We start from the raw sequence: 56,665 nt of genomic DNA, 5'->3' as shown, positions 1-56,665 counted from the left end.
GACGCCGGACTCGGCACCAAGTAACCCGGCACCAAGCAACCGCCCTTCCCGCAACCGGAACGCCCTCAGGAGGTGAGGCTCATGGCCACCACACTCGACGTCAAGCAGGCCGCCGCGCCCGTAGACACGGTGCCGTACGCCGCACGGATCGACCACGTGTCGAAGTCGTTCGGCCGGCCCGGCGCGCAGCAGCTCGTACTGGACGACATCAGCATCGATGTGGCGCCGGGTGAGTTCGTGACCCTGCTGGGGGCTTCCGGCTGCGGCAAGTCGACGCTGCTCAACCTGGTCGCCGGGCTCGACCGGCCGTCCGCGGGCACCATCGACGTGCCCGGCGGACGGCCCGCCCTGATGTTCCAGGAGCACGCGCTCTTCCCCTGGCTGACCGCCGGGAAGAACATCGAACTCGCCCTGAAGATGCGGGGCATGCCCAAGGCCGACCGTCCCGGCGAGGCCGAGCGGCTGCTCCAGCTCGTACGGCTGAACGGGGCGTACGGGAAGCGGGTGCACGAGCTGTCGGGCGGTATGCGCCAGCGCGTCGCTCTGGCGCGTGCGCTCGCCCAGGACAGCAGGCTCCTGCTGATGGACGAGCCGTTCGCGGCGCTGGACGCCATCACCCGCGACGTACTGCACGAGGAACTGACCCGGATCTGGTCCGAGACCAGCGTGTCGGTCCTCTTCGTCACCCACAACGTCCGCGAGGCGGTCCGCCTCGCCGAGCGCGTGGTGCTGCTGTCGTCCCGTCCAGGGCGCATCGCGCGCGAATGGAAGGTCGGCATCCCGCAGCCGCGCCGGATCGAGGATTCCGCGGTCGCCGACCTGTCCGTGGAGATCACTGAACAGCTGCGGGGGGAGATCCGCCGACATGGCCAGCACTGACACCAGCCCGAAGAACGACCTCGCCGGTCTCGAAGCCGGCCTGGACGCACTGGAGACCACGCACTCCGCCGAACGGGTCGGCCTCGGCCGGATCCTGCTGTCCAAGGTGGTGCCGCCGCTGGTGGCCATCGCCCTGGTCCTCACGCTGTGGCAGCTCGCCGCGGCCTCGGACCTCAAGCCGGACTACGTCCTGCCCGGCCCGGTCGACGTGTGGAACTCCATCGAGCAGATGTGGCTCGAAGGCACACTGCTCGGCTACATCTGGACGAGCATCTCGCGCGGCGCCCTCGGCTTCGCCGTGTCGGTGGCCATCGGCACGCCGCTCGGTCTGCTCGTGGCCCGGGTGAAGGTGGTGCGGGCGGCGATCGGTCCGATCCTGTCCGGACTCCAGTCGCTGCCGTCCGTGGCCTGGGTGCCCGCCGCCATCATCTGGTTCGGGCTGACCGACGCGACGATCTACGCGGTGGTGCTGCTGGGCGCCGTACCGTCCATCGCGAACGGGCTCGTCGCCGGCGTCGACCAGATCCCGCCGCTGTACCTGCGGGCCGGCCGTACCATCGGGGCCACCGGGATCAACGGCATCCGGCACGTCCTGCTGCCGGCCGCGCTGCCGGGCTACCTGGCGGGGCTCAAGCAGGGGTGGGCGTTCTCGTGGCGCTCGCTGATGGCCGCCGAGCTGATCGCCAACTCGCCGGACCTCGGCACGGGTCTGGGACAGCTGATGGAGAACTTCCGCACCTACAGCGACATGTCGGGTGTGCTGGCCACCATCATCCTGATCCTGGTCGTCGGCATCGGTATCGACCTGCTGTTCTTCTCCCCGCTGGAGCGCCGCGTGCTGCGCAGCCGTGGCCTGCTGACCAAGGGCTGATCACCGTGTTCCGTGGTCCGGTCCTCCTCGTCACAGCCCACGGCAGCCGCGACCCGCGGCACGCCGCGACCGTGCACGCGCTGGTGGCGCGCGTGCGGGCGCGGCGGCCCGGGCTGCGCGTGGAGACGGGCTTCCTGGACTTCAACGCCCCGGCGGTGCCGCGGGTGCTGGAGCGCCTGGCCGGGGAGGGCGTACAGGACGTGGTGGCCCTCCCGCTGCTGCTGACCCGCGCGTTCCACGCGAAGGCCGACATCCCCGCCGTACTCCACGAGGCGTCGGCGCGGCTGCCGCGGCTGCGGATCCACCAGGCGGAGGTGCTCGGCCCGTCGCCGCTGCTGCTCACCGCGCTGGAGCGGCGGCTGTACGAAGCCGGGCTCGCCCCCGGCGACAGAAGCTCGACCGGGCTCGTCCTGGCCTCGGCGGGTTCCACAGACCCGGAGGCGATCGCAGTGATCGCTGAAATCGCGCGGGAGCTGCGGCACACCGGTTGGTGCGCCGTGCGGCCTGCGTTCGCCTCCGCATCTCTTCCTCGTACGGAGGACGCGGTCCGACTGCTGCGGACCGCGCCGGGGGTACGCCGTGTCGCCGTCGCCCCGTACGTCGTCGCCCCCGGCTTCCTGCCGGACCGGATCGCGCGGGGGGCGCGGGAAGCCGGCGCGGAGGTGCTGGGCGGGGTACTGGGCGCGGCCCCGGAACTGGCCCGGCTGCTGCTGACGCGCTACGACGAGGCGCGGGCGCCGGTGCGGCGGCCGGCGGCGGTCGGCGCGTAGGGGTCCCGTGCCCTTCGGGCGCGTGCCCCCAGTCGCCGGACGGGCTTGGTTCTGCCGGCGGAAAGCTGGATTCACGCGTGCGGCACCTTTCGGCCCGTTGGGGGTCCCCGGACGAAGTCCGGGGGGATCCGAGGACCGGGGCCCGGGGCCCGGGGCGGAGCCCCGGTCGCGGGAAGCGGCGGGGTGGGGAGAGAGGAAGTCCGCGCCGTCACCCGGCCCCGTCGATCAGCTCCGTCAGCTCCCCGGCCGGCAGGGAACCCGCCGCCCTGCGCTCGCGCGCGAACGTGTTGGCGGTGCGCTGCAACGCCTCGTTGACCGGGGTCGGCACCCCGTGCACCCTGCCGAGCAGGACGATCTCGCCGTTGAGGTAGTCCGCCTCGATCGTGCCCGTCCCCCGGCTGAGGCTCTGCCAGGACGAGCCGCCCCCGCGCTCCACCCCGTCGAGCGGTTCGAGGGTGATCCGGCCGTCGCGGGCCGCCGCCTGTTCCTCCGGGGACGCCGCTTCGATGCCTGCGGCGGCCAGCGCCGCCCGCCCCTCCGCCAGGGCGCGCTGGAAGAGCGCCTTCGCCTCGCCGCTCGCGACGACCCCCGAGACCGCCTCGATCGCGTTCGCGAGGTTGCTCAGCAGTTTGGCGTACTTCCACCGCATCACGTCCGCCACGACCGGCGCCAGGAACCGTGACTTCTCCAGGTCGGCGGCGATCCCCCGGGCCGTGTCGTCGGCGCCCGACGGACAGCGGCCGAGGTGCAGCATGCCGGAGAACGGCGTACCGGCGGCGGAGACGGAACCGGGCTCGGTGTGGGTGGCGGGCAGCCGGACGCACATGCCGTAGACGCGGCGGAAGCGGCGCAGCGCGAGGCGTTCGCCCTCGACGCCGTTCTGCGCGCAGACGAGCGGCAGCACCTCGCCCGCCGTGCCGCCGCCGGCCACCGGGTGAGCGCTCCACGCGTCGAGGGCGGCCGTGCTGTCCTGGGTCTTGACGGAGAGGATCAGTACGTCGTCGGCGCGCAGGAGCGGGCCGAGGCCGTCCGGCCCCTGGACCACGGGCAGCCGGTGGGCCCGGGTGCCCTCGGGCGTCGTCAGGCGCAGGCCCCCGGCGCGCAGGGCCTCGTAGTGCGCCCCGCGTGCGACGAGTACCACTTCGTGCCCGCCCTCGGCCAGCCGCCCGCCGATGGTGCCGCCGACCGCCCCTGCCCCGATGATGATGTAGCGCATGGGCGTGAGCCTGCCACACCCCGCATGGTGTGTGCAGGGGGCACGGTGTAGCGTCCGTACATGCTGCGCGGCGGCCGGTGTGCCGGCTCGGGGCGCGCCGACGACGTCCTGACGACGGACCGGGTCGGCACGTGCTTCGACCACCCCGTGCGGATCGCCCGTACGGACGGCCGCTGGACCGCACGGGCGGAGCGGGTCACGGGGACGGTGGTGTGACGCCGGGGTCGCCCTCCTCTTCGTAGGGCGTGCCCTGGTGGAAGTAGAGGAGCCAGCCGCGGTCCGTCAGACGCCACAGTGAACTCCGGTGGGCGCGGCGGCCGTTGCTCTCGGTGTCGAAGGTCAGCTGGACCACGTCGGGGGCGAGCCGTACGCCCCGCATCCGGGTGGTGGTGATCGGGCGGGCCGTCGTCGCGGCGGACTCGTCGGTGAGGGCCGTGACGATCGAGTCGCGGTCCCAGCGGCGGCCCGACACCCCGAACTCGTGGAAGTCGGGGTGGAACAGCTCGACGAGGAGTTCGGGGGTGTTGCGGACGGCCGGGTCGAGCAGGCGCAGCTCGCCCTCGATGGCGGCCTCGATCGCGTCGTCAGTCACGGGTCGTCTCCACGAGCTCGGCGACCGTGTTCCAGTTGCGGGTGGTCGCGGTGACGCCCTTGAGGAGGGCCAGGCTCGCCAGCGCCCCGGCGAGCCCGGAGCGGCCCAGCCCGTCCGGTGCGTAGAGGTAGAGGGCGCGGTCGCCGAGGCGGAACTCCTCGGGAAGGTACGCCGCCGGGTCGACGGGCGCGAGCCGCTCGGGCCCGACCTGGTGCGAGAAGTAGGTGACGTGGAGCTGCCTGCCCTCCAGCTCGGCGGCCGGGAAGGGGCAGGCGTCGGCGACGGCCTTCAGGTAGGCGCCGCTGCGGACCAGGCAGTCGACGGTGAACCCGAAGTGCTGCTCCATGGCCTTCTCCAGGTCCGCGGCGAGCGACGCCTCCGCTTCTTCGGCGTCGTCGGCGTCGTAGGCGTCGGTGGTGAAGACGGCGTTGCCGCTCTGGAGGTACGTACGGACGTCCCGGTGGCCCAGTTCGGCCAGCAGCGCCCGGAGCTGGACCATGGGCACCTTCTTGTGCCCGCTCACATTGATTCCGCACAGCAGGGCGGCGTACGTCGTCGTCATGCGCCAAACGATAGGCGGCCGCCGTGCCCCGTGGGGGAGGGCACGGCGACCGCCCGTTCAGTGCCGCGGACGCGTCTCTACTCGACGATCTTCAGCAGCTTGTTCGTCGTGCCGGCGCTCGGGTTGCTGATCTTGTCCAGGGTGGCGCCCCCGGTCAGCGCCGTCGCGACGGCCCCGGGCGTGGCGTCCTGGTGGCCCGCCAGGTAGAGCGCGGCGGCGCCCACGACGTGCGGGGTCGCCATGGACGTACCGGAGATGGTCTTCGTGCCCTCGTCGCTGTCGTTCCAGGAGGAGGTGATGTCCGAGCCCGGCGCGTAGATGTCCACGACCTGGCCGAAGTTGGAGAAGCCGGACTGCGCGTCGCCCTTGGTGCTGGAGGCGACGGTGAGGGCCTCCTTCACGCGGGCCGGGGAGCCCTGTCCGGCGTCGCTGGACTCGTTGCCCGCCGCGACACCGTAGGTGACGCCGGAGGCGATGGATTTGCGTACGGCCTCGTCGAGGGCCTCGTCGGCGCCGCCGCCGAGGCTCATGTTGGCGACGGAGGGGCCCCGGTGGTTCTTGGTGACCCAGTCGATGCCGGCGACGACGCCCTCGGTGGTGCCCGAGCCGTTGTCGTCGAGGACGCGGACCGCGACGATCTTCGCCTTCTTGGCGACGCCGTGCGCGGCGCCGGCGATGGTTCCGGCGACGTGCGTGCCGTGGCCGTTGCCGTCGTCGGCGGAGTCGTCGTTGTCCACGGCGTCGAAGCCGTGGGCGGCGCGTCCCTCGAAGTCCTTGTGCGTGATCCGGACACCGGTGTCGATGACGTACGCCGTGACGCCCTCGCCCGCGCTGTCCGGGTAGGTGTACTTGCTGTCACCGGCGGTGCCGGGCTGGTCGATGCGGTCGATGCCCCAGGACGGCGGGTTGTCCTGCGTCGCGTTGATCGTGAACTTCTTGTTCTGGACGACCTTGGCGACGGACGGGTCGGCGGCCAGGCGCTTGGCCTCGGTCTCCGAAAGGCCGCCGGCGGAGAAGCCGTTGATGGCGGAGCTGTAGGTGCGCCGGAGCTTGCCGCCGTACTCCTTGGCCAGGTCCTGCTTGTCGGTCTTCTCGTCCAGCAGCACGATGTAGCTGCCGGCGACGGCGCCCTCGGCGCCGGCTCCGTACACGTGCCCCTGGGCGGCGGGAGCCGCTCCCGCGAAGGGGGAGTTGAGTACGGTCACGCCGGCCGCGGCCGCCACGGCGGTTATCGCCGCGGTGAACTTCAGCCGGCCGGAACGCTTGTGAAGTGCCATGAAGAGGGGTCTCCTCGTCAAAATGTGGGGGGATGAACCTCCGGACCGGAAGATCTCCGGGGGTTGGCTCGAAACCCTGACCGATTGACGCGCGCAGATCAAGGGCTTCATGATCCCGTCACTTACTCAACAAGGTTTCATAACAAAAAAACGGGCAGCGGGTTCCAAGTCGGACAGAGACACGAACTCCCTTCACCAGCAAAGGGCTTATCGCCCCACCGCCGCCGCCCCCCTTCTCCGTACGACCACTGTCGGAGCCCGGCGCTCTTCACGGGCCCCATGGAAACCGATCACGCCGGCCCCGAGGTCACTGCCGCGCTGCGTGCCGTCTTCGACGTGCACGACGGTGGTGAACCGGCGTCGGGCCGGGACGCCGTGCGCGCCTTCGAGGCCGAGCACGGCACCGTCCGGCCCGAGCCGTACCGGACGTTCGTCGTGGAGACAACCGACGGATGCTTCTCCGGGCCGCCGGATTACGGCCTTGTGGCACTGGCCGAGCCGCCCGACCGCTGGGGAGGGGGACGACGGATCGGAGCGGGACTCGAGCCGGCCCTTCCCGCTGACCTCGATGCGGCTGGGGGGCGACCCCAGACCGTCCGAGGGGACCGATCCGGTCATCGGCCGGTTCTTCGGCCACGGGTCGGTCGTGCTGGGCACCGACGGGTGCGGCATGTACTGGCGCCTCGTCGTGACCGGCCCTCACCGAGGACACGTCTGGAACAACAGCGGTGAAGGGGCCGCTCCGTTCGGGGCGGAGTTCGGATTCACCACGACCGAACCGGGGTTCGCCGGATGGGGCGAACACGGGGCGGCCGGCAGGCCGTGGTTCGACGCCGAGTGAGGCGTCGGGGGGCGTCGGGCGGGGTGCCGGGGGTCACGCCGGGAATGGCGGCGGCCCGGGGGGCATCGGGGGTGCGGGCCCTGACGTCCCGCTTCCGCCGAGCCGTCCCGACCGGCTTCACCGCGCGGGCAGTTCGGCCTCGATGAGGTCCGCCGCCCGCTCGGTGCCGCCCTCGGACGCCATGCCGGCGCGGATGTCCTCGGCCCTGCGGGCCACCTCCGGGTCGGCCAGCAGGCCGAGGACCGCGGCGCGCAGGGCCTCGGCGGTGGCGTCCTCGGTGTCGATCCTGCGGGCGACGCCGAGCGAGACGAGCATGTCGGCGTTGCCGAACTGGTCGACGGCCTGCGGGACCGCGACCATCGGCGTACCGGTGGCGAGGCCCTCCTGGCTGCCCCCGGCGCCCGCGTGGGTGATGAAGGCGTCGGCCTGCCTGAGGACGGCCAGCTGCGGCACCCAGTGGTGCACCTCGATGTTGGCCGGCACTTCGCCGAGCTCCGGCTCCTCGACGAACTTGCCGATCTGGAGCACCACGTGCCAGCCGGGCAGGTCACCGAAGGCCTTGACGCACTCCCGGTAGAACGCGGGCAGCTTGGTGAACGCCGAACCGAGCGACACCAGCAGCACCTTGTCCGCGCCGGCCGGACGCTGCCAGTCGCCCTGGTCCGCGCGGTCGCCCTGGCAGGCGCCGACGAAGGAGTGGACGGATTCGTCGACCCGGTCCGCGTTCGGCTGGAGGACCCTGGGGATCAGGACGATGCTGCGGGACGGGCGGCCCACGAAATGGTCGGGGTCGGCGCCGGTCAGACCGTTCCCGTCGAGCCAGGCACGGAAGCGCGCGTAGTACGCCCGGCCGCGCCCGGTCTCCTTGAGCGGACCGAACAGCGGCTCGGCGACCTCCTCCTCGTACCCCTCCCAGGCGACGAGGTTCGGGGAGAGCGAGACGGCGGGCACGCCCCAGCGGTGGGCGAGGACACGCGCCGGGTAGGAGGTGATGTCGTGGAGGACGAGGTCCGGCTCGTCCCCCTCGAACGCCGCGGCCAGCTGGGGCAGCGCCTGGACGGCGTCGACCAGGAAGGGCTCGATGTTGTCGATCAGCTCCGCGCCCCAGTCCTCCGGGTTGTCGTCGGTGGGGAGCGTCGAGGTGTAGATCACCGGGTCGGCGCCGGTGACGGCGACCTTGTCGGCGAAGGAGGCGGGGATCGCGTACGAGACGCGGTGTCCCCGGGCGACGAGCTCCCGGATCACTTCGATGCTCGGGTTCACGTGCCCGGGGGCGGCGATGGAGAACATGGCGATGTGGGCAGGCCTGGGTGAGGTCATGCCTCGACCCTAGGCGAGACGATACGTCTCGTGCAACCTGAATTCCCTTTTTCCTCGGTCCGGTGCACGCGGCCCCGTTCCCTCCGGTCACACCCCTTCGTCCTCGTCCTCGTCCTCGCCCTCGCCCTCGGAGTCTGCGTCCGCCGCCACGCTTCAGCGCTGGTAGCGGGCGAGCACCAGGTTTCCGTCCTCGACCAGGCGTTTCTCCAGCTCCTCGGCGTCGATCGCGCCGCTGTAGAACTCCTGGTAGGCCGGTGTCGCCACCTTGTCCTTCCACTCGGGGTAGCCGCGCACGGACTGCGCCGGGGCCGGAACCAGGTGCTCGGCGAGTGCGGTGCCGGTGGCCCAGCCGTCCTTCTCGGCGCGCAGGTCCGGGTCCTTCAGCGCCGCGGCGCCGGTCGGCAGCATCCAGTCGCCCTTGGCGAGACGCGCCATGTTGTCCGGCTGGAGGAAGAAGTCGATGAACTCCACCGCCTCCTTCTTGTACGGGCTGTCCTCGGCCACCGACAGCGTCTGGGGGCTCACGCCCTGGGTCGGGCCCCCGGCTCCCGCCGGGGCCGGCAGCACCTTCCACTCGAAGCCCCCGGGTGCCTGCTGGACGATCTGCTGGCGGTAGGAGAAGCCGAGCGGGACCATGGCGTACTTGCCGCCGAAGAAGCCGGGCAGGGTGTCCGAGCCGCCCATGCCGAGGGTGGCCGCCGATGCGCTCCTGTCCGTGTTGACCTGGTCGTGGATGGTGCGGGGGACCACGGCGTCGCCCTCGGTGAAGCGCACCCGCACCTTCCCGTCGGCCTCGCGGTGGAAGAGCTGTCCGCCCGCCGAAAGCCCCAGGTTGAGGGTGGCGGAGACCGGGTCCTTGAGGGGCCAGGCGACACCGAACTTCTTGCCGTCACCGGCGCTCAGTTCTTTGGTGATCTGCCGGAACTCCGGCCAGCTCCACGGCTTCTCGGGGGTGGGGACGCGCACGCCCGACGCCTTGAGGATCTTCTCGTTGGCGATCAGGACCCTCGGCTCCTGGAGGAACGGCACGCCGTAGACGCCCTTGCCGAAGGTCGTCGCCTGCCAGCTGCGCCGCGGGATGTCGTTCTCGAGCCGGGCGGGCAGCAGCTCGCTCAGGTCGGCGAGGTAGCCGCCGTACGCGAAGTCGGCGAGGTCGTCGGAGGCGTCGTGGATGATGTCCGGGGCCTCGCCGCCCTCGAAGGAGGTCAGCAGCTGGTCGTGGACGCTGTCCCAGCTGCCCTGGACGTACTCGACCCGGACGTCGGGATGCGCGGCGTTCCACTCGTCGACGAGCTCCTTGTTGGCGTCGACGGACTCCTTCTGCCAGGCCAGCGACTGGAAGCGGAGTGCGACCTTCCCATCGGCGTCCCGGTCGTCACCGCCGTCCGAGCAGCCGGTGAGGAGCAGCGACGCGAGCGCGGTGGCGGCGGCTGCGAACTTCGTGAGCCGGGCGATGCGCATCAGGCCTTCACCGCCCCGGCCATCATGCCGCCCGTGATCCGCTTCTGGATGAGGGCGAAGACGACGAGGGAGGGGAGGGTCGCGAGGAACGCGGCGGCGGCGAGCGGGCCGAGGTCGGCCACGCCCTCCGCGCCCAGGAAGTGGGTGAGCACGACCGGCAACGTCTGCATCGAAGGAGTCTTGAGCAGGACGAGCGCGAAGAAGAACTCGTTCCATGCGGTGATGAACGCGAACAGCGCGGTGGCGACGATGCCGGGGGCCAGCAGCGGGGCGGTGACCGAGACGAGCGTACGGAGCCGGCTCGCTCCGTCGACCGCGGCGGCCTCCTCCAGTTCGTGCGGTACGGCCCTGACGTAACCGACCAGCATCCAGAGCGCGAAGGGCAGCGACCACACGACGTACACCATGATCAGGCCCGCCAGGGAGTTGACCAGGTGGAGGTTCTTGAGGATCAGGAAGAGCGGGATGATCACCAGGACGAAGGGGAACGCCTGGCTGACCACGACCCAGCCGGTGGCGGCGGCGGAGAGCTTGTTGCGGTGGCGGGCCATGACGTAGGCCGTCGGGGTCGCGATGACGACCGCGATCAGGGCGGCCGAGAGCGCGGCGATCAGGCTGTTGAGCGCGGCTTCCAGCAGGGGCTGCTCGTCGAATGCCTGGCGGAAGTTGTCGAGGGTCGGGTTCTCGGGGATCCAGGTGGGGTGCAGGGAACCGAGCTCGCGCGGCGGCTTGAACGCCGTCGAGATCAGCCAGAGGAAGGGGAAGGCGAGAAAGACCAGGTAGGCGAGGAGCGCGAGGTACTGGCCGGTGCGCGCGGACCTGCTGGTGCGGAGCGTCACTGGTCGTCGCCTCCCTTCAGACGGCCCGCGAGGTAGAAGGCGAGCATCACCGAGATCACCGCGACCATGACGCAGCCCATGGCGGCGGCGTAACCGAACTGGCCGTAGCGGAAAGCCTGTTCGTAGGCGAAGAGCATGGGGAGGCGGGTGCGGCCCCCGGGGCCGCCGTTCGTCAGGACGTACACCAGGGCGAAGGAGTTGAAGTTCCAGATGAAGTTGAGCGCGGTGATGGCGAGGGCGACCGGCTTGATGGCCGGCCAGGTGACGGTACGGAAGCGGCGCCAGGCGCCGGCGCCGTCGAGGGCGGCGGCCTCGTGCAGCTCGTGCGGGGTGTTCTGGAGGCCGGCGAGCAGGGCGACCGTGGTCTGGGGCATGCCCGCCCAGATGCCGACGAGGATCACGGCGGGGAGGGCGGTGGCGAGGCCCGTCAGCCAGTCGCGGCCGTCGCCCAGACCCAGATCGCGGACGGTCTCGTTCAGGATTCCGGCGTCCGGGTTGTAGACGAGGCGCCACATGATGCCGACGACCACTTCGGGCATCGCCCAGGGGATGATCGCGAGCGCCCTGGCCAGCCAGCGGAAGCGGAGGTTCTGGTTGAGCAGCAGGGCGAGACCGAGCGCCAGCAGGAACTGCGGCACGGTCACCCCGACCGCCCAGAGCAGGCCGATCCGGAACGACTCCCAGAACAGGGTGTCGCGCAGCAGGTCCTGGAAGTTCAGCAGTCCGATCCACTGGGTGGGCGTGGTGCGGCCCGACTGGGAATCGGTGAAGGCGAGCGCGATGCCGTAGAGCAGCGGGCCGACGCTGAGGATCAGGACCGGGATGAGCGCGGGCAGTACCAGGAACCAGGCGCCACCGCTGGACCTCCTGCCGCCGCTGGAATCCCTGCCGCCGCCGGGCCCTCTGCCGGACCGCGCCCTTGCGGTCTCCAGTGTCACGGATTCGGCTCCTTCGGGCGGCTCGTACGGGACCGGCCGCCCCGGCGGCCCCCGTCATCGTGCTGACGGGCAGTTGGTTCGTCAACCCGGCCTGCACGGATGCGAGAATCGGGCCCATGGACGAGACACGGGCACGCGAGGTGCTGGCCGCCGCCGGGCTCCCCGCCGGAGCGGAGCTGCTGGCGCTGGGCGAGAACGCGGTGTTCGCGGCCGGGGATCTCGTGGTCAAGGTCGGCCGCCGCGACGCGGAACTGGTGGCGCGGGCCGAGCGCGAACTGGCCGTCGCGGCCTGGCTCGCCTCGTCGGGCGTCCCCGCCGTGCGGGCCGCCGAGCCGAAGCCCCGTGTGGTGGACGGCCACCCGGTGACGGTGTGGCACCGGCTGCCCGAGGCCGTACGCCCGCCGGGTCCGCAGGACCTCGCGGAGCTGCTGCGCCTGGTCCACGCCCTGCCCGCCCCCTCGTTCCCGCTGGCCCGGCGGGAACTGCTCGGCGGGGTCGAGCGGTGGCTGCGGCTCGCGGGCGACGCGATCGATCCGGCCGACGCGGCGTATCTGCGCGAGCGGCGCGACGGTTTCGCGGCGGCGTCGGCCGCGCTCGTCCCGCACCTGCCGCAGGGGCCGATCCACGGCGACGCGCTCCCCCGCAACGTCCATGCCGGCCCCGACGGTCCGGTCCTGGTCGACCTGGAGACCTTCGCCACCGACTTCCGCGAGCACGACCTGGTGGTCATGGCCCTCTCGCGCGACCGCTACGGCCTGGCCCCCGAGGCGTACGACGCCTTCACCGCGGCATACGGCTGGGACGTACGCGAATGGGCCGGCTGCGCGGTGCTGCGCGGGGCCCGCGAGACGGCCAGCTGCGCCTGGGTGGCACAGCACGCTCCGTCCAGCCCGGCGGCACTGGCCGAGTTCCGCCGACGGGTGGCGTCCCTGCGTGACGGCGACCCCGAGGTCCGCTGGTACCCGTTCTGACCGTCCCCGCACTCGTCCGCGTGCCCGGGCTCAGCGCCCCGTCGGCACCACCTCGCGCAGGGGCCACCGCGGATCGATGACGGCGTCCGGAGTGCCCTTCCTGCGGAGGAACTCCTGGAAGGAGGTCGCCCAGTCGGCGTACCACTGGATCTGCCTGTCGTGCAGGTCGGCGGGGGTGAGCGCCGCGATCGAGGGGTGCCGCTCGGCTATCGCGCGGGCGACTCCGACCGCAGCGAGGGCGTCCACCGAGGCTTCGTGGGCGCCGTCCAGGACCACGCCGTACTCGGCGCAGACCGCTTCCAGCGTCCGCTTGCCCCTGCGGTAGCGGTCGACGGCGCGGTCGATCGTGTACGGATCGATGACGGGGCCGATACCGGCGCCGCCGAGCCGCTCGCCCAGCGACGGCAGCCCGTGCCGGTGCAGCTCCGCCGCGAGCAGCGTCAGGTCGAACGCCGCGTTGTAGGCGACGACGGGCACGCCCTGCGCCCAGTAGCCGGTGAGCGTCGCGGCGATCTCGTCGGCCACCTCGCGGGCCGGCCTGCCCTCCGCCCCGGCCCGCTCGCTGCTGATGCCGTGGATCGCCGACGCCTGCTCCGGGATGGGGACACCCGGGTCGGCCAGCCAGTCACGCCGGCGGACCACGGCGCCGTCCTCCACGCCGACGACCGAAGCCGTGACGATCCGGGACTCCAGCGGCTCCGTGCCGGTCGTCTCCAGGTCGAACCCGACCAGTGGTTCCCCGTGCCATCCCATCCTGGGACCTCCTTCGTGATGCTCCCGGATGCTCCCCGGTGAGAACCACCCTCGCACGCACCACTGACAACGCCCTCAGGAGACCGCGGGAGGGCTCAGGAGACCGGCCGGGAGTCCGCCCACACCGCTTCGAATTCTTCCCGGTACGTCTCGAAAAGACCGTGCTCGGTGTCGTGGCTGTCCTGCCCGTGCCTGACCACCCCGCGCCCGCCACCCCGCAGCACCAGGACCGGCGCCTCCATGCCGCGCGCCCTGCGCAGGTACGTCTGGACGACGGCGAGCCCGTCCGGGCCGTCCCCGTCCACCAGGTACGCCGTGAAACGGGGCGTCTCGTCGAAGACCTGGATCTCGAACGCCCCCGGGTCGCGCAGCTTCGAGCGCACCCGCCGCATGTGGAGGATGTTCATCTCCACCGAACGGCTCAGCTCCCCCTTCTTCAGACCGAGTTCGCGCTCGCGCCGCTTGACCGCGCTGCTCGCCGGGTTGATGAAGAGCAGCCGTATGCGGCAGCCCGATTCGGCCAGCCGCACCAGCCGCCGGCCGGAGAAGTTCTGGACGAGGAGGTTCAGACCTATGCCGATGGCGTCGAGGCGCCGCGCGCCGCCGAAGAGGTCCTCGGCGGGCAGCTGGCGCTGGAGGCGCACCCGGTCCGGGTGGACGCTGACCACATCGGCGTACCGGTCCCCCACCAGGTCCTCGACCGCGTCGACCCTGAGCCGGTCCGACGACGACACGCCGGCCTTGCTGCCCAGGATCTCCAGAAGCCGCGCGGACGCCCGTTCCGCCTGGGCGAGAACCGCCTCGGACAGCGCCCGGTTGCGCGAGACGACGTTGCGGGTGACCTCCAGCTCGTCCAGGGCCAGCTCGACGTCGCGCCGGTCGTCGAAGTACGGCTCGAAGCACGGCCAGTGCTGGACCATGAGCTCGCGCAGCTGCGGCAGCGTGAGGAAGCTGATGACGTTGTCGTCGGCCGGGTCGAGCAGGTACCCCTTCCTGCGGGACACCTCCCGTACCGCGACGGCGCGCTGCACCCACTCCTGGCCCGCCGGCCCCGCGGCCGCGACCACCCAGTCGTCCTCGCCGTGCACCGGCTCGTAGATGGGCCGGAGCACGGCGGCGACGACGGCGCGCAGTCGCTGCTCCACCAGGTTGAGCCAGATGTAGGCCCGCCCCGCCCGCTGGGCGCGCGTGCGCACCTCGCTCCAGGCGTCCGCGCCCCAGTCCAGCTCCGCTCCGATCTCCATCGGCCGCGCGAGCGAGACCGCTCCGGGCGGGACGCCTGTGGAACCCCCCTCGTGACCTGCGTCACCGGGGGGCAGTTCCAGCCCTCCCGAGCTCACCCACGCACCGCCTTCAGCTCCTGCACGCCCCGTCTCCAACGATCAAGGAAGGGTACTCCGGAGCGGGAGGCGGTGCAGCCGGATCCCCAGGCTCCTTTCTCAACTGCCTTGTTCGTACCGTCCGTTCTGCCCGGCAAGATCGGCCGGAGTGAGCGGATTCATAGCGGTTACGTCCCTGGGGGCCAGCTGGAAACCCTGCCAGTGGACCGGCATGGGCTGCTGGTCCTCGTCCCGGGCGATGTGGTGGAACCCGATGTTGACCCAGGCGATCGGGTTCTCGAGGGTTTCGCCGTTCACCCACGCGTCGACGCTGTCCGGCGCGTTCGCGCTGCCGCAGTCGCGGATGTTGTTGCTCGCGAACTGTTCGCACTTGCGGTAGTTCGTGAAGTACAGGTCGTGCTGGGTGAAGCCGCGTCCCGGATGTTTGTTCGACGCGCCGGGCACGATCTCGTACGAGCGCGGGTGCCCGTCCTTGTTCTTGCCGGTCGCGCTGACCACCCGCCACCACCGCATGCTCCTGGCGTCGCCCGCGAGCTCCTTGGCTATGGGGGTACGGGTGGTCCTGGTCGTCGGCTTGCCGTTGCCCCGCGGCGGGGTGACCTTCGAGTCGTACTGCTCGATCCGGTTCTTGGAGCTGCCGTCGAGACCGAAGTTCAGCCGCCAGAAGACGTTGTGGCTGTGACTGGTGGCGTAGTCGCGCGCGCCCTTGCCGATCGGCCAGCCCCGGCCGTCGGTGGCGTCGTAGTCGCCCGGCGAAAGGCTGCCGGTGGCGCCGACGTTGGCGGAGACGGTGCCGTCGGAGGAGAAGCGCCACTCGGTGATGTACTCGTACCAGGACACCTTGTTGACGGTGTAGACGAGCAGGTCCTTGCCCTGGGCCTGCCAGACCTTGGTCCCCTCGTCGCTGGCGAGGCGGTACGCGTGCCCGCGCGCACGCGTGGTCGTGCACAGGCCCTTGACGTCGCCCGCGTCGCGGACCCGGACCGTCCTGATGGTGCCGCCGGGGCACTCGGTCGGCTTCAGGTCCTGGAGCCCCCAGCCGAAGCCGTAACCGGTGAGGTCGTCGTACTCCTCCCGGCCGTTGTCGTACGGCACGTGCACCTGTGCGAGCTTGCCGCTCGTCAGGACGCGGATCGGCCTGGGCTCCCCCTTGGGCTGGTACGAGACCTTCTCCAGGACCAGGCCGGCGTCGCTGTCGTAGTTCCAGCACATGCGCCAGGTGGTGCCGCCGTCGAGCTTCTGCTCGATGCGGTACGCCGCGCTGCAGTCGGCCGGGGCCGGGGCCGGCGCCCCGGGCGCGGCCGCGGGGGCCGCGGTGGCGGCGGACCCGCCCGCGGCCGCGAGGCTGCCCATCAGGGCGGTGGCGGCGATGATTGCCGCGGCCCGCTTGCGGGCACCAGAAGTTCTGTTGATGTGCATGAGGATGGACTCCCTCGTACGGAAGTGCGGGAAGGGGCTGAAGAGGATGAGACGGGCGAGAGCGTCAGCCGATGCGGCCGACGGTCCTCGCGCTGAGGTCGACGACGAGATCGCGGGTGTCTATCCACGGTCCGTTCCTGACCTTGGACGTGACGCGGACGCACCGGTGCGTTCCGCACTTCGCGAGCGCCCGGGGCACCCGCTCCTCGCGGTCGACCCGGTAGATCCCGCCGTTCACCCACAGCTGGTCCACCGAGGTGAGCGGCTTGCCCATGGCGTCCTGATAGTCCTTCTTCAGTCCCTCGCCGAGCGGGCTCGCCAGGATCAGCTCCGTGGCCTCACGGTTCTCCCGGGGGGTGGGCGACGGCTGTACGCCCTTGAGGACGCCGGTCCGCTCGACCTTGCCGGTGGCGAGGTCGACGGTCTTCGTCACCAGCTCGTCGCTCTTGTAGTCGTAGTACGAGACCTCCGCACGGCGCGGCGGCGCGGCGTCGTCGACCTCGGACGGCTGTATCTCGCTCAGGTTCGTGGCGAGGTGCTGGAGCCCCCGGTCCCCCTCGACGTCCCGGCCGGCGGCGAACCGCGACGGGGACAGCGCGAGCTTCTCCACCCGCTCCAGCTCGCCGTCCGTCAGCGGATCCCGGCCGATGCCCCGCTCGCCCTCGGGCGGGGCGCCCTCGACGACCCCGGGCTCCGGAGCCTGCCCCGCGGCGGTCACGCCGTCCTGGGCGCTCCCGTCGTCCTGGGCGCTTCCGCCGTCCTGGGCGCCGCGGTCTCCCCGGACGCCCCGCTCACCCGGGGCCGGCCCCGTGGCTGCCGCGGCCCCCGCCGGTCCGCGCCGCGTGTCGTCGGCGCCCGCCGGATCCGGCAGGGTCACCCCGATCATCACCGCGGTCCCGGTCACCGCGATCGCGGCCCCCGCCAGCGCCTTTCCCAGATGACGGCGCACTGTCCTGTTCACATTGCCCCCCTGCTTCTGCCCCGATCCCCTGTCGCCCGCGCGTCACACGCGACAGCAACTGGCATACCGGGTATGCGTGGTCACCCGGTAGGACGGTCCGAAGTCCTAGGAGGTTGCCCCGCTTTCGGGGAAGATCTTGTGCGAAGTACCCCGCAGCACCCGGATCAGAAGTGGAAGAGTCGATCGCATGCAGGTCTGGCCGGGAGAGGCTTACCCACTCGGCGCCACGTACGACGGCGCCGGGACCAATTTCGCTGTCTATTCGGAGGCCGCCGACCGGATCGAGTTGTGCTTGCTGCACGACGACGGTTCGGAGACGGCGGTGGAACTGCGCGAGTCCGACGCGTTCGTACGCCATGCCTTCCTGCCCGGCATCATGCCGGGCCAGCGCTACGGCTACCGGGTCCACGGTCCGTACGCCCCGCAGGAGGGCAAGCGGTGCAACTCCGCCAAGCTGCTGCTGGACCCGTACGCGCGGGCCATCAGCGGGGAGATCGACTGGGGCGAGGCGGTGTACGGCTACCACTTCGGGAAGCCGGACTCGCGCAACGACCTGGACTCGGCGCCGCACACGATGGCCTCGGTGGTGGTCAACCCGTACTTCGACTGGGGTGACGACCGCCCGCCGCGCACGGACTACCACCGCACGATCCTCTACGAGGCCCATGTGAAGGGCCTCACGATGATGCACCCGGACCTCCCCGAGGAGCTCCGGGGCACGTACGCGGCGCTGGCGCATCCCGCGATCATCTCGCACCTGACGGAACTGGGCGTGACGGCTCTCGAGTTGATGCCGGTGCACCAGTTCGTCAACGACCACCGGCTGGCCGACGCGAACCTGAGCAACTACTGGGGCTACAACACCATCGGTTTCTTCGCCCCGCACAACGCGTACGCCTCGTGGGGCGACCGGGGCCAGCAGGTCCTGGAGTTCAAGACCGCCGTACGGGCGCTGCACCGGGCGGGCATCGAGGTCATCCTCGACGTCGTCTACAACCACACGGCGGAGGGCAACCACCTGGGCCCCACGCTCTCCTTCCGCGGTCTGGACAACGCCTCGTACTACCGTCTCGCCGACGATCCCCGCTACTACATGGACACCACGGGGACCGGGAACTCGCTGCTGATGCGCTCGCCGCACGTCCTCCAGCTGATCATGGACTCGCTGCGGTACTGGGTGACGGAGATGCACGTCGACGGCTTCCGCTTCGATCTGGCGGCGACGCTGGCCAGGCAGTTCCACGAGGTGGACCGGTTGTCGTCCTTCTTCGACCTGGTGCAGCAGGACCCGGTGGTCAGCCAGGTGAAGCTGATCGCCGAGCCGTGGGACGTGGGCGAGGGCGGTTACCAGGTGGGGAACTTCCCGCCGCTGTGGACCGAGTGGAACGGCAAGTACCGGGACACCGTGCGGGACCTGTGGCGCGGTGAGCCCCGGACGATCGCGGAGTTCGCGGGGCGGCTGACGGGCTCGTCGGACCTGTACCAGGACGACGGCCGCCGGCCGCTCGCGTCGATCAACTTCACCACCTGCCACGACGGTTTCACGCTGGCCGACCTGGTCTCGTACAACGACAAGCACAACGAGGCCAACGGCGAGGGCAACCGGGACGGCGAGAGCCACAACCGGTCCTGGAACTGCGGGGCGGAGGGCGAGACGGACGATCCCTCGATCCTGGAGCTGCGCGCCCGCCAGATGCGCAACTTCATCGCGACGCTGATGCTGTCGCAGGGCGTGCCGATGCTGTCGCACGGCGACGAGTTCGCGCGGACGCAGGGCGGCAACAACAACGCCTACTGCCAGGACAACGAGCTGTCGTGGGTCCACTGGCCGGAGAAGGGCGACGAGGAGGGCTCGCTCCACGCCTTCACGCGCGCGATGGTGTGGCTGCGGCGGGACCATCCGGTCTTCCGGCGCAGGCGCTTCTTCCACGGACGGCCGGTGGAGGGCACGCACGACGACCTGTCGGACATCGCGTGGTTCACGCCGGACGGCAAGGAGATGGCCCAGCGGGACTGGCAGGCGGCGCACGCCAAGGCACTGACCGTCTTCCTGAACGGTCACGCCATCTCGGAGCCGGGGCCGCGCGGTGAGCGGATCTCGGACGACTCCTTCCTGCTGATGTTCAACGCGAGCGCCGAGGAGCTGGAGTTCACCGTTCCGGTCAACCACGGGAAGCAGTGGCAGGTGGTGGTCGACACGGCCCAGCCGGACGGCGTCCCTCCGGGAAGCGGTTCCAAGGTGGGGGCGGGCGAACGGGTCACGTTGATCGGGCGCAGTCTGGTGGTGTTGCAACGCCCGGCTTGACGGTCCCAGCCGTCTTCCCGGCCGCTGCGGAAGTGGTGCGGGCGGTCCACGCCAGTACGGCGCAGAGCGTGGCCGCCACCACCGCGACGGCGAAGGCCGCGGGCGCCCCGCCGCTCTCCGCGAGGCGCCCCGAGAGGGCCAGTGCCAGGGCCTGGCCTCCGACTATGCCGCTCGTCAGGAAGGCCATGGCCTCCGCCAGTGCGTTCTCGGGAACGATCCGTTCGGTCAGGCCGAAGACCGTGATCAGGTGCGGGGCGTACGCGACGCCGAGGACCACGACGACGGCGTACAGCGCCCCCAGGGACTCCACGAACAGCAGCGGCACGGAGAGCACGACCAGGGCGGCCGTCGCGGCGCGCCGGCGGGCCGTCAGGGTGATCCTGGCCGGTACCGCCGCCATGGCGAGCCCCGCGGCCGCGCTCATGACGCCCATGGCCGCGTAGACGAGCCCGGCCTGCTCCGGCCGGCCGAGCCGCTCGGTGAGCGCGGTGATGCCGGCCTGGGACGCGCCGAACATGGCGCCCTGGAGCACCATCGCGGTGCGCAGCGCGTACACCGCGCCGGACAGGCCCGTGCGTACCGTCGCCTTGCGGGACGCGGAGCGTACCCGGGACGCCGTCGGATGCAGGGCGAACCAGGTACCGCAGACGGCGAGGAGCGCCGCGGCCACGAGCAGCGCGGCGGCGGGGTGCGCGAGGGCCGCCGCGAGACCGACCAGGGCGGGACCGAGGACGAACGACACCTCGTCGAGCGTTCCCTCGAACGACAGGACGGCGCCGATGAGCCGTTCGTCGGCACCGCTCCTGCGGGCGAGCGCGACCGATCGCGTACGCGCCATCGGGCCGACCTGGGGAACACTCGCTCCGGCGAGCGCGCCGATGAGCGCGAGCGGGAGCGTACCGACGTGGCCGAGGGCGGCAATCACGAGAGCGGCGACAGCGACCGCGTTGACGAGGGCGGCGGTCAGGACGACGGTGCGCTGTCCGTGACGGTCCGCCACCCGGCCCAGCAGCGGCCCGCCGACCGTCTGGCCCGCCGCGAGCGCGCCGCCGACCAGGCCCGCCGTGGCGAGGCTGCCGCTGGTCTCGGCGACCAGCAGCACGCTGCCGAGCTGGCACATCGCGGTCGGCAGCCTGCCGAGGAACGACACGACGGGCAGCACGGGTCCGGTGAGGGAGACGACCTTGCGATACGTGTGAAGGGTTCCCGGCATCGAACGAACGTAATACCGGGTCATCACACGGACGCATGGGCCGATGACACAGAAGCCCTCAATGCGGGTACGTACGTTCGCATGACGCCCACCGCCACCTATCGTCTGCAGCTCCATTCCGACTTCCCCTTCTCGGCCGCCGAGGAGGCGGTGCCCCATCTGGCCGCACTCGGGGTCTCACATCTGCATCTGTCCCCCGTGCTCGAAGCCGTGCCGGGCTCCCAGCACGGATACGACGTCGTCGACCACGCGCGCGTGCGGGCCGAACTCGGCGGCGAACAGGGCCTGCGCGCGCTGTCCCGCACGGCCCGCGCGCACGGCCTGGGGCTGATCCTGGACATCGTGCCGAACCACATGGCCGTACCGGCTCCGGAGAGCCTGAACAAGCCGCTGTGGGAGGTGCTCAGAGAGGGGCCCGCCTCGCCGTACGCCCGGTGGTTCGACATCGACTGGGAGGCGGGCGGGGGCAAGGTCCTCCTGCCCGTGCTGGCGCACCGGATCGGCGACGAGCTGGAGGGGCTGACGGTCGACGGGGAGACCCTGCGCTACTACGAGCACGTGTTGCCGCTGCGCGAGGGCACCGCGGGGCTGCCGCTGCCCGAGCTGCTGGACGCCCAGTGGTACCGCCTCTCCTGGTGGCGGCTGGCGCGGACCGAGCTGAACTACCGGCGCTTCTTCACGATCTCGGAGCTGATCGGGGTCCGGGTGGAGGATCCCGAGGTGTTCGCCGCCTCGCACGCGAAGATCCTGGAGCTGGTGCGGGACGGGGTGGTGGAGGGACTGCGGATCGACCATCCGGACGGGCTCGCCGATCCCGAGGCGTACCTGCGGCGCCTCGGTGAGGCGGTCGAGGGCCGCTGGACGGTCGTGGAGAAGATCCTGACCGGTCCCGAGCGGCTGCCCGCCACGTGGCCGGTCGCGGGAACGACGGGGTACGACGCGCTGTACCGGATCGACGGGCTGTTCACCGATCCGGCCGGCGCCGACGAGCTGACCGGTCGCTACCGTGATTTCGCGAACCCCCCCGGGGACCGCGGCGGCTCCTGGGAAGCGACAGTACGACGGTCGGCGTACAAGGTGCTCACCCATGAGCTGGCCGCCGAGACCGGTTTCCTCGTCCGCACGGCCGAGCGGATCTGCGCCGCCGATCCCGCCCTGCGCGACTACGCTCCCTGGGCGCTGCGCACAGCCGTACGGGAACTGCTGGTGCGCGTTCCCGTGTACCGCCCTTACGTGACGGCGGGCGGGCCCTGTCCCGGGAGCGCCGAGGCCGCTGTTCCGGTGGAGGCGGTGCGGCAGGCGAAAGCGGCGTTCGCGGTGCCGGAGGAGGCGGCGGTCGTCGATCTGGTGCGCGATCTGGCGCTGGGGAAGCTGGGCGGGGGGCCGGACCGCGCCGCGTTCTGCGCACGGTTCGCCCAGACGGCTTCGGCGCTGCACGCCAAGTCGGTGGAGGACACGGCCTTCTACCGGTACACGCCGCTGATCTCGGCGAACGAGGTGGGCGGCGATCCGGGGGCGCCCGGAGTGAGCCCGGCGGACTTCCACGCCTTCTGCACACGTCTGGCGCGCGACTGGCCGGCGACCGGCACCGTGCTGTCCACGCACGACACCAAGCGCAGCGCGGACGTGCGGGCCCGGATCGCGGTGCTCTCCGAGTGCCCGCAGCGGTGGTCCCTGCTGCTGGACCGACTGGCCGGGGCCGGGGTGCTCGCCCCCGACCCGCATCTGGCGTGGACGGCGTGGCAGACGGCCCTCGGCTTCGGGGAACCCGACGGGGAGCGCCTGACGGCCGCGCTGCTGAAGTCCGTACGGGAGGCGGGGCTGCACACCAGCTGGACCGAGCAGAACGCGGCGTACGAGCAGGCGGTGGCCGACTTCGTGGCGGCGGGTCCCGCGGGGCCGCCGTCCGAGGCGGTGGCGGAGTTCGCGCGGGAGCTCGGTCCGTACGTACGGGCCAATGTGCTCGGGGCCGCGCTGCTGCATCTGACGATGCCGGGGGTGCCGGACCTCTACCAGGGCACGGAGCGGGAGTTCCGCGCCCTGGTGGACCCGGACAACCGGCGCCCTGTCGACTTCACGCCCCCCGCCGCGGACGGCGGCGGCGGCCTGTCCGGCCTGTCCGGCCTGTCCGCGGAGAAGTACGCCGTCACGGTGGCCGCGCTGGGGCTGCGGAGCGGGCGTCCCGAGGTCTTCGGCGAGTCGGGTACGTACACACCGCTCACGGTCGTGGGTCCGGCGGCCGGCCACTGCGTGGCGTTCTGCCGTTCGGACGAGACCGTCACGGCCGTCACGCGGCTGTCGCTGCGGCTCGCGGAGGCGGGCGGCTGGCGGGACACGGAGCTGGTGCTGCCGGAAGGGCGGTGGGCGGATGTGCTGACGCCGCCGGGGCGGGGGTTCTCGGGGGCGGTGCGGGTGGCCGAGCTGTTCGCGACGCGTCCGGTGTCGCTGCTGACCCGCGTGGGGCGGGAGGAGCCGTAGGAGCGGGCGTGTCCGGCGGGGCTTCTCCCCCACCCGCCCCTTCCCGAACGAACCGGGGCGCTGCCCCGCGCCCCGCTGATCAGTCGCCGGAGGGGCTCACTGCGAGCCCCTCCGGTGATCGGGGACGCACCCCCGCGCCGGCGAAGCACGGGGCTTCCCATGCGGCCACGATGCGCAGAGCAGACCGGCGAACGCCGCCGCCGCTCCCGTGAGCTCGACGCGGGAGAAGACCGTCAGAGCGCGCCGCCAGGGCGGGTCGACCGGAAGCACGACGCAGTCCTCGCCCACGGCGCCCCGCACGACGTGCGAGGGCGCCGTGGCGACGCCGACACCGGCCGCGGCCATGCGGACCGCCGTCGAGGTGTGCTCCGTGCGGACCGCCGTGCGCGGTACGAAGCCCGCTTCCGCGCAGGCCCAGTCCAGGAACCGCTGACCGTCGATCACCGCCTCCATCGCGCACCGCACCCAGGTGCGGTCGGCCAGCTCCGCCAGGCGTACCGACGTACGTCCCGCGAGGCGGTCGTCGAAGGCGACGACCAGCACGATCTCCTCCTCGCCGACCGCCACCACGGGGCCCTGCCACCGGGGTGGCGGGGCCGGGCCCACCGCGAGGTCGGCGACGCCCCGTTCCAGCTGCTCCTCCAGCTCCTCGGTCGTCGCGTACTCGCGCAGGACCAGGGCGACGCCCGGGTGTTCGCGCCGCCAACGGGCGAAGACGTCGGGCAGGATGCCGACGGCCACGGAGTGGAGGGTGGCGATGTGCAGCTCACCGCCCTCGGCCCCGGCGGCGGCCCTGGCGGCGCGCCGGGCCTGGACGGCGCTGCGCACGGCGAGTTCGGCGTGCGGCAGGAAGGCGCGGCCCATCGCGGTCAGCCGTGCGCCGCGCGCCATGCGTTCCAGCAGCGCGCCGCCGACGGACTTCTCCAGGGCCTTGATCTGGTGCGAGAGGGCCGGCTGCGTGACGTGGAGGAGTTCGGCGGCCCGGGTGAAGGACTCCTCCTCGACGACCGTCACGAAGTACTCCATCTGCCGCAGGCTCACCCGGCGTTCCTCCCATGAAGAATGTGCATCGCCGTCAGAGAAACATTGCCTTGGACTCATGGCAAGAGCGGTCGCAGGGTGGTGTCATGACGGAGACCCATGAAACCGATGTGATCGTGATCGGCGGCGGCACCGGCGGCTACAGCACCGCTCTGCGCGCCGCGTCCCTCGGCCTGAAGGCCGTTCTGGTGGAGCGCGACAAGGTGGGCGGCACCTGCCTGCACCGCGGCTGCATCCCCAGCAAGGCGATGCTGCACGCCGCCGAACTCGTCGACGGCATCGCCGAGGCGCGGGAGCGGTGGGGCGTGAAGGCGACGCTCGATTCCGTGGACTGGCCGTCCCTGGTGGCCACCAGGGACGACATCGTGTCCCGCAACCACCAGGGCGTCGAGGGGCACCTCTCGCACGCGGGCGTGGAAGTGGTGCGCGGGAGCGCCGAGTTGACGGGCCCCCGGAGCGTACGGGTCGAGGGCGTCGCCGGTACGTTCGGCGCGCGCCGGGGCATCGCCCTGGCGACCGGATCCACGCCCCGTACGCTGCCGGGCCTGGCCCCGGACGGGAGCCGCGTCGTCACCAGCGACGACGCGCTGTTCGCACCCGGGCTGCCGCAGTCCGTACTGGTCCTCGGCGGTGGGGCGATCGGTGTGGAGTACGCCTCGTTCCACCGTTCCATGGGCGCCGAGGTCACCCTGGTCGAGGCCGCCGACCGGCTCGTACCGCTCGAAGACGCCGATGTCTCGCGTCACTTGGCGCGCGGTCTGAAGAAGCGCGGCATCGATGTGCAGGTGGGCGCGCGGCTGCTGGACGCGACCGTGCTCGACGACGGTGTACGGGCCGAGGTCCGCACCTCGCGCGGCGAGACGCGCACCGTCGAGGCCGCGCGGCTGCTGGTCGCCGTGGGCCGTGCGCCCGTGTCCGACGGCCTCGGCCTGGCGGCGGCCGGGCTGGCCGCCGACGCGCGCGGATGCGTCGCGCCCGCCGACTGGTCCCGGCTGGAGACGGCCGTGCCCGGTATCCATGTGGTCGGCGACCTCCTGCCGCCGCCCTCGCTCGGCCTGGCCCACGCCTCGTTCGCGGAGGGACTGCTGGTGGCCGAGACGCTGGCGGGCATCGCCTCGCCGCCCGTGGACTACGCGGCGGTCCCCCGGGTCACGTACTCCTCGCCGCAGACCGCGTCGGTCGGCCTGAGCGAGGCCGAGGCACGGGGCCGCGATCACGACGTCGTGGTCAACACCATGCCCCTGACCGCGGTGGCCAAGGGCATGGTGCACGGTCAGGGCGGCATGGTGAAGGTCGTCGCCGCGCGCGGCGGGCAGGTCCTCGGCGTGCACCTCGTGGGACCGAACGTCTCCGAGATGATCGCCGAGAGCCAGCTGATCGTCGGCTGGGACGCCGAGCCCTCCGACGTCGCCCGCCACATCCACGCCCACCCGACCCTCTCCGAGGCGGTCGGCGAAACCTTCCTGACCCTCGCCGGCCGGGGCCTGCACCAGCAGTGACAGGGCGGTGCGGGGCACCGGGCGGCCGGGCCCGGGCCGGCGCGGCGCTCCGCAGGAGCCACCAGCAGCGGTCGCCGCCGGCGCCAGGGAGCGGTCCGCCCCGGCGGAGCTCTCGGCGTACGGGACGGGAGGGCCGGCATCGCCGTACGCCCGTCCTGCGAGGTGCGCGGCTGCGGCGCAGTGGCGCCGTCCTGTTCGATCCGCAGGTCCCGGTGCTCGCGCTGGGGGTCCCGGTCTGCTGCGGAGCGCGTCGACGTCCTCCTTGAGGGTCTCCTTGAGGGTCTCCTTGGCGTCCTCCTTGGCACCGTGCAGGGTGAGGCGGCCATGAGCGCGGAGCCGTCCGCCGCGCGGCCTTCGACGCGGCGGCGGGGACGACCGCGGGGAGGGCCTTCATCTGCCGCTGTACGGCGCGCGCGGCGCCCCCGGCGGCAGCGGCGTCCTCGGCGCCGAACTTGCCGTTCCCGCGCTCCGCCGTGATCAGCACCCGCTCGACGGACGCGGGTGTGAGGCCGGCGCCGGCGGCGCCGGACTCGGCCCGGCCGGCCGGCCTCAGCTCAGCGCGTGGCGAGCCGGAAGGCCATCTGTCCGAAGCTCACCTGGTCCCCCTCCCGCACCAGGACGGTCCCCGTCACCCGGCGCCCGTTGACGGACGTCCCGTTGGTCGAGCCGAGGTCGCGCAGGACCCACACACCGTCCTGGACGTACAGTTCGGCGTGCACGCGCGAGACCGTGTCGTGGCTGAGCCGCAGTCCGTTCGCGGGATCGCGTCCGATCCTCAGGGGGTACGGTCCCGGCTCGGGGAACAGCAGCTTCGGCAGCCGCTCCGACTGCCACGCCCTGCGCAGCCGCACCGTGAACGCCGACGCCCGCTCCACCGCGCGGAACAGCCCCTGCGACCACCGGCCCTCGGTCTCCAGATCGGCGGTGAGCACGGCCAGTTCGTCGGACCTGCGGGCGACGAGGGCGAGTTCCATCCGGCGCATGAAGGTGTCGTGCGACAGCTTGCCCTGCGCCGCGCCCTCCCTGAGCCTCCCGAGAACACTGTCGCGCTCGGCGTCGGAAGGCCGGGCGGGATACGCGGGGAACTCGAAGGAGGACGTCACAGAGGTGATTGTCGGGCCGACCGAGCGCAGGTGTCCAGAAGAACGGGTCATCCCGTACGACCTGACCTGCACGGACCTGCTCCACAGGGACGCTGCCGGGTTGTCGCCGAGCTACTGCCGAGCGGGTGCCGGGTTATTGCCGGGCCCGGTCCGATGACCATTGCTAGTGTCTGCCGACTCACCCACCGCATCACCGGGGGACGGCTTGACCGCCATACCGCAGGACCAGGACCAGGGCCAGGACCTGACCGTACGACCGCTCGCGGGGCCGGAAGAGCTCGGTCTCTTCCGTGAACTCGCGTACGTCCTCGACCATGAGCTCGACGACGACCTCGCCACCGGCCGCCGCCGTCCCGAGTGGATGTGGGTGGCGCTGCGCGGCGGCCGGGTGCTGGCCCGCGCCTCCTGGTGGACCTCCAAGCCCGGCGAACCACCGTGCGCCCTGGACTTCTTCGACCTGGACGACACGCGGCCCGAACCCGAGCGCGGCGAGATCGGCCTGCGCCTCCTGGAGACGGCGACGGCCGCCGTTCTCCCGGCCGGCGCGCCGCGTCCCGAGTACGGCAGGTTCGTTCCGCCCGACTGGCGCGACGACGCGGTGGCCCGCGATGTGGTCGAGGCGCGGATGAACGTCCTGGAGAGGACCGGCGCGCGGCTGCTCGTCGAGCGCCTGCGTCTCGAATGGCGCCCCGGTGCCCCGGTCCCCGAGCCCACCGGCCGGCTGACGTTCCGGCCCGCGGACGGACAGGAGGAGCTCGTCGCGCTGATGACGCTGGTCCTGGAGGGCACACTCGACGCGCACAGCCGGGCCGACCTGGCGTCGGGGCTCAGCGCGCGGGAGGCCGCCGAGCTGCAGTTCGAGGAGGAGTTCGCGGGGTGCACGTCGCCGCGCGCGTGGTGGCGGATCGCCGAACTCCCCGGCGGCGACCCCGTCGGTTTCGTCATTCCGGCCCGCAACAACTACCACCACACCATCGCGTACATCGGTGTCGTGCCGGCCCACCGCGGCCACGGCCACATCGACGACATCCTCGCCGAGGGCACGCGTGTTCTCGCCGCCCAGGACGTGCCCCGCATCCGTGCGGCGACGGACCTCGCCAACGTTCCGATGGCCAAGGCGTTCGAGCGCGCCGGGTACGTCAGTTTCGAGCGCGCGGTCAATATGACGTGGAGCTGACGATTTACCGGCGGATCATGCTCGTCTGACGCACCATGGGTGGCGGCATCGTCGACGAGAGGGGCCGCCAGTGCTGTTCGAGGTGTGGGCGCCGAAGGCCGAGCGGGCAGAGCTCCGGCTGGCGGGCGGAACGTACGCCATGGAGCGCGATCCGGCACGCGAAGGATGGTGGACGGCCGAGGCCGGTGCGGGTGCGGGCGCGCGCTACGGCTTCTGCCTGGACGGCGGTCCCGTGCTGCCCGACCCGCGCTCGCGCCGCCAGCCGGACGGCCCCGACGGCCTCAGCGCCGTCGTGGACCACAACGCCCACGAGTGGCGGACCGCTTGGCCGGGCGGCACTCCGCTGGCGCATGCGGTCCTCTACGAGCTGCACGTCGGTACGTACACCCCCGAGGGCACCTTCGACGCCGCCGCGCGGCGGCTCGGCCATCTGGCGGAGCTGGGCGTCACCCACGTCGAGCTGATGCCCGTCTGCCCGTTCCCCGGAACGCACGGCTGGGGGTACGAGGGGGTGTCGCTGTGGGCCGTGCACGAGCCGTACGGCGGCCCCGAAGGGCTCAAGCGCTTCGTCGACACGGCGCACGGCCTCGGTCTCGGCGTCGTGCTCGACGTCGTCCACAACCACCTCGGCCCCTCCGGCAACTACCTGCCCCACTTCGGCCCGTACTTCACGGACACCCACCACACGCCCTGGGGTTCGGCGGTCAACCTCGACGCGCCCGGGTCCGACGAGGTACGCGCGTACCTGCTCGGCAGCGCGCTCGCCTGGCTGCGCGACTACCGTCTCGACGGACTGCGGCTCGACGCGGTCCACGCCCTCGCCGACACGCGCGCGCTGACCTTCCTCGAGGAGCTGTCCGCGGCCGTCGACACGCTCTCGGCCGAGGTGGGCAGGACGCTCTTCCTGATCGCCGAGTCCGACCAGGGGGACCCGCGCACGACCGCTCCGCGCGAGTCGTGGGGGCTGGGTCTGCACGCTCAGTGGAACGACGATTTCCACCACGCCCTGCACACCGCTCTGACCGGTGAGTCCCAGGGGTACTACGCCGACTTCGCCCGCGCCCCCCTCGGCGCGCTCGCCAAGACGCTGACCCAGGTGTTCTTCCACGACGGTACGTACTCGACGTTCCGGGGACGCGTTCACGGACGTTCCGTGGACCGCACGAGAACCGCCGCACACCGCTTCCTCGGTTACGCCCAGACCCACGACCAGATCGGCAACAGGGCCCTGGGGGACCGGCTTTCCGCCACCCTCTCCCCGGGGCTGCTCGCCTGCGCCGCCACGCTGGTCCTCACCGGCCCGTACGTCCCGATGCTCTTCATGGGCGAGGAGTGGGCGGCCCGCACCCCCTGGCAGTTCTTCACCGACCACACCGACCCGCAGCTCGCGCAGGCCGTACGGGAGGGCAGGAGGCGGGAGTTCGCCGCGCACGGATGGGCGGCGGAGGACATCCCGGACCCGCAGGACCCCCGCACCAGGGAGCGCTCCTGTCTGGACTGGTCCGAGCAGGAGAACGAGCCGCACGCGCGCGTGCTGGCCTGGTACCGCGAGCTGATCGCGCTGCGCCGGGAGCGGCCCGACCTCTGCGACCCGGACCTGGCGGCGGTCAAGGTCGCGTACGACGAGAGCGCGCGCTGGCTGGCCTACCGGCGCGGCGACATCCGCGTCGCGGTGAACCTGTCGAAGGAGCCCGTCACGATCGGCCTCGGCCGCAACGGGCGCAGCGCCGTACTGGCGGCCTGGGAGCCGGCCGACGCGCCGGGCCCCGACGGGCTGCTGCGCCTGCCGTCCGAGTCCTGTGTCGTACTGGGCCCGGACGCCACCTGACCTCTCGCCCCCGGCGCACACGGCCACGACAGCGGCTGGGCACCGGTCGGCACCGGCTGAGCACCTGCCGGAGCCGGCCGGCGGCGGTCTCAGTCGACGACGGCCATCTCGCGCGCGGTGGTGTTGAAACGGCGCCCGCCGTCCTCCGTGACAGTCACGATGTCCTCGATCCGCACGCCGAAGCGCCCGGGGAGGTAGATGCCGGGCTCGACGGAGAAGCACATGCCGGGTACGAGCGGCTGCCGCTCGCCCTCGATCATGTACGGCGGTTCGTGCGTGGTCACGCCGATGCCGTGTCCGGTGCGGTGGATGAACCGCTCGCCGTACCCGGCCCCGGTGATGACCGCGCGCGCCACCCGGTCCACCTCCTGGCAGGCGATCCCGGGCCGCACCGCCTCGAACGCCGCCTGCTGCGCCTGGCGTACGACGTCGTGGACGCGCTGCTCCTCGGCGCTCGGGGCGCCGACGTGGACCGTACGGGAGGTGTCGGAGCCGTAACCGTCCTTGAGGCCGCCGAAGTCGAGGACGACCATGTCGCCCTGCTCGATGACGCGCTCGCCCGCCTCGTGGTGCGGACTGGCGCCGTTCGGGCCGCTGCCGACGACCGTGAAGTCCACCTGCTCGTGCCCGGACTCGGTGAGGAGGCGAGCCAGTTCCGCGGCCACCTCCGTCTCGCGCCGCCCCGAGAAGCGGACCTTGACGATCTCCTCGTACGCCGCGTCCGCGGCCGCGCCCGCCGCTTCGAGACGGGCCAGCTCGGCCGCGTCCTTGACGGCCCGCAGCATGGGCAGGGCGGCGGTCAGCGACACGTACGAGGTGCCCGGCAGCGTCTGCTGGAGGCCGAGCAGGTGCATCGCCCAGGTGTTGTCGCTGACCGCGAAGCGACCGCCGGCGTCGAGGAACGGCGCGGTGACCGCGTACGGGTCCTTGCCGTCCGTCCAGTCGCACAGGGTGAGCGCGGCGGCTCCCGCGGCCCGTTCGGCGTCCGGCGCCTCCAGGGTGGGCACGACGAGCACCGGGTCCTGTTCCGCGGACAGGACGAGCAGCGTCAGCCGTTCGGTGGTGGCGGTGGGGCGGTAGCCGGTGAGGTGGACCAAGTCGGGCCCGGGGGCGACGAGTACGCCGTCCAGACCGGCGTCGGCGGCCGACCGGGCCGCGCGGGCCATGCGGGCGCGGTAGTCGTCGGCGGTGAAGGGCGCGGGCACGAACGCGGAGGCGGATGAGGCGGCAGAGGGCATGGCCTCATCCTGCCCGGCGCCCGGTGTCCCCGCTACCCGGTTGCGGGGCGGCGTCCGGGGCGAAGGCGACGACCAGGTCGGCGCGGCCCCGGCCGGGGGCGACCAGGCGGGCGTTCGCCTCGTCCGAGGCGTGGACGAAGCGCTCGGCGGCCGGGCGGGGCTTGCCGAACCGTTCGTGCCGGTCGACGAGACGGCGTACCCGCTCGCCTTGGTCGAGTTCCAGGAACCACGCCTCGTCGAGCAGGTCCCGCACGCGCGCCCAGGGCCCCTCGTCGAGCAGCAGGTAGTTGCCCTCGGTGACGACGAGCGGTACGTCCCGCGGGCCCGGCACCACGATGCCGCCCGCCACGGGCTCCTCGGTCGTCCGGTCGAACGCGGGTGCGTAGACGACGGTGTCCGGCGCCTCGGGAGAGCGCAGCCTGGCCAGCAGGGCGGCGTAACCGGCGGCGTCGAAGGTGTCGGGGGCGCCCTTCCTGTCCGTACGCCCGAGGCGTTCCAGCTCGGCTCCGGCGAGGTGGAACCCGTCCATGGGGACGAGTACGGCCAGTCCGCCGAGGCGGTCGACGAGGTGCGCGGCGAGCGTGGACTTGCCGGCCCCCGGCGCCCCGGCGATGCCGAGGATGCGGCGGCGGCCGGGGACGACGAGACGGCGGGCGCGGTCGACGAGGTGGTGCGGTTCCATGCGGGCCATTGTCGCGGCGGAGCCCTCCCGCCCGTCCCGAAACGCGTGTACAGGGCCGTCTGCCGCCCGTAGCATCCGGCCCGTGTCCTCTCACGAACTGCACCACCGCGCCGTCGTCGCCGATGCCCACAACGACCTGCTCCTGGCGGTCACCGCCCGGCCGCCGCGACGCTGGGCGGGCTTCTTCCGCGAGCGGTGGCTGCCTCAGTTGCGCGAGGGCGGCGTGGACCTCCAGGTGCTGCCGGTCTTCATCGAGGACAGCTTCCGCCCGGAAGGCGCGCTCCGCGAGACCCTGCGCATGATCGAGTGCGCCCACACGCTCGCCGAGGGCAACGCGGACGAGGTACGGCTGTGCCTGGACGGCGCCGACGTCGACGCGGCACTCGCCGAGGGGAAGATCGCCCTGGTCCTGGCGCTGGAGAGCGCACCCGGGATCGACGCGAACGTGGAGCTCTTCCCGACGCTCCACCGCCTGGGCGTACGGATCGCCTCCCTCGCCCACTGGGGCCGTACACCGCTGGCCGACGGCAGCGGCGAGGACGCCACCGGGTCCCGCCTCACCACGGCGGGGATCGAGGCCCTCGCCGCGATGGAGCGCCTCGGCATCCTCTTCGACGTGTCGCACCTGAGCGCGTCGGGCGTCGCCCACGTCCTGGAGCTGGCCACCCGCCCCGTCCTGGCCACCCACTCCTCCGCCCGCGCCCTGCGCGACCACCACCGCAACCTCACCGACGCCCAGCTCCGGGGCATCGCCGCGACGGGCGGCACGGTGTGTGTGAACTTCCTGCCGGAGTTCCTGGCCGACGACCCTGCCGCGTGCACCCTGGACCGGCTGGTGGACCACATCACCCACCTCACCGAGGTGGCCGGCGCCGACCACGTGGGCCTGGGCCCGGACTTCATCCAGGAAGTCGTCGGCGACATCACCCCACCCTGCTGCGAGCCCGACTACGGTTTCCCCTGGTCCCTCCCCGGCATCGAGGGCCCGCGCGGCCTGCCCCTGGTGACGGAGGCGCTGCTGTCCCGGGGCGTGCCCGAGACGACCGTCCGCAAGATCCTCGGCGGCAACGTCCTCGACCTCTTCCGAAAGGAGCTGGGCCGCCCGGCCTAGAGCTTCCCGCACAAGGCCCGCGCGAGCCAGGATTTCGGAAAGCCGCCCACTTCGACCGAAGATCTGCTGGGATGGGCGTTCGGAGACTGGGCAAGGGGCGCGGGGTCGGATGGTGGGGCTGGGGTTCGGGCATCATCTCGGGCTGCCCCGGGCACTGTCGCTGTCCGGGCTGCCGCTGTCCCCGCTCGTCCCCCGTTACCGGGAACTCGTCGCCGAGCAGCACACCTCGGGACTGCGGCACATCGGCGAAGCGCTCGTCGCGCGGGGCGGACATCTGCGCGTACTCGACGGGTTGTACGTGCCCCGCGCACCACGCGGCTGGCGAAGGGCCGACGGCGCGGAGCTCCGACGGGCCGCGGCGCACGGCACAGGTACGGCCGGGCTGCTGCGGAAGCTGGCGGAGCTGAACAGCCGGGATCAGGCGGCGCTCCGGCGCGTGCTGCTCTATCAGCTGATCGAGCTGCTCCAGGACCATCCCCGGGGCGGGGAGCCGGCCACGGCGGTCTCCCTGGGCGTCGACGCGGACGAGGCCGCGGCACTGGTCCACGCGGCCCGGATGCGCGGCCGGCTGAGTCCGCGACAGCGGGCGGCGGCGGAGGGCCTGCAGGACGAATGGGAGGGCGGCCGACTGCGCTCGGCCGTCCGCCTGGCGGCGCAGCTCCCGTCCGAGGCCGGGCAAGATCCCTTCCTGGACCGCAGACTGAAGGAAATCACAGCAGCGGAGAGCGAGGCGGACGCCGCCCTCGACGAGGCACACCGGCTCGAAGACGAAGGCGATACGGCGGCGGCCGGCGTCCGCTATCTCCGCGCCGCCCGGCTGGCGGCCGACTGCCGCCACGCGCTGAGCGGGCTCGTCCGCACCCACCGGCCCACGGCCGGGGCGCCCGGCGCGCTGCGTGCCGGACTCGGCCGGGATTCCGTCCAGCTGTCGTGGGCGGGCGAGGACGCTTCCTCCGACGGGCGCCACTGGCGTGTCATCAGGCTCACCCGCGTCGTGGGAGGCCCCCCGTCCGTGGACGAGGTCCAGGGACGGGCGAAGGGCGCAGGCGCGCGGGACGGCGCTCCTCCGCTCGGGGGCAGAGTGCGCTACGCCGCGATCCCGTTGCGCGGTTCCCTCATCGACGGCCCGCCTCTCGTGTCGGAGCCCCTGCTGGTCGCCCCGGAGGCGACAGACCTGCGGATCACCGACGGCCGGGAACGGATCGACGCCACCTGGACACGGCCGCCCGGAGCCACCGGCGTGACCGTGGTACTGACCGGTCCTGACGGCGGCAGAAACGAAGCCGCCGGGCAGGAGGGCGGGTTCACCGCGCGCGGGCTGCGTACCGGCGAATACCGGGTACGGGTCCGCTGCCTCTACCGGGACGCCGACGGCCGTGAGGTCGCGTCGCCGGGCGTCGAGGCATCCGCCGGCGTCCGCCCGTGGCCGGAGCCGGTGCGCACGCTCGGCGCCGCCCCGCTGGACGGAGGCGTGCGGTTCACCTGGACCGGCGGCGAGAACGCCGAGGTACGCCTGGTCGAATGGCCCGGCGACGCGCCTGTGCCGGGTACGGAACTCGCCTCCCCGGTTGCGGACCTGCCCGCTCCGCTCGCCTGGCGGCGAGCAGCCGGAGCTCTCGTGCCGCCGTCCGGCGCCCTCGTCCGTGTCACCGCCGTGGCGGTCCTCGGCGAGTGTGCCGTGGCCGGGCCGAGCGTCCGCGTGGAGGCGCCGCGTCCGGTCACCGGACTGACCGCCGAACGCAGCGCCGGCGGCCTGACGCGGGTCACCTTCGACTGGCCTGCGGACGTGGGGCTGGTGACCGTGGTCACCGAGCAGAACGGGCACCGCGCCGAGCACCGCGTCGTACGCAGCGTGTACCTGCGGGAGGGCCTGTACGTCCCCGCCGGCCCGTCCGCGCTGCGGCTGACCGCGTCCGCCGCGCCCCGCGCGGCGGACGCGACCGTCGTCCCGCCCGTCGCCACCGGGATCGCGCTGCCCGCCGACATCGCCATCACCTACCGGATCGTTCCCGGGGCCCGCCGCCCGCTGCGCAGGAGGCCCGTCACGGTGCGGGTCACCCTGTCGTCCCCGGACGGCGGACCCGCCGCGGACCTCCCGGAGTTCGTCCTCGTCGCCCGGCCCGGGGACAGAGCGTCTGCGCCGCTCCGGCCGCGCCACTGCTCCGACGGTACGACCGTGCTGCGGCTGAGTGGCGCGGAGCTGCACCGCTCGGGCACGGTGGAGCGCGAGATCGCGCCGGGTGCCTGCCGTCCCCCGTACGCTCTGCGTGGTTTCCTCCTCGGCGGCGACTCCGCCTCCTCCGTACGTCTCGAAGAACCCTCCCCCGCGACCCTGGTGATGTGCTGACATGACGACCATCGTCTGCCCCTACTGCTTCGACCGCGCACCGGCCGCGCGGCTGCCCTACCGTTGCCTGATGACGGCCACCGGTGTGCGCGGCGGCAAGCCCTGCGATGCCGAAAGAGACGACGTCTGGGCCGAGTTCATGGGCCCGAGCGTGCCGCCCGCGCTGCGGATGCGCGGCCCGGTCTTCGCGCCGCCGCGCTCGCTCGGCGGGTTGCGAGGAGGGTTACGAGGCGGGCCGGGCGGCGGTTCGCGTGCCGCCTGTCCCGGCTGCGGGGTGTCCACCCCGGTACGGGTGTGCCGCCGCTGCCACAGCGATTTCCCGAGCGACTACTGCGACCAGGACAGCCGCATCATCGCGCTGGTCGGCGCGAAGGCATCCGGCAAGAGCACCTATGTGTCGGTGCTCGTCAACGAACTGCGCAACCGGGTGGGACGTGCCTACGACGCCTCGATCGCCGCGATGGGCAGCGAGACCCAGCGCCACGACCGGGAGATGGCCGAGGACCTCTACGACCGGCTTCGGCTGCCCGCGGCGACCCGCCCGGCCGCCATGGGCTTCAACGACCCGCTGCTCTACCGGCTGAGCCTGCCCCGCCGTCGGCGCCTGGGCGACGGAAGCCGGCACACCGCGCTGGTGTTCTTCGACGCCGCGGGCGAGGACCTGAAGAGCGCCGAGGCGATGGACCGCTACACGCACTACCTCGGAGCCGCCGACGGCATCATCCTGCTCGTCGACCCGCTGCAGCTCGGTTCCGTACGCGACCAGCTGCCGCCGGACGGAGGGTCGCCGCTGCCCGCCGTGGAGACGCCCCCGCAGCAGATCGCCGCGGACCTCGCCGCCCAGCTGCGCGCGCACGGCCGCGGCGGCTCGCGCGGCCGGGTGACCACCCCGATGGCCGTGGCCGTGACCAAGACCGACATGCTGCGTCCGGTGCTCGGACCGCACTCGCCGCTGCTGCGCAACGCACCGCACCACGGCGGCACGTTCGACGAGGAGGACCGGCTCGGCGTGCACGAGGAGATGCGTTCGCTGATGGAGAGCTGGGATTCCGGCGCTCTCTGCCGGCAGCTGGAGCGGGACTTCGCCGAACTGTCGCTCTTCGGGCTCTCGGCGCTCGGCTCGCCGCCACCCGCCGGCGCCCCGGCCGACGCCCCCAAGTCGGGGCCGCAGCCGGTGCGCGTCGAGGACCCGCTGCTGTGGCTGCTCGGGCGGCGCGGCCTCATTCCCGTGCAGAGGCCCGGGAAGCCGGGGAGCAGGGGGGTCCGGGCATGAGCCTGGCCCAGCTGCATTACGCCTCGGCCCCGCCGGGGCCCGGTGGTTCGGGGTTCCGGTTCACCTCGGTCACCCCCGGCGTGCCGCAGTCGGTGCTCAGAGAGGCCGAGCAGCTCATCGGTTACGAGCCGCCGCGCGATGCCCCGTCGCGTCCCACGAACACCGAACTCACGTCCTTTCCGCAGGCGTTCAGCCACAGCCTGCTCTCCGACGGCAGCACCCTCCTCGCCCGTACGGTCTACACGGGAGCCGACTACAGCGGGCGCTGGGGCAACTTCCACGCCCATGCCGTGCATCTGCCCGCAGGCGCCGGGCTGCCGGCGGGCGCACTGCCCATCACCGCCTGGAACTCACCGCAGTGGGCCACCAGCACCCCGGACGGCGGGGTGCCCGAGCCGCTGGAGGCGCTGAACACGCAGGGCTGCTTCGGCCGGGAGGAGCTCGTCGCCTTCGCGGCCGCCCGCGCGCCGTGGCTCCCGGGTTTCTTCACCGATCTGCGCAGGCTGAGCGAGGAGGAAGCCGCGCCGCAGCTCGTACTCGTCGAGCAGAGCAGCGCCGACGTGGCCCGGTGGATCGCGCTGGCCAGCACCGTCCTGCCGCGCGAGACGGCCCGCCGGCTGACGTTCACGACGTACACGCGGCGTCCGCAGCTGGCACGGCAGCAGATCATCGGGGTGCTGCCGGACGACGCGCAGGGCCTCACCGGGTACGACCACCGCTACCGCGTGTACGACTGCACCGGCCGCGGGCCCGCCGAGCCGGTGGCCGACGCGTGGGCGCAGACCGCCGCGCGCATCTGGTGCGGCAGGGCGCCCGAGCTGTTCGGAGAGGCGGTCGCGCTGCCCGGTGACCACTTCGCCCCCGGCCCCCTGGCTGTCGTCGCGCTGTGCGCGGGGATCGACCCCGGCGCCGACAGCCGCCGGGAAGCGGCCCGATGGGCCGGTGACCACGCGGGCGCGCTGGACGGAGGGCGGCTGCACCGGCTCGTCGGTGCGCTGTGCGCCCCCGCGGCGGACCGGACAGCGGCCGAGACTGCCGCCCTGGCCCGGCTGTTGGACGTACTCGACGACCTCGGCGGCAAGATCCCGGCCGCCACGACCGCGCCGCTCGCCGCCCTCATGCTGACCGAAGCCGTCCGCTCACCCGGGGCAGCACACGGGAGTCCCCCGCCCTCCGCTCTCACCGAGGACCTCAGGCAGCGGCTGGCCGTCGAGCTCGGCCCCGAGCTGCACGCGGGCATCGCGGACCCCGGGCACGGCACCTCGCGCGCGGTCGAGCTGGCGCGCATCGCCCGCACGCTCGGCCTGGACTGCACGGAGCTGCTGCCCGACCTGGCGCGCCGGCTCTCCCGCGCGCTGCTCGCCGAGCCCGACGCGGCGCACACCCCCGTCGTACGCCTCGCACTCGAGGAGCACTTCGAGCTGCGCGCGGCGCTGCTGGACAAGCTCGACGACCTCGCCGCGGGCGATCCGCCCGCGGCGGCCCGGCTGCTCGCCCGGGTGCCCCTGCCCTTTGCGGGGGCCCAGGCCCTGCCGCATCTGCGGATGTGTGCCGAAGCACCGAGGGCGAAGGCGGCCGGTGGCGACCGGGTCACGGCTCTGAACGCCGTCCTGCGGGCCGGCGGGCTGTCCCCGATCGCCGAGCCGCTCGCGCTGCGCACCGCCGTCCGGCTGGTGTGGGACGGCGGTACGCCGACCGCGGGCGAAGCGCGGCTGATGCTCGCCGAAACCGGCCCCGACGCACACCGCGCGGCGGGCACCTGGCCGGGCATCGTCAGGGCCGCGCTCGAAGGCGCGGCCGACGACGCGGACGTACCGGATCTCGCGCACGACCTGCTGCGGTGCTTCCCCGAGGAGCTCCAGCCGCACGAACGCGGAGCGCTGCTGCTCCTCGAACTCGCCCGGGACCTGCGGGACGGTTGCGCGGGCTCCGGCTGGACCGACCGGGCGCTGTCACTGCGAGCCGTCGCGGAGCCGGTGCGACCCGCCGTACTGGAGCAGGTCTTCGGGACACTCGCGCGCTGCCTGCTGTCCCCGGAGCGCCCCGGTGGAGAGCTGAAGGCGCTGATCCTCAGTGGCGACCCGGATCTCGTCGCGGCCTACGGCCGGGCCGCGCAGGACGATCGCGTACAGGACCGGTTGCGCGCCGCCCCTTCGTATGTGGCGGACTGTTTCGTCTCCTGGACCTCGCACCCGCAGGCGGGCCCCGTCTGGTCCGAGACGCGTACGGCGCTGCTGGACAAGGTGCTGCGTCCGATCGTGCGTGTACTGCCCGCCGAGGACATCGCCTCGGTCGAACACCGCCTGGAGCGGGCGGGGGGCCACTGGGCCGACGCGTTCCGGGAGTGGAACCGGCCGGGGGCGTTCGGCCGGCTCGGCAGGCGCCTGACCGGCCGCGGGCGCAAGGGCCCCGCGGAGGGACCGCGCTGGGGCGACGTGGAACCCCCGCGAAAGGACGGCCGTCGATGACGAGTCTGCTGACCGCTGCCCTGTGGCTCACCGGCGTGGTGGCGGTGGCCCTGTGCTTCTTCCACACGCTCTGGCTGTTCTTGGGTCTCTCGCTGGGGGCCGCCGGCAAGGTCCTCGGCCCGCGGCGCCCCGGAACACCGGACCCGCGCATCCCGCCCCTCGGTCCGGGGAAGCCCGCCCACCGCGCGTACTGGTCGCAGCAGATGTGGCTGGACGCCCGCTCCGCGGCGCGCGGCGCCCTGCTCGCCGTCTGGTACCGGCTGACCATGCAGTGGCTGGGCCGGTGGGCCAGGCGGCTCTTCGCGGGCAGGCGGCCGTCCACCGGGCTGCGGGGCGAGAACTGGTTCACCCGCACCGTGATGCGCGCCGTCGCCCCGGGAACGGCCGCGGGAGCGGTCCTGGGGGCGCTGCTCGCGACGCTGATCGTCTGCATGGTGCTGGTCGCCTTCGGGCTGCTGCTCGGTCTGGTGGGGGTGGCGGTCGTCGCGACCGTGTTCGTCCTGCGCGGTACGGAACGGATGTGGACACTGGTCCGCGGCATCCGCATGAAGTGCCCCTACCCCGGCTGCTACCGGCCGTTTCCCCTGGCCGTCCACCGCTGCCCGGACTGCGGCGCCGCGCACGGCGGGCTGCGCCCCGGCCGCTACGGCGCGCTGTGGCACGTGTGCGCCTGCGGGCGGCGCCTTGTCACCACCGCCCTCGCGGGCCGGGGCCGTCTCGCCGCCCGCTGCCCGCACTGCGACCAGCAGCTCCCCGAGGCGGTCGGCACCACGCGCGTCGTGCACCTGCCCCTGGTCGGGGGCTCGTCCTCCGGCAAGACGATGCTGATGGGAGCGATGGTCGCGGGACTCCAGTCCTGGTCGCACCGCAGCCCGCTGAAGGTGGAGTACGCCTCCATGGCCGACCGGCGGGATGTGGGGACCCTCGGCCGGCAGCTCGACGACACGGGCTGGGCCCACAAGACACAGGGCGGCCAGCCCCGGGCCCTCATGCTGCGCGTCAGCCATGGCAGGCGGCACCGGTTGCTGTACCTGTACGACCCGATGGGCGAGTCGCTGCGCGACGCGGGCTCCGTACGGGAGCAGCAGTATCTCGCCCACGCCGACGGAGTGGTCCTGGTCACCGACGTCCTCGCGGAACCACAGGTGCGGCGGGCCCTGCGGGGCGCCGACGCGGACCGCGCCGACGCCGCCCGTCCCGCGGACCAGGGGCCGATGGACACCTACCAGCGGCTGACCGGCGAACTGGCGGCGCTCACCGGGCGGCGCCGACGGATACCGGTGGCCACGGTGGTCACCAAGCGGGACGTACTGGACCGGATCGCGTCGCTGCCGGTGGCCGGCGCCCGGATCGACAGCTGGCTGGAGAGCATCGGCCTCGGCGCGCTCGTCCGCGGCCTGGGACACGACTTCGGGGCAGCCCGCTACTGGGCGGTCAGCGCGCACGCGGCCACCGGCGCGGGGGCGCTCGACAGCGAACAGCGCCGGGCGGCGGAGCCGGCGCTGTGGGTGCTGGCCCGCTCGGGGTTGCGCGTCGGGGCCCTCGTCACCGAGGAGCCCGCGCCGGGTGTGCCCGGACCGCGCGGAGAGGCCGTATCCGATCGATCGAGCCGCTGACGCGCGCGCACGACGACGGCTAGGGTCAACAGAACTCGGACGAGAAAGAGTTGGGGGCGGCATGACAGTCGTGACACCGCACGTCGCACGGGGGCGGCGGCTCGTTCTCGGCCTGTTCGTCACCGCGTCGGTGATCGCGGCAGCCTTGGTCGTGACGCTGATCCTGTACGTACTGAAGGAGCTCGGCAGCTGATGCACCCGACGCGCTGTCCGGGCGGGAACCACGAAACGGAGCACATGGAGTGAGTGTGAGCGACATCCCCGGCGGGCCGATGGCGAACCGGCCGGTCCATTTCATCTGGCTGCTGGACTGCTCGTACTCCATGCAGGGCGAGAAGATCGGCCAGCTCAATTACGCGATCCGGGAGGCGGTCCCGGAGATGCGGTCGGTCGCACACGACAACCCCGCGGCCCAGCTCCTGATCCGCGCCCTCACCTTCTCCACCACCGCCCAGTGGCTGGACAAGGACCCGGTGCCGGTCGACGACTTCACCTGGCAGGACGTCCAGGTCGACGGGATGACCAACCTCGGGGAGGCCCTGGAGGTGGTGTCGCGCGAGCTGCGGACGCCGCCGATGCCGCAGCGCGCGCTCAAGCCGGTGCTGGCACTCGTCTCCGACGGCGTGCCCACCGACGACTGGCGGGCCGGGCTGAAGGCCGTCGACGCCACTCCGTGGGGCAAGAAGGCGGTCCGGGTCGCGATCGCCATCGGCGCGGACGCCGACCGCGGCGTTCTCCAGGAGTTCCTCGGCAATCCCGAGCTGCAGCCGCTGGACGCCAACAGCCCCAAACAGCTCGCGGCCGCCATCCGGTGGGCCTCGACCGCCGCGGTGAAGGCCGCCTCGCAGCAGGTCGCGGGCGCCTCCGACGCGATGGTGAAGCAACCGCCGTACGCCCCGCCGGTGCTGGACGACGACGATGACGACGTGTGGTGAGCGAGTCCCGCATGTCGCACTGGGAGACGTTCGCCGAGACCGTCCCGGGCATCAACAAGCAGCGCAACCAGGACTGGTGCGCGGCGGAGGGGTGCGGTACCTCTCAGGAACCGCTGGTCCTGGTGGTCGCGGACGGGCACGGCTCGGCGGCGCACGCCCGCAGCGACGTCGGTGCCAGGTTCGCGGTCGACCTGTTCACCGCGCACGCCCGGGAGTTCGCGGCCTTCGCCAGGACCGAGGCCCCCGAAGGACCGCGCAGCCTCAGCCGGCTGATGAACTACGCCCGGCATGTCATGCCGCGCCGACTCGTCGCCCAGTGGCAGCGCGATGTCCTGGAGCACTGGGAGCGCCTGCGCGCCGAGACCTCGGCGACCGTGCAGGGCCCTGCCGGAACCACCGTTTCCACGCCCACCGACGGGCAGAAGATGCTGCTGTACGGAGCTACGCTGATCGGCGCCGTACTGACCCCGCAGCTGTTCGCGGCCTGGCAGCTCGGCGACGGCGAGTTGACGGTCGTCGAGTGCGACGGCGGGGTGGGCCTTCCGCTCGCCCCCGCGGAGGCCGACCTCGGGGACGAGACGGAGTCACTGTGCAGCCGCGAGGCCTGGCGACTGGTGCGGGTGCACTGGGCCCCGATCGTGGAGCAGGACCGTATGCCCCGGCTCATCGCCCTTTCCACGGACGGCCTGTCCAAGAGCTTCGCCTCGGACGAGGGCTTCGTCCAGTTCATGGCGGGCCTCGACCAGCGGCTTTCCGAGGAGGGGACCGAGAGCGTACGGGCCGTGCTGCCCGAGTGGTTGGCGAAGGCCGCGCAGCACTCGGGCGACGACACCACTCTGGCTGCCGGACGGCGGCCCGGGCGGCCCGCCGAAACGGACGGCCAGCACGACCAGCACGAACAGCGCGAACAGCGGAGACGATGATGACTGGCATGCTCGACAGCGGTACCCGCCTGACCGCCGACAACGGTGAGGAGGTCCAGGTCACCGAGATGCTCGGGGCCGGCGGCCAGGGCGAGGTCTACCGGGTCAGGACGCCGAGCGGCGACAAGGCGCTCAAGTGGTACTACCCCGCGTGCGCGACGCCCGAACAGGAGGCGATCGTCCAGGAGCTGGTGGACCGGGACTTCGACGACGACCGCTTCCTGTGGCCGACGGCGTATGTGCCGGGCGAACGGGCGGGCACGTTCGGCTACCTGATGGACGTCCGCCCCGACCGCTTCAAGGGCCTGCCCGCACTGTTCAGGCGGCAGCTGAACACCAAGCCGCGCGCACTGCTGGCCGCGAGCCTCTACACGGTCGAGGCGTACCAGGCGCTGCACTCCCGTGGCATCGCCTACCGCGACATCTCCTGGGGCAACATCTTCTTCGACCCGGCCAGCGGTGATGTCCTGGTCTGCGACAACGACAACGCCGTGGTGGAGGGCGAAAGCAGCGGCATCTCCGGGACCATGGAGTTCATGGCTCCCGAGCTGGTGCGCGGGGATCCGGGTGCCAGGCCGGGCACCCAGACCGATCTGCATTCCCTCTCCGTGCTGCTGTTCATGCTCCTGATGAACCACCACCCGCTCAAGGGCAGGCGGGAACTGGCCATCCACTGCCTCGACGAGGCCGCGGAGAAGAAGCTGTACGGAAAGCAGCCGCTGTTCGTCTTCGACCCGCAGGACCGCTCCAACGATCCCGATCCCGTGGAGCAGTCCACCGTCCTGCACACGTGGGCAGCGGCCCCCAAGGCCCTGCAGGACCTCTTCACCCACAACTTCACGACGGGGCTGCACGACCCGGCGGCCCGGGTGCGGGAGTCCCAGTGGCGGGACGCGCTGCGGGCCGTGCTCGACGCGGTCGTCGACTGCGCGCACTGCGGACGGCAGAACATGACCCAGCCCGAGGAGACAACGGCGGGGACCTGCTGGTCCTGCGGCAGCCCGCTGGTGCTGCCGCCCCGGCTGGTCCTCACCACTCCCCCGCCCCGCACGGAGCACCACGTCCGGTTGCACCGGGCGGCCCGCGTGCACGCCCACCATCTGGTGCCCGAGCCCGCGCGGCACGACTACAGCGATGCCACCCTCGTCGCCGAGCTGACCGAACACCCGCACAAACCGGGCAGGTTCGGCCTGGCCAACCGTTCCGGCACGGCATGGAACGGAACGCGCTCGGACGGCACGACGCAGCAGATCGCACCGGGCCAGACCGTGCCGCTGCGCTCCGGTCTCGCACTGGAACTCGGCGGGGCGCAGGCCGTCGTACGGTCGAAGTGACGTGTGCGGGGAGCCCTCCGGAGGAGGCTCCCCGCAGCACTCACAGCACTCACAGCACTCACAGGCCGATGACGCGCCCCAGTTCCTGCGCGAGCGCCAGGCCGCCGCTGCCCGCGGAGAGGCCCAGCGAGATCGTCTCCAGCGCCCGCCGGACCCGGCCCTGGTCGGCGGGGACCTGCTGCTCCTCGGCCCGCACCAGCTCGGCGCGCACCACCTCGGCCTCCGCGGCGAGCGCGGGCCTGTCTTCCGTACGCAACTGCCGTACGAGCTCGGTGGCCAGGCGCAACGCCTCGGCCGGGTCCGCACCGTGATGGTGGATCTCGATCTTCCCGCCGTCACCGAAATTGCTCGGCCCGGTGATCCCGCCATGAAAATTGAACGTGCTCATCCGTACTCCTGGTCGTCGAGGGCGTCGGGTTCCGTCGGGGTCAGGGCTGTCCGCCGCCGTATCCCGTGGCCCCGCCGGGGGCTCCGGTGGGCTGCGGGCCCTGCCCGTACGAGGTGATCTGGCCGTTGTTGCCGAAGTTGCTCTGCCCGGTGATGTCTCCGGAGAAGTTGTACGTCTGGGTGTTGATGACCTGCTGGGCCTGGTCGAAGGAGCTGGTGTCGACGTTGTGGTCCTTCAGGAACCGCTCCGTCGCGATCAGCACGCCCTGCTGCAGGCGGTGCAGGAAGTCCTGCGAGTCCGTGCGGTCGGAGTGGCCGAGCCGCTCCCAGGAGGCGACGCGTTCACGCAGGCTGTCGACGGCCCCGTAGTCGTACACGGCATGGCGCTTGCTGATCTCCTTGCGCCACTTCTCGAGCTCACGCGCCCTCCGGTTGCCCGCGGAGCCGCGCCGGTGGTTGCGCCCCGGCGCGCCGCGCAGCGCCGGCCAGGTCTGCCCGGTCGCGTACCGCACCAGGCTCCACCAGCGCTCGAAGCCGTCGACCGGCAGGTAGTCCACCCGGTCGTAGCGGTGGCTCACCGGCGGGATCGCGTAGGCCGCGACCTCCCAGGAGAGGCTGGGGTACTGCAGCCGGGCGCGCAGATGCATCGACACGATGACCCGGCCGCCCTCGCCGACCCGCTCCAGGCTCAGATAGGTGCGCATGCCGGCGCCCGGCCGGACCAGACCGGCCTGCACCAGCTGCTTGGGAATCCGCGCGCGCGGCCTGCCGAGGGGGTCCGGCAGCAAGTCCTCGCCCAGGTGCGGCACATGGGTACCCAGCACATACAGCCGGTTCTTGGCCCGCAGCCCTTCGAGACCGGCAACGCCGGCCATCTCCCTGGCGACGTACGTGTGCAGGTCGACGGCGTCGAAGGGCGTGATCGTCAGCTTGCCGCCACCCGGGGCTGCTGCTGGACGGCTGATGTCGATCGGCTGCCAGACCACCTCTTTGATCTTCGTGCCGCTGCCGACGAACGGATTGGTGCGTTCGGCGCTCGCCGTGTACGGCACGACATTGGCCCGCTTCAGCTCACGCAGCCGGTCCTCGGCCTCCCGCGGCGCCGGGGCCGCGAGGTCCTCGGGCTTCGCGCCGGCATTGCGGACCAGGAGCGCGGCCGTCCGGGCCCGGCTCTCCGCCGCGTGCACGAGCCACCAGGCGGCGCCGAGGACGACAAGCGCTCCGCAGCCGCCCACCGACCGCACGACGGTCGAGCCGCTGACCACTCCGTACAACGCGAGGAGAACCGCCGACCACAGTCCGCCGAGGAGCCAGGCCAGCCGGCGGTCCCGCGCGTCCGCGCGCGCGACCGCCGTCCGGGCGTGGCGCACCAGCGCCACCAGATTGACGCCGAGCGGCAGCCCGGTCGCGGTCATCCGGTCGGCTGTGAACTCCTCGTTCACCCGACGGGCGAAATCTTCGTCCACATATGTCGCGGCACACAGCCGCCGCGTCACCGCATCCTGCCGGTACCCCGGCAACACGGGTAACTGCCGGTTCGCCATTCACCCTCCCCGAGCGAGCGCCTCGCCCGCCTCACACTAACGGGCCCAACGGACGCTACCGTGGCCGGCAGGTACCCGGCGCACGGCCCGGCTCCGTACGCGCGCCGGACCCGCGCTCCCCGCACATGCACCCGGCGAGTTCGCCGGCCGGCTGCAACCGGCCGTGGTTCGGCTCTTGCGAGGGGCAGAGAAGCGGCCGGTTCATTTCCGACCCGAAAGCGGTCAGCACGCTCCGGATGCGGTATGCCAGGATGCGTTCACGGGCTCTCTCCCCTTGAAGACTTCCGTGAGCCTGTTGCGGCGGATGCGGGGAGCAGAGGACAAGCAGGGCCCCGGGCCCGCCCTCTCCCCCGCCGCCCGGGCCGGCTTCGTCTCGTACGCCGCCCAGGCCGGCTGACCGTTCACGCCGACGCGCCCCGCACCACCGGATCGTCTCCGGGGTGCGGGGCGCGTCGGCGTATCAGGTCCGGCCGGGCACCCGGCGTCAGGCGTCGGGGGTCAGCCGCAGCGAGATCGAGTTGATGCAGTACCGCTGGTCCGTCGGGGTCGGGTAGCCCTCGCCCTCGAAGACGTGGCCCAGGTGCGAGCCGCACTTCGCGCAGCGGACCTCCGTGCGGACCATGCCGTGGGAGGTGTCCGAGATCAGTTCGACCGCGTCCGTGTCCTTCGGGTCGTAGAACGACGGCCAGCCGCAGTGCGACTCGAACTTCGTGTCCGAGCGGAACAGCTCGGCGCCGCACGCCCGGCAGGAGTAGACACCGGTCGTCCTGGTGTCCGTGTACTCACCGACGAAGGCGGGCTCCGTGCCGGCCTGACGCAGGACGGCGTACTCGGCGGGGGTCAGTTCCGCCCGCCACTGCTCGTCGGTCTTTTCGACGTCGTACGACATGCTGCGCTCCCTCAGTTCAGTTCGACAGGCGGTCGAGGATCTGCGGACCGAGGTCCGTCACGTCGCCCGCGCCCATCGTGAGAACGAGATCGCCCGGCTTCGCCATTCCCGCGATCACGTCCGGGACCGTCGCCTTGTCGGAGACCGGCGTCACGTCGGCGCCCGCCGCGCGCGCCGCGTCGATGATGAGCGTGCTGGTGATACCGGGGATCGGGTCCTCGCGCGCCGGGTAGATGTCGAGGACGACCGAGGCGTCCGCGAGGGCCAGGGCCTGGCCCATCTCGGTGCCCAGCTCCTGGGTGCGGGAGAAGAGGTGGGGCTGGAAGACGACCAGGAGACGGGCGTCGGACGCCGCGCCGCGCATGGCTTCCAGGTCGGCGGTCATCTCGGTCGGGTGATGGGCGTACGAGTCGATGACCTGCACGCCGTTCGCCTCGCCCTTGAGCTGGAGGCGGCGCTTGACGCCGGTGTACTTGCCGAGGGCCGAGGCGAGGTTGTGCGCCGGGATGCCGAGCGCTACGCCCGCCGCCAGGGCGGCTACCGCGTTGTGGGCGTAGTGGCTGCCGGGGACCGAGACCGTGAAGGTGAGGTAGCGGCCGTCGAGGACGACCGTGACCTCGCTGGTCAGGCCGCGCGGGGTGACCTTGTGGACGCGTACGTCGGCCGACGGGGAGCCTCCGTACGTGACGACCTTCAGGGTGGAGAGGTCACGGAGGCGGGAGGTCAGTTCCACGGCGCCGGGCTGGTCCGCGGAGACGACGAGGGTGCCGCCGGGGACGACCTTGCCGACGAAGGTCTCGAAGGAGTCGTAGATCTCGTCCATCGAGGCGTAGTTCGCGTGGTGGTCCAGCTCGACGTTGAGGACGATCGCGACCTCGGGATCGTACTTCTGGAAGCTGCGGTCGCTCTCGTCCGCCTCGGCGACGAAGATGTCGCCGGCGCCGTGGCGGGCGTTCGTGCCCGGGCCCTCCAGGTCGCCGCCGATGGCGTACGACGGGTCCAGGCCCAGCTCGGTCAGGGCTACGGCCAGCATCGAGGTGGTCGTCGTCTTGCCGTGCGTGCCCGCGACGGCGATGGCGCGCGCGCCGCCCATCAGCGAGGCCAGCGCGTCGGAGCGGTGCACGACGGGGATGTCCAGCTCGGCGGCGCGGACCAGCTCCGGGTTGTCGGGGCGGATCGCGCTGGAGACGACGACGCAGGTCGCGTCGGCGGCCAGGTGCCCGGCGGCGTGGCCGATGTGGACCGTGGCGCCCAGCGCGCGCAGGGACTCGGCGGTGGCGGACTCGCGTGAGTCGCTGCCCGCGACCCGGGCGCCGCGCTGGGCGAGGATCTTCGCGATCCCCGACATTCCGGCGCCGCCGATGCCGATGAAGTGCGGTCGGTCCATGGCGGTGGGAAGGCCGGGTGCCATACGTATGTCTCCCAAAGTGTGACGTGTGAGCGGTGCCCCAGCCTATTCGTTGTGGGAGAAGAGCTTGAGCACCGGTACGCCGACCTTGTGACGGGCCCGCGAGGCCCAGTCCCGGTGGAAGAACTCCTCCACGTAGTGCGGCGCGGTCAGGACGATCACCTCGTCGGCCTCCGTCTCGGCCACGACCGACTTCAGGAGGTCCAGGGGATGCTCCGCGACGACCTGGCCCACGGCCTCGTGCCCCCGGGCGCGCAGCGTCTCCAGGGTCTTCTCCAGACCGCGCTCCGCGAGGGGCTTCGCCTCCTCGCCTCTGGGCTTGTCGGGCTCGCGGACCGCTTCGTCGACCCTGCCCAGCGCCACGTCGTCGATGGCGCGCAGGAGCACGTCCGCCTGGTCGCCGCGGGGCTGCATCAGGACGACGAAGGAGACGCCTTCGTCACCGTGAAGGGTGCTGACGAATTCCACGTCGACGGACGACAGGGGCTTCTCGATCATCAATACGCTCGTGAACACGACGGGCGCCCTTCTCTTCTTCTTGGGCTCTTCTTCTGGGGACGGCGCTTTCGGGCGGCGCCGTCGGCCCCCTGCGGAAACCATCCTTCCCGGTGCCCGCAAGGGGTCTGCGTAAGCACGCGAGCACGCACGTGACTAAGTGTGCCCGGCCGGAGCCAAGCGGAATAGGACATTCCGTCGATGGTCAGATCCGACGGTACTGGGTGAAAAGGAACCCGGCCTCTTCCAGTACGGACGCCAGTGCGAACCGTTCCGGAACCGCCACCCCCGGCCCGTCCGCGATCCGCTGCGCGCGGCCGGCGGTGAGCACGGGCGAGACGGTGAGGCAGAGCTCGTCGAGCACTCCGGCCGTGATGAACTGCGCGAGCAGCCGCGGCCCGCCCTCGGTCAGCAACCGGGTCAGCCCCCGCTCCGCCAGCGCCTCCACCGCGCGCGAGGGGTCCACCGCCGCGCCGTCCCCCACGACCAGGACCTCGGCCCCGGCCTCCCTGGCCGCGCGGACCCCGTCGAGGGGCGCCGTGGCGCCGGTCAGCACCAGGGTGGGGACGAGGGGCGACGTGAAGAGCGGAAGGGAGAAGTCGAGGTTCAGGCTCGCGCTGACCACCGCGATCGCGGGCGCGGGGCCCTGGCCCGCCGCCGCCCTGCGCGCCGCGAAGGCCTCGCGCGCGCGGGCCGGCCGGTACCCCTCCAGGCGTACCGTCTCCGCGCCGACGACCACCACGTCGGCGAGCGCCCGCAGCGTGCCGAAGATCCGCATGTCGGTGTCGGAGGAGATCGGCTGCGAGCGGCCCTCGTGCTGGGCGGCCCCGTCGAGCGAGGAGACCATGTTGGCCCGCAGCCAGGCTCCCGACGGGCCGCGCTCCTTCGGGTACGCGTAGGCGTCGGCCAGCTCGCCGAGTCCCCACTCGCCTTCGGCGGCGGAGGCGGCGGAGAGTGTCTCGTCGGTCACAGGGAACAGGCGTCGCATGCCGTGCAGTGTGGCACGGAGCCTAGACTTGAGCCCCGTGTCGTCCTCCACCGCCGCTCATGGGTCCGCCCCCATAGCCGAAGCGGCCCCCCTGTCCCTGTGCGCACGCGAGCCGCACGTCCCCGCCGACCGCCTGGTCGCCGAGATGGTGCCGCCGCCGCGCTTCGACTCGGTGCGCTTCGATACGTACGTACCGGACCCGAACCAGCCGAGCCAGACCGAGGCGGTCCGGGTGCTGAGCGCCTTCGCGGCCGGTCTCGGCGGGGCCTCGGCGGCCGGCGGGGGCAGGCGGCGCTGGTTCGAGTTCGGGAAGAAGCCCGCCGCGCCCGCCGCGCCGCGCGGCATCTACCTCGACGGCGGGTACGGCGTCGGCAAGACCCACCTCCTCGCCTCCCTCTGGCACGCCACGCCCGCGCCCCGCGAGCTCAAGGCCTTCGGCACCTTCGTGGAGCTGACGAACCTGGTCGGCGCGCTCGGCTTCCAGCAGACCGTGCAGACGCTGAGCGGGCACCGTCTGCTGTGCATCGACGAATTCGAGCTCGACGACCCGGGCGACACCGTGCTGGTGTCCTCGCTGCTGCGCAGGCTCGTCGAGGCGGGCGTCGCGCTCGCCGCCACCTCCAACACCCTGCCCGGCAAGCTCGGCGAGGGCCGCTTCGCCGCCGTCGACTTCCTGCGCGAGATCCAGGGCCTGTCGGCCCACTTCCGGCCGCTGCGCATCGACGGCGAGGACTACCGCCACCGCGGGCTGCCCGAGGCCCCTTCGCCGTACTCCGGCGCGGAGGTCACCAAGGCCGCGTACGCCACCGAGGGAGCCAGCCTCGACCACTTCCCCCTGCTGCTCGACCACCTCGCCAAGGTCCACCCGAGCCGGTACGGGGCGCTCACGGACGAGGTGCGGGCGGTCTGTCTGACCGACGTGCGCGCGGTGCCCGACCAGTCGACGGCGCTGCGGCTCGTCGTGCTCGCCGACCGGCTGTACGACCGGGAGGTGCCGGTGCTGGCCTCCGGACTGCCGTTCGACCAGCTGTTCAGTGAAGAGATGCTGAACGGGGGCTACCGGAAGAAGTACTTCCGGGCGATCTCCCGGCTGACCGCGCTGGCGCGCGACGCGAAGGGCCTGGTCTCCCAGTAGGTTTGGCCTGGATCTGGACCACCATCCGCGAGAAGGGCTTTCGACATGGCTGCAACGCGTCAGGCACACACCGTCTGGGAAGGCGACCTGTTCAAGGGCACGGGCACCGTGACCTTCGATTCGTCGGGCATCGGCGAGTACCCCGTCTCCTGGCCGGCCCGTACCGAGGAGCCGAACGGCAGGACCAGCCCCGAGGAGCTGATCGCCGCCGCCCAGTCCAGCTGCTACAACATGGCGTTCTCCAACGTGCTCGCCAAGGCCGGCACCCCCCCGACCCGCCTCGACACCAGGGCCGAGGTCACCTTCGTGCCGGGCGAGGGCATCACCCGCATCCACCTCACCGTGCAGGGCGAGGTGCCGGGCATGGACGAGGCGGCCTTCGTCGAGGCGGCCGAGGAGGGCAAGGCGAACTGCCCGGTCAGCCAGGCGCTGGCGGGTACGACGATCACGCTGAGCGCGTCGCTCGTCTGACCTGGGGCGGGCGCGTCCGCCGGACGCACCGGTCGAGGCGTTGTGGCCCGCATGGTTCACGCGAGATCACTTGCGTGGTACACACGTGCGGGTCACAACGTTCCTGTCCGCCAACAGGGAGTTACCTCATGACCTCATCGCCCGCATCATCCGCGCCCTCCACCCCCTCGGCGTCCGCGCCCTCCGCCTCCGCGTCACGCCGTCAAGTGCTGGCCCGCACGGGCGCCCTGGGCGTGGGCATCGCCTTCGCCGGGTCGCTGTCGGAGATCTTCGCCGGTACCGCCGCCGCCGGGGGGCTGGGCCGCAGCGGCTACGGACCGCTCGTGCCCGACCCGGCCGGGCTGCTCGATCTGCCCGAGGGCTTCCGCTACAAGGTCCTCTCCCGCGAGGGCGGCCCGCTGCGCTCGGGCGAGGGCGAGGTCCCCTCGAACCACGACGGGATGAGCGCCTTCAGAGGCCACCGCGGCCGCGTCCACCTCGTCCGCAACCACGAGAACCGGCACACCGCCAGGATCGGCGTCCCGACGGTCGAGGGTCTGACCTACGACCCGGCCGCCAGGGGCGGCTGTACGGTCCTCACCCTGGACGGCCGCAACAACGTCCAGGGCGAGCGTGTCGGCATCGCCGGTACGGCCGTGAACTGCGCGGGCGGGCCGACCCCCTGGAACACCTGGCTCACCTGCGAGGAGAACGAGGACAAGGCCGGCACCAACGGCTACACCAAGGACCACGGCTTCATCTTCGAGGTCGACCCGGCCGACCCGCACCGCACCGGCGCCGTCCCGCTCACCGCGATGGGCCGCTTCCAGCACGAGGCGGTCGCCGTCGACCCGAAGAGCGGCATCGTGTACGAGACCGAGGACGCGTTCGACCGGCCCTTCGGCCTCTTCTACCGCTTCCTGCCCGAGAAGCCGCTGGGCGGCACCGGTTCGCTGCGCGCGGGCGGCGCGCTGGAGGCGATGCGCGTTCCGGGCGTACCCGACCTGTCGGCGGTCCAGGAGACCGGCGCGAGCTTCGGCGGCGTCGAGTGGGTGCCCGTGCCGGATCCGCTGGCCGAGAAGACCCCGGTCCGGCTCCAGGACTTCGGCCGGAAGGGCGTCACGCACGCCCAGAAGCTGGAGGGCTGCTACTGGGGCGACAAGGCGGTCTACTTCGTCTCCAGCTTCGCGCGCAGCTCGGAGGGGTCGGCGGCGGACCACTTCGGGCAGGTGTGGAAGTACGAGCCCCAGAAGCGGCGCCTCACCCTGGTCGTGGTCTTCGGCCCGAGCACGGACATCCAGCTGCCCGGCGAGTCCCCCGACAACATCTGCCTCGCGCCCCGGGGCGGCCTGATGGTGTGCGAGGACGGCAACGGCGCGCAGCACGTGTACGGGCTGACGAGGCGCGGCGAGGTGTACGCGATGGCGCGCAACCGGCAGGAGATCACATCGGCCGCTGCCGCGGCGGGCGGCACGCCCGAGGAGCCGGAGTGGGGCGAGTTCGCGGGCGTCACCTTCTCGCCGGACTGCTCGACGATGTACGTGAACTGCTACACACCGGGCACGACGTTCGCCGTGACGGGCCCCTTCGACGGCTGAGCCGGACGGAGGCCGGGTGCGCGGCGGGTGCCTCGGGCGGTTCACCGGACGATTCCCGACCCCAGGATCTGCCGGGTCGGGCCCGACCCGACGGCCCGGCCTCCGGACAGCACGAGCAGGGTTTCGGTACGGCTCGCGACCAGGCGCAGGTCGTGGCTGATGAGGACCAGGGCGAGGCCGCGGCTTTCCCGCAGGTCTTCGAGCAGGTCCATGACCGAGTCCGCGGTCCTGTCGTCGAGGGCCGAGGTCACCTCGTCGCAGACCAGTACGTCGGGGTCGGCCGCCAGCGCGCGGGCTATGGACGCGCGCTGGCGCTGACCGCCGGAGAGTTCGTGCGGGTAGCGGCCCGCGAAGGCCGCGGGCAGGCCGACGTGGGCCAGCAGCTCCAGGACGCGTGCGGGGGCCTCGCGGCGGCCGGCCCGCTGGTGCAGGCGCAGCGGGCGGCCGAGGGTCTCGCCGACGGTGCGGCTGGGGTTGAGCGTGCCCAGCGGGTCCTGCGGTACGAGCTGGAGGCGCCGGCGCTGTTCGCGGGTGCGGGCGTGGGCGGCGGGGGCCAGGCGTACTCCGTCGAGGGTGACGGTGCCGCCGGTCGGGCGGTGGAGTCCGACGACGGCGCGCACGAGGGTGGTCTTGCCCGATCCGGAGGGGCCGACGATGCCCGTACTGGCTCCGGCGGTCACGGTGAGGCCGACGTCGTGGAGGACGGGGACGCCGCGACCGCCTCGCGCGAAAGCCGCGTGGAGGCCGGACACCGAGAGCCTCGGTCCGGCTTCGGGGAGCGGGCGGGGGGCGGCCCGGCGCGGGACGGGCAGTGGCGGGCCGGGCGACGGGACGGCGGTGTCCTGGGACAGGTCGACGACGTCGTCCGCGAAGCGGGCGACCAGGTCCGCGTCGTGGCAGGACAGGGCGACGGCGAGCCGGTGGCCGACCGCCAGGTGCCGCAGCAGCTCGGCGATCTCGTCGCGCAGCTGCGGGTCGAGCCCGGCGGTCGGCTCGTCGAGGAGCAGTACGGCGGGACGCCTGGCCAGCGCCCTGGCCAGCGCGACCCGGCGTTGCTGCCCCCCGGAGAGCTCTCCGGGGCGGCGCCCCGTGAAGGCGCGGTCCGTGGGCAGTCGGACCTCGGCGAGCAGCGCGCGTACCGCGTCGGGGCCGCGGTCGACGGCGACTTCGGCGAGCAGCCGGCGCACCTTCATCCGCGGGTTGAGTCCGGAGCCCGGGTCCTGGCCGAGGTAGGCGACGTGGTGACGGCGCAGGGCGCGCAGCGCGTCCGGTGCGAGGGACAGGACGTCCTGCCCGAGCGCCTCCACCCTGCCGCCGGTGCGCCGGGCTCCGGGCGGCAGTACGCCGGTCACGGCCCGCAGCAGCGTGGTCTTGCCGCAGCCGGACGGGCCGGTGAGCGCGGTGACGCGGCCGGGGCGCACCTCCAGGCTGCCGCCGTCCAGGAGCAGACGGCCGTCCGGTGCGGCGACGGTCAGGCCGGTCACCTCCACCGCCGTCCCGGAGGAGGGGACCTGGCCCTCGGGGTACCACTGGGGCATGTGGTTCACAGTGCGGTCACCGCTTTCCTGCCGGTCTGCGGAACGAGCGCCGAGGCCGCGAGGTTGACGCTCATGGCGAGGAGGCCGATGGCGATGCTGGGGGCCAGGACCGCCCAGGGGTTGAGGACGATGCCGCCCGCGTTCTCCCGGATCATCAGCGCCCAGTCGGCGGCGGGCGGCTGGGGGCCGACCTGGAGGAAGCCCGCGGTGGCGACGACGTAGACGGCGGCGACGAAGCGCAGTCCGAAGAGGGCGAGCAGGGTGGCGCGGAGGTTGGGCAGGACTTCGCGTACGACGAGATGCCACAGCCGTTCGCCGCCGACCGCGGCGGCTTCGATGTAGCCGGCGGCCGCGACGGGCGCCGCCGCGCCGGACACCAGACGTACCGCGTAGGGCACGCCCATCACCACGGCGGCGGCGATCACGGCGTACCGGCCGCCGCCGGGCCAGGCCAGTGCGATGAGGAGGATGCCGAGTACGGCGGGCAGCAGCATGAGGACGTCGGCGGCGCGTTCGACGATCCGGCCGACCGCCGGGCGCAGGGCGCCGACCGCGCCGAGCAGCGCGGCGGCGGCGGTGACGAGGACGGCGACGAGGAGCGAGGTCGCGATGAGTTCGCGCCCGCCCGCGAGGATGCGGGTGAGCACGTCGCGGCCGAGCTGGTCGCCGCCGAGCGGGGCCCCGCCGCCCGGTGCGGCGTACGGGGCGGTCACCGGGGTGTCGATGGCGTGCGGCGCGAGCCACGGCCCGACGGCGGCGAGGGCGACGAGCAGCAGCGCGGGGAGGACGCGCAGGACGACGCCCTTGCGGGGCCGGCGGCGCGGTACGGCCCGGGCGGGCCGGAACCGTCCGGGAGCGGGCGTGCCGGTGGACACCACGCCGACGGGCGGCGCGGCACCGGGCCCGGCCCCGGAGGGTGCTGCGTCGACGGGCGCTGCATCGATGGGTGGCGGCTCGACGGGCGGCGGCTCGGCGGGCCCGGCCTCAACCGGTGGCGGCTCGGGGCGGCCGGCCTCCTTCGCCGCCGCCCCGGTGGGCCCGGTCCCGGCCGGCACCGCCTTCGCGCGCCCCGCCTCGGTGTCCGGCACCTCGGTGGGCGGCGTATGGACCGGTGCGGGCTCGGGCGGTGTGCCGGCCGGTGTGTCCGGGAGTGCCCGCGCCGGGGGGAAGGGGCCGGACGGCGTCGGTGGTTTGCGGGCAGCGGTCATGTGCGGCCTCCGGACGCCCAGGCGCGTACGAGGTCGGCGAGCAGCAGTACGCCGGTGATGACGGCGCCCGTGACCGCCACGACCCCGGCGACGACCGGGCTGTCCCGGTCGGTGACGGCTCCCGCCAGCACCGAGCCGATGCCCGGGTAGTTGAAGATCGTCTCCACCACGACGGCGCCGCCCAGCAGCATGCCGGTCGAGGTGGCGATGCCCGCCGCGACGGTGGGCGCGGCACCGGGCAGCAGGTGGTGGGTGAAGACGCGGTGACGCGGCAGTCCGTCGATGACGGCGCTCTCCACGTGCGGGGCCTTGGCCTCGTCGGCCAGGGCGGCGCGCACGATGCGTGTGTTCCAGCCGACCTGCGGGATCGACAGGGCCAGTACGGGCAGGATGAGCATCTGCCAGGACGCGGGTGATCCGTCGGAGTCGGTCAGGGTGACGGCGGGCAGCCAGCCGGTCCACAGTGCGAAGACCAGGACGAGGGCCACCGCGACGACGAATTCGGGCAGCGCGAGGATGCCGGTGGCCGTCGCCGAGACCGCCCGGTCCGCACTGCCGCCGGGCTTGAGCGCGGCCCAGCAGCCCAGGCCGAGCGAGACGGCGAGGGTGAGGAGCAGGGCGAGGCCGCCGAGGAGCAGGGTGTTGGGGAACGGGCGGGAGAGCAGGTCGGCGACGGATTCGCCGCGGGCGGACGTGCCGAGGTCACCGGTGGGCAGGCCGGTCATCCAGTCGGCGAAGCGGCTGAGGACCGGCCGGTCGAGGCCGAGCAGTTCGCGCCGCCGCGCGAGGTCGGCCGCGCTCTCCCCGCGCTCCGAGGTCGCGTCGGCGGCGTCGCCCGGCAGGAGTTCGACGGCGGCGAAGACGGCGGCGAGCAGTACGGCGAGCAGCAGCGTCCGGCGGGCCAGCAGCGCGAGCAGGCCGCCCACCCGCCGCGCCCCGGCCGGCACGGCCTTGGCCGGCCGGGGCGGCTCCGGGTCCGGCCCGGCCGCCGGCCGCCGCGTCGCCGTACCGCTCAGCGGGCCAGCCATGTCCGCTCCAGCTGTACGCGTCCGTAGCCGGGCAGGGGCGGCAGGCCGCGCACCGGGGCCGCGGCGAGGTCGATGCCGTCGGCCACGCCCCACAGCAGGTAGCCGGATTCGTCGTGCTCGATCTGCTGGAGGTCGCGCAGCGCCTCGGCGCGCTCGGCGGCGTCCTTGGTGGCGGTGACCTTCCGGTACGCCGCGTCGAACTCGGCGTTCTCCCAGGCGGCTTCGTTCTGGCCGGAGCCGGAGACCATGGTCTTGCTGGCGAGGAAGACGACGGAGTCGTTGGTGCCCCAGTAGGTGACGTAGAGGTCGCCCTTGAGCCACGTCTTGTCCCAGAAGGTGGCGGACTCCTGCTTGACCACCTCGATCCGTACACCGGCCTCGCGGACCTGGGTGGCGAAGAGCGTCGCGGACTCGGC

General features: G+C 72.7%; 51 protein-coding genes (2 of these 51 only partly in view). 24 read left to right on the top strand and 27 right to left on the bottom strand.

All coding sequences use genetic code 11. The features are described 5' to 3' along the window. The 4 genes in view from ACWDZ4_RS14725 to ACWDZ4_RS14710 are tightly spaced (at most 57 nt apart) and all read left to right on the top strand, a layout consistent with a single transcriptional unit that may run on beyond the window. Nucleotides 1-24 carry the final stretch of an aliphatic sulfonate ABC transporter substrate-binding protein gene (locus ACWDZ4_RS14725; RefSeq protein WP_451508765.1) on the top strand. The gene continues 1,089 nt to the left of window position 1, outside the view, so only the last 24 of its 1,113 coding nucleotides appear in the window; the start codon falls outside the window, past its left edge; its stop codon occupies nt 22-24. A gap of 57 nt (nt 25-81) precedes the next feature. Then, entirely contained in the window at nt 82-879 is a 798-nt protein-coding gene (locus ACWDZ4_RS14720) for an ABC transporter ATP-binding protein (protein ID WP_451508764.1), read from the top strand. Next, nucleotides 866-1,750 (top strand): ABC transporter permease, encoded by an 885-nt coding sequence (locus tag ACWDZ4_RS14715; RefSeq protein ID WP_451508763.1) that lies wholly within the window; start codon nt 866-868, stop codon nt 1,748-1,750. Before ACWDZ4_RS14720 ends, ACWDZ4_RS14715 begins: the two co-directional genes overlap by 14 nt. Before the next feature lie 5 nt (nt 1,751-1,755). Then, nucleotides 1,756-2,520 (top strand): sirohydrochlorin chelatase, encoded by a 765-nt coding sequence (locus ACWDZ4_RS14710; protein WP_451508762.1) that lies wholly within the window; start codon nt 1,756-1,758, stop codon nt 2,518-2,520. 208 nt (nt 2,521-2,728) lie between these two features. On the opposite strand, the gene ACWDZ4_RS14705 is transcribed toward ACWDZ4_RS14710, so the two are convergent. Then, complete coding sequence (locus ACWDZ4_RS14705; protein ID WP_451508761.1) at nt 2,729-3,736, bottom strand: ketopantoate reductase family protein; 1,008 nt, start codon at nt 3,734-3,736, stop codon at nt 2,729-2,731. Between the two features lie 60 nt (nt 3,737-3,796). Between ACWDZ4_RS14705 and ACWDZ4_RS14700 the strand changes: the two genes are divergently transcribed. Then, nucleotides 3,797-3,952, top strand: a complete 156-nt coding sequence (locus tag ACWDZ4_RS14700) for a hypothetical protein (RefSeq protein WP_451508760.1) — start codon at nt 3,797-3,799, stop codon at nt 3,950-3,952. On the opposite strand, the gene ACWDZ4_RS14695 is transcribed toward ACWDZ4_RS14700, so the two are convergent. The 3 genes from ACWDZ4_RS14695 to ACWDZ4_RS14685 all read right to left on the bottom strand — a co-directional run bounded on the left by ACWDZ4_RS14695 (nt 3,933) and on the right by ACWDZ4_RS14685 (nt 6,167). Continuing rightward, nucleotides 3,933-4,328 (bottom strand): nuclear transport factor 2 family protein, encoded by a 396-nt coding sequence (locus ACWDZ4_RS14695; protein WP_451508759.1) that lies wholly within the window; start codon nt 4,326-4,328, stop codon nt 3,933-3,935. The genes ACWDZ4_RS14700 and ACWDZ4_RS14695 overlap by 20 nt on opposite strands. Continuing rightward, on the bottom strand, nt 4,321-4,890 hold the full coding sequence (locus tag ACWDZ4_RS14690) for a DUF1697 domain-containing protein (RefSeq protein ID WP_451508758.1): 570 nt from the start codon (nt 4,888-4,890) through the stop codon (nt 4,321-4,323). Before ACWDZ4_RS14690 ends, ACWDZ4_RS14695 begins: the two co-directional genes overlap by 8 nt. Nucleotides 4,891-4,967: 77 nt before the next feature. After that, nucleotides 4,968-6,167, bottom strand: coding sequence for a S8 family peptidase (locus ACWDZ4_RS14685; RefSeq protein WP_451508757.1), 1,200 nt, complete (start codon nt 6,165-6,167; stop codon nt 4,968-4,970). 568 nt (nt 6,168-6,735) lie between these two features. On the opposite strand from ACWDZ4_RS14685, the gene ACWDZ4_RS14680 reads away from it, so the two are divergent. Further along, nucleotides 6,736-7,008, top strand: coding sequence for a hypothetical protein (locus ACWDZ4_RS14680; RefSeq protein ID WP_451508756.1), 273 nt, complete (start codon nt 6,736-6,738; stop codon nt 7,006-7,008). Nucleotides 7,009-7,125: 117 nt separating this feature from the next. Here the strand turns inward: ACWDZ4_RS14680 and mgt are convergent, their stop codons facing one another. The 4 genes from mgt to ACWDZ4_RS14660 form a co-directional block, all read right to left on the bottom strand. After that, nucleotides 7,126-8,328, bottom strand: coding sequence for a macrolide-inactivating glycosyltransferase (gene mgt / locus ACWDZ4_RS14675; protein ID WP_451508755.1), 1,203 nt, complete (start codon nt 8,326-8,328; stop codon nt 7,126-7,128). A 153-nt stretch (nt 8,329-8,481) separates the two neighbouring features. Further along, a complete protein-coding gene (locus ACWDZ4_RS14670; RefSeq protein WP_451508754.1) occupies nt 8,482-9,789 on the bottom strand; it encodes an ABC transporter substrate-binding protein in 1,308 nt (435 codons plus the stop codon). Beyond that, nucleotides 9,789-10,628 (bottom strand): carbohydrate ABC transporter permease, encoded by an 840-nt coding sequence (locus tag ACWDZ4_RS14665; RefSeq protein WP_451508753.1) that lies wholly within the window; start codon nt 10,626-10,628, stop codon nt 9,789-9,791. Before ACWDZ4_RS14665 ends, ACWDZ4_RS14670 begins: the two co-directional genes overlap by 1 nt. Then, on the bottom strand, nt 10,625-11,566 hold the full coding sequence (locus tag ACWDZ4_RS14660; RefSeq protein ID WP_451508752.1) for a carbohydrate ABC transporter permease: 942 nt from the start codon (nt 11,564-11,566) through the stop codon (nt 10,625-10,627). The genes ACWDZ4_RS14665 and ACWDZ4_RS14660 overlap by 4 nt, the downstream gene beginning before the upstream one ends. 116 nt (nt 11,567-11,682) lie before the next feature. Between ACWDZ4_RS14660 and ACWDZ4_RS14655 the strand changes: the two genes are divergently transcribed. Continuing rightward, nucleotides 11,683-12,537 carry a phosphotransferase enzyme family protein gene (locus ACWDZ4_RS14655; protein WP_451508751.1) on the top strand — a complete coding sequence of 285 codons (855 nt, stop codon included), beginning with the start codon at nt 11,683-11,685 and terminating at the stop codon, nt 12,535-12,537. 30 nt (nt 12,538-12,567) lie between these two features. On the opposite strand, the gene ACWDZ4_RS14650 is transcribed toward ACWDZ4_RS14655, so the two are convergent. The 4 genes from ACWDZ4_RS14650 to ACWDZ4_RS14635 form a co-directional block, all read right to left on the bottom strand. Further along, a complete protein-coding gene (locus ACWDZ4_RS14650) occupies nt 12,568-13,290 on the bottom strand; it encodes an exonuclease domain-containing protein (RefSeq protein ID WP_451508750.1) in 723 nt (240 codons plus the stop codon). A 95-nt stretch (nt 13,291-13,385) separates the two neighbouring features. Then, entirely contained in the window at nt 13,386-14,630 is a 1,245-nt protein-coding gene (locus tag ACWDZ4_RS14645) for an SAV2148 family HEPN domain-containing protein (protein WP_451508749.1), read from the bottom strand. Between the two features lie 99 nt (nt 14,631-14,729). Further along, a complete protein-coding gene (locus ACWDZ4_RS14640) occupies nt 14,730-16,049 on the bottom strand; it encodes a copper amine oxidase (RefSeq protein WP_451508748.1) in 1,320 nt (439 codons plus the stop codon). Nucleotides 16,050-16,113: 64 nt separating this feature from the next. Then, entirely contained in the window at nt 16,114-17,010 is an 897-nt protein-coding gene (locus ACWDZ4_RS14635) for a Tat pathway signal sequence domain protein (protein WP_451508747.1), read from the bottom strand. A gap of 187 nt (nt 17,011-17,197) precedes the next feature. Here ACWDZ4_RS14635 and glgX point away from each other — a divergent pair, with 187 nt between their 5' ends. Continuing rightward, a complete protein-coding gene (gene glgX / locus ACWDZ4_RS14630; RefSeq protein WP_451508746.1) occupies nt 17,198-19,315 on the top strand; it encodes a glycogen debranching protein GlgX in 2,118 nt (705 codons plus the stop codon). Here the strand turns inward: glgX and ACWDZ4_RS14625 are convergent. Then, nucleotides 19,269-20,528 (bottom strand): MFS transporter, encoded by a 1,260-nt coding sequence (locus ACWDZ4_RS14625; protein WP_451508745.1) that lies wholly within the window; start codon nt 20,526-20,528, stop codon nt 19,269-19,271. The two genes, glgX and ACWDZ4_RS14625, sit on opposite strands and share 47 nt — an antisense overlap. An 81-nt stretch (nt 20,529-20,609) precedes the next feature. Between ACWDZ4_RS14625 and treY the strand changes: the two genes are divergently transcribed. Next, nucleotides 20,610-23,006 (top strand): malto-oligosyltrehalose synthase, encoded by a 2,397-nt coding sequence (treY, locus tag ACWDZ4_RS14620; RefSeq protein WP_451508744.1) that lies wholly within the window; start codon nt 20,610-20,612, stop codon nt 23,004-23,006. 96 nt (nt 23,007-23,102) lie between these two features. Here treY and ACWDZ4_RS14615 read toward each other — a convergent pair whose 3' ends face one another. Then, nucleotides 23,103-24,047: a LysR family transcriptional regulator gene (locus ACWDZ4_RS14615; protein WP_451508743.1), complete on the bottom strand. Its 945-nt coding sequence runs from the start codon at nt 24,045-24,047 to the stop codon at nt 23,103-23,105. An 86-nt stretch (nt 24,048-24,133) separates the two neighbouring features. On the opposite strand from ACWDZ4_RS14615, the gene lpdA reads away from it, so the two are divergent. Continuing rightward, nucleotides 24,134-25,546 (top strand): dihydrolipoyl dehydrogenase, encoded by a 1,413-nt coding sequence (lpdA, locus tag ACWDZ4_RS14610; protein ID WP_451508742.1) that lies wholly within the window; start codon nt 24,134-24,136, stop codon nt 25,544-25,546. Between the two features lie 554 nt (nt 25,547-26,100). Here lpdA and ACWDZ4_RS14605 read toward each other — a convergent pair. Next, nucleotides 26,101-26,649 (bottom strand): DUF1707 and FHA domain-containing protein, encoded by a 549-nt coding sequence (locus ACWDZ4_RS14605; RefSeq protein WP_451508741.1) that lies wholly within the window; start codon nt 26,647-26,649, stop codon nt 26,101-26,103. 205 nt (nt 26,650-26,854) lie between these two features. Between ACWDZ4_RS14605 and ACWDZ4_RS14600 the strand changes: the two genes are divergently transcribed. Both ACWDZ4_RS14600 and treZ read left to right on the top strand, forming a co-directional pair. Further along, complete coding sequence (locus ACWDZ4_RS14600) at nt 26,855-27,826, top strand: GNAT family N-acetyltransferase (RefSeq protein ID WP_451508740.1); 972 nt, start codon at nt 26,855-26,857, stop codon at nt 27,824-27,826. A 70-nt stretch (nt 27,827-27,896) separates the two neighbouring features. After that, entirely contained in the window at nt 27,897-29,654 is a 1,758-nt protein-coding gene (gene treZ / locus ACWDZ4_RS14595; RefSeq protein ID WP_451508739.1) for a malto-oligosyltrehalose trehalohydrolase, read from the top strand. A gap of 89 nt (nt 29,655-29,743) precedes the next feature. Here treZ and ACWDZ4_RS14590 read toward each other — a convergent pair whose 3' ends face one another. Both ACWDZ4_RS14590 and ACWDZ4_RS14585 read right to left on the bottom strand, forming a co-directional pair. Further along, entirely contained in the window at nt 29,744-30,892 is a 1,149-nt protein-coding gene (locus ACWDZ4_RS14590) for an aminopeptidase P family protein (protein WP_451508738.1), read from the bottom strand. A gap of 4 nt (nt 30,893-30,896) precedes the next feature. Continuing rightward, the gene (locus tag ACWDZ4_RS14585) at nt 30,897-31,574 is read right to left on the bottom strand and encodes a nucleoside/nucleotide kinase family protein (protein WP_451508737.1); all 678 of its coding nucleotides are present in this window, start codon (nt 31,572-31,574) and stop codon (nt 30,897-30,899) included. A 73-nt stretch (nt 31,575-31,647) separates the two neighbouring features. Here ACWDZ4_RS14585 and ACWDZ4_RS14580 point away from each other — a divergent pair, with 73 nt between their 5' ends. The 9 genes from ACWDZ4_RS14580 to ACWDZ4_RS14540 all read left to right on the top strand — a co-directional run bounded on the left by ACWDZ4_RS14580 (nt 31,648) and on the right by ACWDZ4_RS14540 (nt 43,581). Then, entirely contained in the window at nt 31,648-32,685 is a 1,038-nt protein-coding gene (locus ACWDZ4_RS14580; protein ID WP_451508815.1) for a dipeptidase, read from the top strand. Nucleotides 32,686-32,794: 109 nt separating this feature from the next. Next, nucleotides 32,795-35,032: a hypothetical protein gene (locus tag ACWDZ4_RS14575; protein WP_451508736.1), complete on the top strand. Its 2,238-nt coding sequence runs from the start codon at nt 32,795-32,797 to the stop codon at nt 35,030-35,032. A 1-nt stretch (nt 35,033) separates the two neighbouring features. Continuing rightward, on the top strand, nt 35,034-36,305 hold the full coding sequence (locus ACWDZ4_RS14570; RefSeq protein WP_451508735.1) for a TRAFAC clade GTPase domain-containing protein: 1,272 nt from the start codon (nt 35,034-35,036) through the stop codon (nt 36,303-36,305). After that, nucleotides 36,302-38,773 (top strand): GTPase-associated protein 1-related protein, encoded by a 2,472-nt coding sequence (locus ACWDZ4_RS14565; protein WP_451508734.1) that lies wholly within the window; start codon nt 36,302-36,304, stop codon nt 38,771-38,773. Before ACWDZ4_RS14570 ends, ACWDZ4_RS14565 begins: the two co-directional genes overlap by 4 nt. Beyond that, nucleotides 38,770-40,389 (top strand): TRAFAC clade GTPase domain-containing protein, encoded by a 1,620-nt coding sequence (locus tag ACWDZ4_RS14560; RefSeq protein WP_451508733.1) that lies wholly within the window; start codon nt 38,770-38,772, stop codon nt 40,387-40,389. The genes ACWDZ4_RS14565 and ACWDZ4_RS14560 overlap by 4 nt, the downstream gene beginning before the upstream one ends. A 61-nt stretch (nt 40,390-40,450) precedes the next feature. Further along, nucleotides 40,451-40,582 carry a hypothetical protein gene (locus ACWDZ4_RS14555; protein WP_451508732.1) on the top strand — a complete coding sequence of 44 codons (132 nt, stop codon included), beginning with the start codon at nt 40,451-40,453 and terminating at the stop codon, nt 40,580-40,582. Nucleotides 40,583-40,661: 79 nt separating this feature from the next. Further along, entirely contained in the window at nt 40,662-41,324 is a 663-nt protein-coding gene (locus ACWDZ4_RS14550) for a vWA domain-containing protein (protein WP_451508814.1), read from the top strand. Next, complete coding sequence (locus ACWDZ4_RS14545) at nt 41,321-42,247, top strand: protein phosphatase 2C domain-containing protein (protein ID WP_451508731.1); 927 nt, start codon at nt 41,321-41,323, stop codon at nt 42,245-42,247. The genes ACWDZ4_RS14550 and ACWDZ4_RS14545 overlap by 4 nt, the downstream gene beginning before the upstream one ends. Then, nucleotides 42,247-43,581, top strand: coding sequence for a protein kinase domain-containing protein (locus ACWDZ4_RS14540; protein ID WP_451508813.1), 1,335 nt, complete (start codon nt 42,247-42,249; stop codon nt 43,579-43,581). Before ACWDZ4_RS14545 ends, ACWDZ4_RS14540 begins: the two co-directional genes overlap by 1 nt. 58 nt (nt 43,582-43,639) lie before the next feature. On the opposite strand, the gene ACWDZ4_RS14535 is transcribed toward ACWDZ4_RS14540, so the two are convergent. The 6 genes from ACWDZ4_RS14535 to ACWDZ4_RS14510 form a co-directional block, all read right to left on the bottom strand. Next, complete coding sequence (locus ACWDZ4_RS14535; protein ID WP_451508730.1) at nt 43,640-43,969, bottom strand: hypothetical protein; 330 nt, start codon at nt 43,967-43,969, stop codon at nt 43,640-43,642. A 40-nt stretch (nt 43,970-44,009) separates the two neighbouring features. Next, on the bottom strand, nt 44,010-45,434 hold the full coding sequence (locus ACWDZ4_RS14530; protein ID WP_451508729.1) for a hypothetical protein: 1,425 nt from the start codon (nt 45,432-45,434) through the stop codon (nt 44,010-44,012). A 562-nt stretch (nt 45,435-45,996) separates the two neighbouring features. Further along, on the bottom strand, nt 45,997-46,401 hold the full coding sequence (gene msrB, locus ACWDZ4_RS14525) for a peptide-methionine (R)-S-oxide reductase MsrB (protein WP_451508728.1): 405 nt from the start codon (nt 46,399-46,401) through the stop codon (nt 45,997-45,999). A gap of 16 nt (nt 46,402-46,417) precedes the next feature. Then, a complete protein-coding gene (gene murC / locus ACWDZ4_RS14520) occupies nt 46,418-47,812 on the bottom strand; it encodes a UDP-N-acetylmuramate--L-alanine ligase (protein WP_451508727.1) in 1,395 nt (464 codons plus the stop codon). Nucleotides 47,813-47,854: 42 nt separating this feature from the next. Continuing rightward, nucleotides 47,855-48,325: an indole-3-glycerol phosphate synthase gene (locus ACWDZ4_RS14515; protein ID WP_451508726.1), complete on the bottom strand. Its 471-nt coding sequence runs from the start codon at nt 48,323-48,325 to the stop codon at nt 47,855-47,857. Nucleotides 48,326-48,509: 184 nt separating this feature from the next. Beyond that, a complete protein-coding gene (locus tag ACWDZ4_RS14510) occupies nt 48,510-49,292 on the bottom strand; it encodes a pyrimidine reductase family protein (protein WP_451508725.1) in 783 nt (260 codons plus the stop codon). A gap of 37 nt (nt 49,293-49,329) precedes the next feature. On the opposite strand from ACWDZ4_RS14510, the gene zapE reads away from it, so the two are divergent. The 3 genes from zapE (at nt 49,330) to ACWDZ4_RS14495 (ending at nt 52,475) form a co-directional block, all read left to right on the top strand. Beyond that, complete coding sequence (gene zapE, locus ACWDZ4_RS14505) at nt 49,330-50,427, top strand: cell division protein ZapE (protein WP_451508724.1); 1,098 nt, start codon at nt 49,330-49,332, stop codon at nt 50,425-50,427. A 45-nt stretch (nt 50,428-50,472) separates the two neighbouring features. Beyond that, nucleotides 50,473-50,898 carry an OsmC family peroxiredoxin gene (locus ACWDZ4_RS14500; protein WP_451508723.1) on the top strand — a complete coding sequence of 142 codons (426 nt, stop codon included), beginning with the start codon at nt 50,473-50,475 and terminating at the stop codon, nt 50,896-50,898. A gap of 128 nt (nt 50,899-51,026) precedes the next feature. Then, complete coding sequence (locus tag ACWDZ4_RS14495) at nt 51,027-52,475, top strand: alkaline phosphatase PhoX (RefSeq protein ID WP_451508722.1); 1,449 nt, start codon at nt 51,027-51,029, stop codon at nt 52,473-52,475. Between the two features lie 41 nt (nt 52,476-52,516). Here the strand turns inward: ACWDZ4_RS14495 and ACWDZ4_RS14490 are convergent, their stop codons facing one another. The 4 genes in view from ACWDZ4_RS14490 to ACWDZ4_RS14475 are tightly spaced (each overlapping or abutting the next) and all read right to left on the bottom strand, a layout consistent with a single transcriptional unit that may run on beyond the window. Then, entirely contained in the window at nt 52,517-54,022 is a 1,506-nt protein-coding gene (locus tag ACWDZ4_RS14490) for an ABC transporter ATP-binding protein (RefSeq protein WP_451508721.1), read from the bottom strand. Beyond that, nucleotides 54,019-55,221: an ABC transporter permease subunit gene (locus ACWDZ4_RS14485; RefSeq protein WP_451508720.1), complete on the bottom strand. Its 1,203-nt coding sequence runs from the start codon at nt 55,219-55,221 to the stop codon at nt 54,019-54,021. Before ACWDZ4_RS14485 ends, ACWDZ4_RS14490 begins: the two co-directional genes overlap by 4 nt. Continuing rightward, entirely contained in the window at nt 55,218-56,249 is a 1,032-nt protein-coding gene (locus tag ACWDZ4_RS14480) for an ABC transporter permease (RefSeq protein WP_451508719.1), read from the bottom strand. The genes ACWDZ4_RS14485 and ACWDZ4_RS14480 overlap by 4 nt, the downstream gene beginning before the upstream one ends. Continuing rightward, nucleotides 56,234-56,665: the end of an ABC transporter substrate-binding protein gene (locus ACWDZ4_RS14475; protein ID WP_451508718.1), read on the bottom strand. The gene runs 1,113 nt beyond the window's last position; the window shows 432 of its 1,545 coding nt (coding positions 1,114-1,545); the start codon falls outside the window, past its right edge — the gene reads right to left on this strand; its stop codon occupies nt 56,234-56,236. Before ACWDZ4_RS14475 ends, ACWDZ4_RS14480 begins: the two co-directional genes overlap by 16 nt.

The sequence above is a fragment of the Streptomyces sp. NPDC003016 genome, assembly GCF_053591455.1.
This window is presented reverse-complemented; position numbering and strand designations above follow the sequence as displayed.

Coding starts and splice junctions, on each gene's coding strand:
- ACWDZ4_RS14625 (WP_451508745.1), bottom strand. CDS start 20,528: ATGCCGGGAACCCTTCACACGTATCGCAAGGTCGTCTCCCTCACCGGA.
- ACWDZ4_RS14500 (WP_451508723.1), top strand. CDS start 50,473: ATGGCTGCAACGCGTCAGGCACACACCGTCTGGGAAGGCGACCTGTTC.
- ACWDZ4_RS14590 (WP_451508738.1), bottom strand. CDS start 30,892: ATGCCCTCTGCCGCCTCATCCGCCTCCGCGTTCGTGCCCGCGCCCTTC.
- murC (WP_451508727.1), bottom strand. CDS start 47,812: ATGGCACCCGGCCTTCCCACCGCCATGGACCGACCGCACTTCATCGGC.
- msrB (WP_451508728.1), bottom strand. CDS start 46,401: ATGTCGTACGACGTCGAAAAGACCGACGAGCAGTGGCGGGCGGAACTG.
- lpdA (WP_451508742.1), top strand. CDS start 24,134: ATGACGGAGACCCATGAAACCGATGTGATCGTGATCGGCGGCGGCACC.
- ACWDZ4_RS14680 (WP_451508756.1), top strand. CDS start 6,736: ATGCGGCTGGGGGGCGACCCCAGACCGTCCGAGGGGACCGATCCGGTC.
- ACWDZ4_RS14705 (WP_451508761.1), bottom strand. CDS start 3,736: ATGCGCTACATCATCATCGGGGCAGGGGCGGTCGGCGGCACCATCGGC.
- ACWDZ4_RS14655 (WP_451508751.1), top strand. CDS start 11,683: ATGGACGAGACACGGGCACGCGAGGTGCTGGCCGCCGCCGGGCTCCCC.
- ACWDZ4_RS14715 (WP_451508763.1), top strand. CDS start 866: ATGGCCAGCACTGACACCAGCCCGAAGAACGACCTCGCCGGTCTCGAA.
- ACWDZ4_RS14700 (WP_451508760.1), top strand. CDS start 3,797: ATGCTGCGCGGCGGCCGGTGTGCCGGCTCGGGGCGCGCCGACGACGTC.
- ACWDZ4_RS14650 (WP_451508750.1), bottom strand. CDS start 13,290: ATGGGATGGCACGGGGAACCACTGGTCGGGTTCGACCTGGAGACGACC.
- ACWDZ4_RS14550 (WP_451508814.1), top strand. CDS start 40,662: ATGGCGAACCGGCCGGTCCATTTCATCTGGCTGCTGGACTGCTCGTAC.
- ACWDZ4_RS14685 (WP_451508757.1), bottom strand. CDS start 6,167: ATGGCACTTCACAAGCGTTCCGGCCGGCTGAAGTTCACCGCGGCGATA.
- ACWDZ4_RS14510 (WP_451508725.1), bottom strand. CDS start 49,292: ATGCGACGCCTGTTCCCTGTGACCGACGAGACACTCTCCGCCGCCTCC.
- glgX (WP_451508746.1), top strand. CDS start 17,198: ATGCAGGTCTGGCCGGGAGAGGCTTACCCACTCGGCGCCACGTACGAC.
- ACWDZ4_RS14540 (WP_451508813.1), top strand. CDS start 42,247: ATGACTGGCATGCTCGACAGCGGTACCCGCCTGACCGCCGACAACGGT.
- ACWDZ4_RS14585 (WP_451508737.1), bottom strand. CDS start 31,574: ATGGAACCGCACCACCTCGTCGACCGCGCCCGCCGTCTCGTCGTCCCC.
- treY (WP_451508744.1), top strand. CDS start 20,610: ATGACGCCCACCGCCACCTATCGTCTGCAGCTCCATTCCGACTTCCCC.
- ACWDZ4_RS14560 (WP_451508733.1), top strand. CDS start 38,770: ATGACGAGTCTGCTGACCGCTGCCCTGTGGCTCACCGGCGTGGTGGCG.
- ACWDZ4_RS14720 (WP_451508764.1), top strand. CDS start 82: ATGGCCACCACACTCGACGTCAAGCAGGCCGCCGCGCCCGTAGACACG.
- ACWDZ4_RS14690 (WP_451508758.1), bottom strand. CDS start 4,890: ATGACGACGACGTACGCCGCCCTGCTGTGCGGAATCAATGTGAGCGGG.
- ACWDZ4_RS14565 (WP_451508734.1), top strand. CDS start 36,302: ATGAGCCTGGCCCAGCTGCATTACGCCTCGGCCCCGCCGGGGCCCGGT.
- ACWDZ4_RS14575 (WP_451508736.1), top strand. CDS start 32,795: ATGGTGGGGCTGGGGTTCGGGCATCATCTCGGGCTGCCCCGGGCACTG.
- ACWDZ4_RS14670 (WP_451508754.1), bottom strand. CDS start 9,789: ATGCGCATCGCCCGGCTCACGAAGTTCGCAGCCGCCGCCACCGCGCTC.
- ACWDZ4_RS14485 (WP_451508720.1), bottom strand. CDS start 55,221: ATGACCGCTGCCCGCAAACCACCGACGCCGTCCGGCCCCTTCCCCCCG.
- ACWDZ4_RS14640 (WP_451508748.1), bottom strand. CDS start 16,049: ATGCACATCAACAGAACTTCTGGTGCCCGCAAGCGGGCCGCGGCAATC.
- ACWDZ4_RS14555 (WP_451508732.1), top strand. CDS start 40,451: ATGACAGTCGTGACACCGCACGTCGCACGGGGGCGGCGGCTCGTTCTC.
- ACWDZ4_RS14570 (WP_451508735.1), top strand. CDS start 35,034: ATGACGACCATCGTCTGCCCCTACTGCTTCGACCGCGCACCGGCCGCG.
- ACWDZ4_RS14495 (WP_451508722.1), top strand. CDS start 51,027: ATGACCTCATCGCCCGCATCATCCGCGCCCTCCACCCCCTCGGCGTCC.
- mgt (WP_451508755.1), bottom strand. CDS start 8,328: ATGACCTCACCCAGGCCTGCCCACATCGCCATGTTCTCCATCGCCGCC.
- ACWDZ4_RS14535 (WP_451508730.1), bottom strand. CDS start 43,969: ATGAGCACGTTCAATTTTCATGGCGGGATCACCGGGCCGAGCAATTTC.
- ACWDZ4_RS14480 (WP_451508719.1), bottom strand. CDS start 56,249: ATGGCTGGCCCGCTGAGCGGTACGGCGACGCGGCGGCCGGCGGCCGGG.